This is a genomic window from Rhodococcus sp. P4_C10 (assembly GCF_056402135.1).
Window position 1 is genome coordinate 115,344 of record NZ_JBFUHZ010000014.1, and the last position, 55,646, is coordinate 170,989.

The 55,646-nt window shown below is 70.9% G+C and carries 58 protein-coding genes, 2 pseudogenes and 1 riboswitch (2 of these 61 cut by a window edge); of the genes and pseudogenes, 31 read left to right on the top strand and 29 right to left on the bottom strand.

The annotated features are described in order from the left end of the window. Together AC1DWC_RS12110 and AC1DWC_RS12115 are read right to left on the bottom strand one after the other, a co-directional pair. Positions 1–185 carry the beginning of a TetR/AcrR family transcriptional regulator gene (locus AC1DWC_RS12110; protein ID WP_477908427.1) on the bottom strand. The gene continues 400 nt to the left of window position 1, outside the view, so the window shows 185 of its 585 coding nt (coding positions 1–185); the start codon lies at positions 183–185; the stop codon falls past the left edge of the window. A 66-nt stretch (positions 186–251) separates the two neighbouring features. Further along, positions 252–896: pseudogene (locus AC1DWC_RS12115) on the bottom strand (SDR family NAD(P)-dependent oxidoreductase); the annotation flags it as partial. A 55-nt stretch (positions 897–951) separates the two neighbouring features. On the opposite strand from AC1DWC_RS12115, the gene AC1DWC_RS12120 reads away from it, so the two are divergent. Beyond that, on the top strand, positions 952–1,644 hold the full coding sequence (locus AC1DWC_RS12120; RefSeq protein WP_477908335.1) for a TetR family transcriptional regulator: 693 nt from the start codon (positions 952–954) through the stop codon (positions 1,642–1,644). Positions 1,645–1,927: 283 nt separating this feature from the next. Continuing rightward, a complete protein-coding gene (locus AC1DWC_RS12125) occupies positions 1,928–2,422 on the top strand; it encodes a hypothetical protein (RefSeq protein WP_477841560.1) in 495 nt (164 codons plus the stop codon). A gap of 13 nt (positions 2,423–2,435) precedes the next feature. Here the strand turns inward: AC1DWC_RS12125 and glpD are convergent, their stop codons facing one another. After that, the gene (glpD, locus tag AC1DWC_RS12130; RefSeq protein ID WP_477908337.1) at positions 2,436–4,181 is read right to left on the bottom strand and encodes a glycerol-3-phosphate dehydrogenase; all 1,746 of its coding nucleotides are present in this window, start codon (positions 4,179–4,181) and stop codon (positions 2,436–2,438) included. 56 nt (positions 4,182–4,237) lie between these two features. Between glpD and glpK the strand changes: the two genes are divergently transcribed. Next, positions 4,238–5,734, top strand: coding sequence for a glycerol kinase GlpK (glpK, locus tag AC1DWC_RS12135; protein ID WP_477908339.1), 1,497 nt, complete (start codon positions 4,238–4,240; stop codon positions 5,732–5,734). 482 nt (positions 5,735–6,216) lie between these two features. After that, positions 6,217–6,351, top strand: coding sequence for a hypothetical protein (locus AC1DWC_RS12140; RefSeq protein WP_477908437.1), 135 nt, complete (start codon positions 6,217–6,219; stop codon positions 6,349–6,351). On the opposite strand, the pseudogene AC1DWC_RS12145 reads toward AC1DWC_RS12140, so the two are convergent. The 3 genes and pseudogenes from AC1DWC_RS12145 to AC1DWC_RS12155 all read right to left on the bottom strand — a co-directional run. After that, positions 6,321–6,428: pseudogene (locus tag AC1DWC_RS12145) on the bottom strand (type II toxin-antitoxin system prevent-host-death family antitoxin); the annotation flags it as partial. The gene AC1DWC_RS12140 and the pseudogene AC1DWC_RS12145 sit on opposite strands and share 31 nt — an antisense overlap. 293 nt (positions 6,429–6,721) lie before the next feature. After that, positions 6,722–7,897: an aminotransferase-like domain-containing protein gene (locus AC1DWC_RS12150; RefSeq protein WP_477908341.1), complete on the bottom strand. Its 1,176-nt coding sequence runs from the start codon at positions 7,895–7,897 to the stop codon at positions 6,722–6,724. A 187-nt stretch (positions 7,898–8,084) separates the two neighbouring features. Continuing rightward, the gene (locus AC1DWC_RS12155) at positions 8,085–9,488 is read right to left on the bottom strand and encodes an NAD(P)H-quinone dehydrogenase (protein WP_477908343.1); all 1,404 of its coding nucleotides are present in this window, start codon (positions 9,486–9,488) and stop codon (positions 8,085–8,087) included. A gap of 162 nt (positions 9,489–9,650) precedes the next feature. Here AC1DWC_RS12155 and AC1DWC_RS12160 point away from each other — a divergent pair, with 162 nt between their 5' ends. After that, positions 9,651–10,124, top strand: a complete 474-nt coding sequence (locus AC1DWC_RS12160; RefSeq protein WP_072843683.1) for a gamma-glutamylcyclotransferase family protein — start codon at positions 9,651–9,653, stop codon at positions 10,122–10,124. 51 nt (positions 10,125–10,175) lie between these two features. Here AC1DWC_RS12160 and AC1DWC_RS12165 read toward each other — a convergent pair whose 3' ends face one another. The 3 genes from AC1DWC_RS12165 to AC1DWC_RS12175 form a co-directional block, all read right to left on the bottom strand. Then, a complete protein-coding gene (locus tag AC1DWC_RS12165; protein WP_072843684.1) occupies positions 10,176–11,336 on the bottom strand; it encodes a M20 family metallopeptidase in 1,161 nt (386 codons plus the stop codon). Further along, positions 11,333–12,508, bottom strand: a complete 1,176-nt coding sequence (locus AC1DWC_RS12170; protein WP_072843685.1) for a M20 family metallopeptidase — start codon at positions 12,506–12,508, stop codon at positions 11,333–11,335. Before AC1DWC_RS12170 ends, AC1DWC_RS12165 begins: the two co-directional genes overlap by 4 nt. Positions 12,509–12,569: 61 nt before the next feature. After that, positions 12,570–13,268 carry an enoyl-CoA hydratase-related protein gene (locus tag AC1DWC_RS12175; RefSeq protein WP_072843686.1) on the bottom strand — a complete coding sequence of 233 codons (699 nt, stop codon included), beginning with the start codon at positions 13,266–13,268 and terminating at the stop codon, positions 12,570–12,572. Positions 13,269–13,321: 53 nt separating this feature from the next. Here AC1DWC_RS12175 and AC1DWC_RS12180 point away from each other — a divergent pair, with 53 nt between their 5' ends. The 3 genes from AC1DWC_RS12180 to AC1DWC_RS12190 are packed head-to-tail and all read left to right on the top strand — an operon-like array spanning position 13,322 to position 16,318. Further along, positions 13,322–14,107, top strand: a complete 786-nt coding sequence (locus AC1DWC_RS12180) for a purine-nucleoside phosphorylase (RefSeq protein ID WP_477841576.1) — start codon at positions 13,322–13,324, stop codon at positions 14,105–14,107. Beyond that, positions 14,104–15,627: a phospho-sugar mutase gene (locus AC1DWC_RS12185; protein ID WP_477908346.1), complete on the top strand. Its 1,524-nt coding sequence runs from the start codon at positions 14,104–14,106 to the stop codon at positions 15,625–15,627. The genes AC1DWC_RS12180 and AC1DWC_RS12185 overlap by 4 nt, the downstream gene beginning before the upstream one ends. 22 nt (positions 15,628–15,649) lie before the next feature. Continuing rightward, positions 15,650–16,318, top strand: coding sequence for a hypothetical protein (locus AC1DWC_RS12190; RefSeq protein WP_477908348.1), 669 nt, complete (start codon positions 15,650–15,652; stop codon positions 16,316–16,318). Positions 16,319–16,330: 12 nt separating this feature from the next. Here the strand turns inward: AC1DWC_RS12190 and upp are convergent, their stop codons facing one another. Beyond that, entirely contained in the window at positions 16,331–16,960 is a 630-nt protein-coding gene (upp, locus tag AC1DWC_RS12195; RefSeq protein ID WP_477908350.1) for a uracil phosphoribosyltransferase, read from the bottom strand. A 95-nt stretch (positions 16,961–17,055) separates the two neighbouring features. Here upp and AC1DWC_RS12200 point away from each other — a divergent pair, with 95 nt between their 5' ends. The 5 genes from AC1DWC_RS12200 to AC1DWC_RS12220 are packed head-to-tail and all read left to right on the top strand — an operon-like array spanning position 17,056 to position 20,509. After that, the gene (locus AC1DWC_RS12200) at positions 17,056–17,379 is read left to right on the top strand and encodes a type VII secretion target (RefSeq protein ID WP_477908352.1); all 324 of its coding nucleotides are present in this window, start codon (positions 17,056–17,058) and stop codon (positions 17,377–17,379) included. A 2-nt stretch (positions 17,380–17,381) separates the two neighbouring features. Continuing rightward, the gene (locus AC1DWC_RS12205) at positions 17,382–18,530 is read left to right on the top strand and encodes a C40 family peptidase (protein WP_477908354.1); all 1,149 of its coding nucleotides are present in this window, start codon (positions 17,382–17,384) and stop codon (positions 18,528–18,530) included. Continuing rightward, a complete protein-coding gene (locus AC1DWC_RS12210) occupies positions 18,527–18,931 on the top strand; it encodes a hypothetical protein (protein ID WP_477908356.1) in 405 nt (134 codons plus the stop codon). Before AC1DWC_RS12205 ends, AC1DWC_RS12210 begins: the two co-directional genes overlap by 4 nt. Positions 18,932–18,954: 23 nt before the next feature. Next, positions 18,955–19,230: a hypothetical protein gene (locus AC1DWC_RS12215; protein ID WP_477908358.1), complete on the top strand. Its 276-nt coding sequence runs from the start codon at positions 18,955–18,957 to the stop codon at positions 19,228–19,230. Between the two features lie 10 nt (positions 19,231–19,240). Next, a complete protein-coding gene (locus AC1DWC_RS12220) occupies positions 19,241–20,509 on the top strand; it encodes a primosomal protein (RefSeq protein WP_477908360.1) in 1,269 nt (422 codons plus the stop codon). 23 nt (positions 20,510–20,532) lie between these two features. On the opposite strand, the gene AC1DWC_RS12225 is transcribed toward AC1DWC_RS12220, so the two are convergent. Genes AC1DWC_RS12225 through AC1DWC_RS12235 form a run of 3 tightly spaced genes read right to left on the bottom strand, consistent with a single transcriptional unit; the run spans position 20,533 to position 23,329 of the window. Continuing rightward, the gene (locus AC1DWC_RS12225) at positions 20,533–21,624 is read right to left on the bottom strand and encodes an adenosine deaminase (RefSeq protein ID WP_477908361.1); all 1,092 of its coding nucleotides are present in this window, start codon (positions 21,622–21,624) and stop codon (positions 20,533–20,535) included. Further along, complete coding sequence (locus AC1DWC_RS12230) at positions 21,621–22,922, bottom strand: thymidine phosphorylase (RefSeq protein WP_477908363.1); 1,302 nt, start codon at positions 22,920–22,922, stop codon at positions 21,621–21,623. Before AC1DWC_RS12230 ends, AC1DWC_RS12225 begins: the two co-directional genes overlap by 4 nt. Beyond that, positions 22,919–23,329, bottom strand: coding sequence for a cytidine deaminase (locus AC1DWC_RS12235; protein ID WP_072843695.1), 411 nt, complete (start codon positions 23,327–23,329; stop codon positions 22,919–22,921). Before AC1DWC_RS12235 ends, AC1DWC_RS12230 begins: the two co-directional genes overlap by 4 nt. 265 nt (positions 23,330–23,594) lie before the next feature. Here AC1DWC_RS12235 and sdhC point away from each other — a divergent pair, with 265 nt between their 5' ends. The 5 genes from sdhC to AC1DWC_RS12260 all read left to right on the top strand — a co-directional run bounded on the left by sdhC (position 23,595) and on the right by AC1DWC_RS12260 (position 27,645). Continuing rightward, positions 23,595–23,999, top strand: coding sequence for a succinate dehydrogenase, cytochrome b556 subunit (gene sdhC, locus AC1DWC_RS12240; RefSeq protein ID WP_072843696.1), 405 nt, complete (start codon positions 23,595–23,597; stop codon positions 23,997–23,999). A gap of 1 nt (position 24,000) precedes the next feature. Further along, positions 24,001–24,438 carry a succinate dehydrogenase hydrophobic membrane anchor subunit gene (locus AC1DWC_RS12245; protein ID WP_072843697.1) on the top strand — a complete coding sequence of 146 codons (438 nt, stop codon included), beginning with the start codon at positions 24,001–24,003 and terminating at the stop codon, positions 24,436–24,438. 15 nt (positions 24,439–24,453) lie between these two features. Beyond that, positions 24,454–26,205, top strand: a complete 1,752-nt coding sequence (sdhA, locus tag AC1DWC_RS12250) for a succinate dehydrogenase flavoprotein subunit (protein WP_477908365.1) — start codon at positions 24,454–24,456, stop codon at positions 26,203–26,205. Next, the gene (locus AC1DWC_RS12255) at positions 26,205–26,978 is read left to right on the top strand and encodes a succinate dehydrogenase iron-sulfur subunit (protein WP_072843699.1); all 774 of its coding nucleotides are present in this window, start codon (positions 26,205–26,207) and stop codon (positions 26,976–26,978) included. Before sdhA ends, AC1DWC_RS12255 begins: the two co-directional genes overlap by 1 nt. Before the next feature lie 247 nt (positions 26,979–27,225). Beyond that, positions 27,226–27,645 (top strand): helix-turn-helix domain-containing protein, encoded by a 420-nt coding sequence (locus tag AC1DWC_RS12260; RefSeq protein WP_072843700.1) that lies wholly within the window; start codon positions 27,226–27,228, stop codon positions 27,643–27,645. A 342-nt stretch (positions 27,646–27,987) separates the two neighbouring features. On the opposite strand, the gene AC1DWC_RS12265 is transcribed toward AC1DWC_RS12260, so the two are convergent. Next, the gene (locus tag AC1DWC_RS12265; RefSeq protein WP_477908367.1) at positions 27,988–28,401 is read right to left on the bottom strand and encodes a hypothetical protein; all 414 of its coding nucleotides are present in this window, start codon (positions 28,399–28,401) and stop codon (positions 27,988–27,990) included. 37 nt (positions 28,402–28,438) lie between these two features. Here AC1DWC_RS12265 and AC1DWC_RS12270 point away from each other — a divergent pair, with 37 nt between their 5' ends. Genes AC1DWC_RS12270 through AC1DWC_RS12285 form a run of 4 tightly spaced genes read left to right on the top strand, consistent with a single transcriptional unit; the run spans position 28,439 to position 31,705 of the window. Continuing rightward, positions 28,439–28,882 (top strand): hypothetical protein, encoded by a 444-nt coding sequence (locus AC1DWC_RS12270; protein ID WP_477908369.1) that lies wholly within the window; start codon positions 28,439–28,441, stop codon positions 28,880–28,882. Then, positions 28,882–29,397 (top strand): ImmA/IrrE family metallo-endopeptidase, encoded by a 516-nt coding sequence (locus AC1DWC_RS12275; RefSeq protein ID WP_477908371.1) that lies wholly within the window; start codon positions 28,882–28,884, stop codon positions 29,395–29,397. The genes AC1DWC_RS12270 and AC1DWC_RS12275 overlap by 1 nt, the downstream gene beginning before the upstream one ends. Beyond that, on the top strand, positions 29,394–30,401 hold the full coding sequence (locus AC1DWC_RS12280) for a hypothetical protein (protein ID WP_477908373.1): 1,008 nt from the start codon (positions 29,394–29,396) through the stop codon (positions 30,399–30,401). The genes AC1DWC_RS12275 and AC1DWC_RS12280 overlap by 4 nt, the downstream gene beginning before the upstream one ends. Continuing rightward, entirely contained in the window at positions 30,398–31,705 is a 1,308-nt protein-coding gene (locus AC1DWC_RS12285) for a D-alanyl-D-alanine carboxypeptidase family protein (RefSeq protein WP_477908375.1), read from the top strand. Before AC1DWC_RS12280 ends, AC1DWC_RS12285 begins: the two co-directional genes overlap by 4 nt. Before the next feature lies 1 nt (position 31,706). Here the strand turns inward: AC1DWC_RS12285 and yhjD are convergent, their stop codons facing one another. The 8 genes from yhjD to AC1DWC_RS12325 all read right to left on the bottom strand — a co-directional run bounded on the left by yhjD (position 31,707) and on the right by AC1DWC_RS12325 (position 39,670). Beyond that, positions 31,707–32,735: an inner membrane protein YhjD gene (gene yhjD / locus AC1DWC_RS12290; protein WP_477908377.1), complete on the bottom strand. Its 1,029-nt coding sequence runs from the start codon at positions 32,733–32,735 to the stop codon at positions 31,707–31,709. A 19-nt stretch (positions 32,736–32,754) separates the two neighbouring features. Further along, entirely contained in the window at positions 32,755–33,813 is a 1,059-nt protein-coding gene (gene trpS / locus AC1DWC_RS12295; RefSeq protein WP_477908379.1) for a tryptophan--tRNA ligase, read from the bottom strand. 62 nt (positions 33,814–33,875) lie between these two features. Further along, entirely contained in the window at positions 33,876–34,355 is a 480-nt protein-coding gene (locus AC1DWC_RS12300) for a barstar family protein (protein WP_477908381.1), read from the bottom strand. After that, entirely contained in the window at positions 34,355–34,906 is a 552-nt protein-coding gene (locus AC1DWC_RS12305) for a ribonuclease domain-containing protein (RefSeq protein ID WP_477908383.1), read from the bottom strand. Before AC1DWC_RS12305 ends, AC1DWC_RS12300 begins: the two co-directional genes overlap by 1 nt. Next, positions 34,903–35,706: an exodeoxyribonuclease III gene (locus AC1DWC_RS12310; protein ID WP_477908384.1), complete on the bottom strand. Its 804-nt coding sequence runs from the start codon at positions 35,704–35,706 to the stop codon at positions 34,903–34,905. Before AC1DWC_RS12310 ends, AC1DWC_RS12305 begins: the two co-directional genes overlap by 4 nt. A 32-nt stretch (positions 35,707–35,738) precedes the next feature. Then, entirely contained in the window at positions 35,739–36,953 is a 1,215-nt protein-coding gene (locus AC1DWC_RS12315; protein WP_477908429.1) for an MFS transporter, read from the bottom strand. Positions 36,954–37,105: 152 nt separating this feature from the next. After that, positions 37,106–38,329 carry an NADP-dependent isocitrate dehydrogenase gene (locus tag AC1DWC_RS12320; RefSeq protein WP_072843708.1) on the bottom strand — a complete coding sequence of 408 codons (1,224 nt, stop codon included), beginning with the start codon at positions 38,327–38,329 and terminating at the stop codon, positions 37,106–37,108. 189 nt (positions 38,330–38,518) lie between these two features. Beyond that, complete coding sequence (locus tag AC1DWC_RS12325) at positions 38,519–39,670, bottom strand: acyltransferase family protein (protein ID WP_477908385.1); 1,152 nt, start codon at positions 39,668–39,670, stop codon at positions 38,519–38,521. A 269-nt stretch (positions 39,671–39,939) separates the two neighbouring features. Between AC1DWC_RS12325 and hutU the strand changes: the two genes are divergently transcribed. Genes hutU through AC1DWC_RS12345 form a run of 4 tightly spaced genes read left to right on the top strand, consistent with a single transcriptional unit; the run spans position 39,940 to position 44,981 of the window. Beyond that, positions 39,940–41,610, top strand: coding sequence for a urocanate hydratase (hutU, locus tag AC1DWC_RS12330; RefSeq protein WP_477908386.1), 1,671 nt, complete (start codon positions 39,940–39,942; stop codon positions 41,608–41,610). Between the two features lie 4 nt (positions 41,611–41,614). Further along, the gene (gene hutI, locus AC1DWC_RS12335; RefSeq protein ID WP_477908388.1) at positions 41,615–42,796 is read left to right on the top strand and encodes an imidazolonepropionase; all 1,182 of its coding nucleotides are present in this window, start codon (positions 41,615–41,617) and stop codon (positions 42,794–42,796) included. Then, positions 42,793–43,758 carry a formimidoylglutamase gene (gene hutG, locus AC1DWC_RS12340; protein WP_477908390.1) on the top strand — a complete coding sequence of 322 codons (966 nt, stop codon included), beginning with the start codon at positions 42,793–42,795 and terminating at the stop codon, positions 43,756–43,758. The genes hutI and hutG overlap by 4 nt, the downstream gene beginning before the upstream one ends. Beyond that, complete coding sequence (locus AC1DWC_RS12345) at positions 43,755–44,981, top strand: NAD(P)/FAD-dependent oxidoreductase (RefSeq protein ID WP_477908392.1); 1,227 nt, start codon at positions 43,755–43,757, stop codon at positions 44,979–44,981. Before hutG ends, AC1DWC_RS12345 begins: the two co-directional genes overlap by 4 nt. Positions 44,982–44,986: 5 nt before the next feature. Here AC1DWC_RS12345 and AC1DWC_RS12350 read toward each other — a convergent pair whose 3' ends face one another. Then, positions 44,987–45,118: a hypothetical protein gene (locus tag AC1DWC_RS12350; protein ID WP_477908394.1), complete on the bottom strand. Its 132-nt coding sequence runs from the start codon at positions 45,116–45,118 to the stop codon at positions 44,987–44,989. Between the two features lie 13 nt (positions 45,119–45,131). After that, entirely contained in the window at positions 45,132–46,529 is a 1,398-nt protein-coding gene (locus AC1DWC_RS12355; RefSeq protein WP_477908396.1) for an amino acid permease, read from the bottom strand. A 165-nt stretch (positions 46,530–46,694) separates the two neighbouring features. Then, positions 46,695–46,814, top strand: a riboswitch (SAM riboswitch). Positions 46,815–46,974: 160 nt separating this feature from the next. Between AC1DWC_RS12355 and AC1DWC_RS12360 the strand changes: the two genes are divergently transcribed. From AC1DWC_RS12360 to metX (AC1DWC_RS12370), 3 genes are all read left to right on the top strand, one after another. After that, positions 46,975–48,285 carry a bifunctional o-acetylhomoserine/o-acetylserine sulfhydrylase gene (locus AC1DWC_RS12360; RefSeq protein ID WP_477908398.1) on the top strand — a complete coding sequence of 437 codons (1,311 nt, stop codon included), beginning with the start codon at positions 46,975–46,977 and terminating at the stop codon, positions 48,283–48,285. Between the two features lie 41 nt (positions 48,286–48,326). Continuing rightward, complete coding sequence (gene metX, locus AC1DWC_RS12365; RefSeq protein ID WP_477908431.1) at positions 48,327–49,448, top strand: homoserine O-acetyltransferase MetX; 1,122 nt, start codon at positions 48,327–48,329, stop codon at positions 49,446–49,448. Between the two features lie 169 nt (positions 49,449–49,617). Beyond that, entirely contained in the window at positions 49,618–50,796 is a 1,179-nt protein-coding gene (gene metX, locus AC1DWC_RS12370) for a homoserine O-acetyltransferase MetX (RefSeq protein ID WP_477908433.1), read from the top strand. A 97-nt stretch (positions 50,797–50,893) separates the two neighbouring features. On the opposite strand, the gene AC1DWC_RS12375 is transcribed toward metX (AC1DWC_RS12370), so the two are convergent. Both AC1DWC_RS12375 and AC1DWC_RS12380 read right to left on the bottom strand, forming a co-directional pair. Further along, entirely contained in the window at positions 50,894–51,202 is a 309-nt protein-coding gene (locus tag AC1DWC_RS12375; protein ID WP_072843716.1) for a DUF3017 domain-containing protein, read from the bottom strand. 5 nt (positions 51,203–51,207) lie between these two features. Then, the gene (locus tag AC1DWC_RS12380) at positions 51,208–52,068 is read right to left on the bottom strand and encodes a bifunctional methylenetetrahydrofolate dehydrogenase/methenyltetrahydrofolate cyclohydrolase (RefSeq protein WP_477908401.1); all 861 of its coding nucleotides are present in this window, start codon (positions 52,066–52,068) and stop codon (positions 51,208–51,210) included. A 31-nt stretch (positions 52,069–52,099) separates the two neighbouring features. Between AC1DWC_RS12380 and AC1DWC_RS12385 the strand changes: the two genes are divergently transcribed. After that, positions 52,100–52,621, top strand: a complete 522-nt coding sequence (locus tag AC1DWC_RS12385) for a GNAT family N-acetyltransferase (protein ID WP_477842808.1) — start codon at positions 52,100–52,102, stop codon at positions 52,619–52,621. Between the two features lie 148 nt (positions 52,622–52,769). On the opposite strand, the gene AC1DWC_RS12390 is transcribed toward AC1DWC_RS12385, so the two are convergent. Both AC1DWC_RS12390 and AC1DWC_RS12395 read right to left on the bottom strand, forming a co-directional pair. Further along, the gene (locus AC1DWC_RS12390; protein ID WP_477908403.1) at positions 52,770–53,375 is read right to left on the bottom strand and encodes a pentapeptide repeat-containing protein; all 606 of its coding nucleotides are present in this window, start codon (positions 53,373–53,375) and stop codon (positions 52,770–52,772) included. 114 nt (positions 53,376–53,489) lie between these two features. Further along, on the bottom strand, positions 53,490–54,530 hold the full coding sequence (locus AC1DWC_RS12395; RefSeq protein WP_477908435.1) for an NAD(P)-dependent alcohol dehydrogenase: 1,041 nt from the start codon (positions 54,528–54,530) through the stop codon (positions 53,490–53,492). Positions 54,531–54,728: 198 nt separating this feature from the next. Here AC1DWC_RS12395 and AC1DWC_RS12400 point away from each other — a divergent pair, with 198 nt between their 5' ends. Beyond that, complete coding sequence (locus AC1DWC_RS12400; RefSeq protein WP_072843722.1) at positions 54,729–55,193, top strand: tRNA (cytidine(34)-2'-O)-methyltransferase; 465 nt, start codon at positions 54,729–54,731, stop codon at positions 55,191–55,193. Positions 55,194–55,228: 35 nt separating this feature from the next. Here the strand turns inward: AC1DWC_RS12400 and AC1DWC_RS12405 are convergent, their stop codons facing one another. Then, a protein-coding gene (locus AC1DWC_RS12405) for a LysR family transcriptional regulator (protein WP_477842816.1) crosses the window boundary here: on the bottom strand, positions 55,229–55,646 show its final stretch. The gene runs 470 nt beyond the window's last position; only the last 418 of its 888 coding nucleotides appear in the window; its start codon lies beyond the right edge, outside the window; it ends in the stop codon at positions 55,229–55,231.

Consider the following 55,646-nt stretch of genomic DNA (forward strand, 5'->3'; position numbering starts at 1 on the left):
ATGTAGGTGTCGCGGTCGGCGAAGCTCTCGTAGAAGTAGCGCTCGGTGACGCCGGCCGCCCGGCAGGCGGCGCGAACGCTCACGGCCGGACCGTCACCGGCGCCGAGCAGATCCACCCCGACCTCGAGCAGCCGCATCCGTCGCTGCAGGCGGCGCTGGTCGAGGCCGGGGCGGTCACTGGTCATCGCCGCAAAGTCTAGGCAGCTCCGCTGCTCGTGCGCGGTTGACGGGTCCACAGACCCGTCAACCCACGGGTACAGCTTGCCGATCAGGCTCGGGTCGACGCCCTCCTCCGGGAATCCCGGGTTGCTGGTCATGCCCGAGGCGATGGAGCCGGGCTCCACGGCGACCGCGCGCAGACCCTGCTTGGCGTACTCGAGGGCGATGGCGTGGGTGAAGGACCGGATGCCGCCCTTGGTGGCCGCGTAGGCCGCCATGTACGGGTGTGCGAAGGACGCGGAGGTGGAGCTGAAGTTCACCACCACGCCCTTGCCGGACTCGAGCAGCGCGGGCAGCGCCTGCCGCGTGACCAGGAAGGTACCGGTGAGATTGACCCCGATGACCTTGTTCCAGAACTCGAGCGTGGTCTCCGCGGTGTGCGAGGACCGCAGGATGCCGGCGGCGTTGACGAGCACCTGCAGGCCACCGAGCTCGGCGATCGCGCCGCCGATCGCGTCCTGCACCGAGTTCTCGTCGGAGATGTCGACGACGACCGTGCTCAGCCGGTCCGCCACGCCCGCCTCCTCGGCGCGCTGACGGGTGAGGGCCAGCCCGTCCTCGGACACGTCCGCGGCGGCGACGATGCCGCCCTCGGCGAGGATCCGGGCGACCGTCGCCTGCCCGATGCCCGAGCCGGCACCGGTGATCAGCACCTTGCGGCCTTCGAAACGATTCATGTCCTGCACTCCTTCTCGTGTGGTCAACATGCCCTTGACTGCAAGCTACGCCAAGATGGCACAACGTGCCATGATGGTGCGCATGGCGGACCCCACGGCGCAAGTCCCCCGCTCACTCACCGAGCGGCGCAAGGCCCAGACCCAGCTGGAGATCGCCCGCTGCGCCGCCGAACTGTTCGCCGAGCGAGGCACCGCGGCGGTCACCGCGGACGAGATCGCGGCCGCTGCGGGCATCGGCCTGCGCACGTTCTACCGCTACTTCCGCACGAAGGAGGAGGCGGTCACGCCGCTGCTCACCGGCGGCGTCAGCGGCTGGATCGCCGACCTGGCGGCCGCTCCCCGCGAGCTCCCCGCCGTCGCGGCACTCGAGTCGTCCGCCCGTCGCACCCTGACCCGCACCGACCGGTTCGGCGCGGACGCGCTGCGCCTGACCCGCGCGCTGCTGCGCGCCGTGCCGGGCGACCCGGCCCTCGAGTCGGTGTGGTTCCGGGTGGTGCACGACACCGAGGAGGCGCTGGTGTCGGTGCTCGGCGAGCGACTCGGCCCCGGCGCGGACCCGCTCGAGGTCCGACTGCTCGCGGTGGCGGGCAACACCGCGATGCGCCTGGCCGTCCAGACCTGGGCCGGGACCGGCGACACCGCAACGGGCGAGGAGTCCGGACCGAGCCCCGCGGACATCGCCGTCCGGTGCATCCGCACCCTGACCGCCGGCGTCGCGGCTGCGGGTGCGCGTACGTCTCAGGGATGACGCGGCCTCCGACTTACGGACCACCGCATTCTCAGCGAGTTCACACCTGACGCCGATGTGCGTCACGGGTGGAGGCGGCAGGGTGGAACCGGTCCGGGAAACTCCCGCACGGGAAGGCTCGAGATGTTCACCGCACCCCTCGCCGTCGTCGCCCTGCTCGTCATGGCGATCTCCGGCCACCTCGCCCGCTCGGCGCCCCGAAGCGTCGTGCGCACGCACTGACGGGCCGTGCCGACCCGGGCTGTGCGCGTGCCCCGAGCTGGAACATGCCAAGCTGTAACGCATGCCGCGCAAGCCCCTGTCCGCCGAGGACTACGCCAGCCGAGTCAGCGCATACGTCTACGGCAACGTGCTGATCCTGGCCGCACTCGTGCCACTGCACAACACCAGCGTGGTGCACGCGGGGCTGACCATCATCGGCACCGGGCTGTCGACCTTCATCGCGCACGCCTTCGCCGAGTCCGTCGGGCGCAGCACCCGCTCCGGGCGACCGCTGACGAAGATGGAACGCCTGGCCGAGCTGCGCGACTCGGTGCCGGTCCTCACCTCCGCCGTGATCCCCGCCGCGCTGGTGGGACTCGGCGCGTTGGGATGGATCGACCTGCGTACCGCACTGATGCTCGCCGAGATCTGGGTCGTCACCCGCATCGCCGGCATCACCTACATCATCACGCGGCTGCGCGGCGAACGACCCAACCGGGGCACCCTGGCCGCCTCCATCGGGCTGGCCCTGATCGCCATGGTCGTCGTCGCCGTCAAGCTGCTGCTGACCCACTGACAGTCCGGACGATCTAGTCTCCGGGCTGCGCCGCGGACCGCACCGGCTCGAGAATCTCCGCGCGCGCCTCGGGGGCCGCCGCCCGCAGCGCGTCCGCCGACGTGTCGTCGGGCTGGGCCTGAGAATGCACCTCCGCCTCCACCCGCGCCCGGTACGTCTCGACCTCCCGGTCCACGGTCGCCTCGTCCCAGCCCAGCACCGGCGCCACCAGGTTGGCGACCTGCTCGGCGCAGTTCACGCCGCGGTGCGGGTACTCGATCGAGATGCGGGTGCGCCGCGCCAGGATGTCCTCGAGATGCAGCGCCCCCTCCGCGGCCGCCGCGTACACGGCCTCCACCTGGAGGTAGTCGGGCGCATCGGTGATGGGCGCCAGCAGTTCGGGCGCCTCCTCCGCGAGCCCCAGCACCTCGTGGATCAGCGAGCCGTAGCGGTCGAGCAGGTGCTTGACCCGGTACGGGTGCAGCCCGTACTGCTCGCCGACCTGCACGGTCTGGTTCACCAGTGCGAAGTAGCCGTCCGCGCCGACCAGCGGCACCTTCTCGGTGATCGAGGAGGCCACCCGCGCCGGGACGTCCTCGGCGGCCAGGTCGACGGCGTCCTCGGCCATCACCCGGTAGGTGGTGTACTTGCCGCCCGCGATGGCCACCAGGCCCGGCGCCACCCGTGCCACCGCGTGCTCACGCGAGAGCTTCGAGGTCTCGTCGCTCTCCCCCGCCAGCAGCGGTCGCAGCCCGGCGTACACACCGTCGATGTCGTCGTGGGTGAGCGGGGTGACCAGCACCTTGTTCACCTGGCCGAGGATGTAGTCGATGTCCGCCTTCGTGGCGGCCGGATGCGCGAGGTCGAGGTTCCAGTCGGTGTCGGTGGTGCCGATGATCCAGTGCCCACCCCACGGGATCACGAACAGCACCGACTTCTCGGTGCGCAGGATGATCGCCGCCTCGCTGACCACCCGGTCGCGGGGCACCACGATGTGCACACCCTTGCTCGCCCGCACCCGGAACCGCCCGCGCTGGTTCGACAGCGCCTGGATCTCGTCGGTCCACACGCCGGTGGCGTTGACCACCACGTGGCCGCGCACCTCGGTGGCCTGCCCGTTCTCCGAATCCCGTACCCGCACACCGGAAACCCGGTCCGCCTCACGGAGGAAGCCGACCACCTGCGTGGAGGTGCGGACCACCGCGCCGTAGTGCGCCGCCGTCCGGGCCACCGTCATGGTGTGCCGGGCGTCGTCGACCACGGTGTCGAAGTAGCGGATACCGCCGATCAACGCGGAACGCTTGAGCCCGGGCGACATTCGCAGCGCACCGGATCGGGTCAGGTGCTTCTGGGCGGGTACCGACTTGGCGCCGCCCATCTGGTCGTACAGGAAGATGCCGGCCGCGATGTAGGGCCGCTCCCACACCCGATGGGTGAGGGGGAACAGGAACTCGAGCGGCTTGACCAGGTGCGGGGCCAGCGTCGTCAACGACAGCTCGCGCTCGCGCAACGCCTCTCGCACCAGGCCGAACTCGAGCTGCTCGAGATAACGCAGGCCGCCGTGGAACATCTTCGACGACCGGGACGACGTCCCGGACGCGAAGTCGCGGGCCTCGACCAGCGCCACGCGGAGGCCGCGGGTGGCGGCGTCGAGTGCCACGCCTGCGCCGACCACCCCACCGCCGACCACGACGACGTCGAACTGCTCGGATCCGAGCCGGTCCCAGGCCTCCTGACGCTGACTCGGACTGAGAAACTGTGTTCCCGGCTGTGTGCTCAACGCGGGCTCCTGTGTGTTGACGGCGGATATCGGACCCAGGCTAGTAGTTTCGAGCCGTGTATGTCGCCGCCATCGACCAGGGCACCACCTCGAGCCGCTGCATGATCTTCGATCACGCAGGCCGGGTGGTCACCTCGGCCCAGCAGGAACACCAGCAGATCTTCCCGCGCGCCGGCTGGGTCGAACACGACCCGACGGAGATCTGGCAGGCCGTCCGGGAGGTGACGGCGGCCGCCCTCTCCAAGAAGGACCTGACCCGCCACGACATCGCCGCGGTGGGCATCACCAACCAGCGCGAGACCACCGTCGTCTGGGACCGGAACACCGGAAAACCCGTGTACAACGCCATCGTCTGGCAGGACACCCGCACCGACGAACTGTGTACCGAACTCGCCGGCGACGTCGGCGTGGACCGCTACCGCCCCACCGTCGGGCTGCCGCTGTCGACCTACTTCTCCGGACCGAAGGTCCGCTGGATCCTCGACAACGTCGAGGGCGTGCGCGAGCGCGCCGAGGCCGGCGAACTCTGCTTCGGCACCATGGACAGCTGGATCCTGTGGAACCTCACCGGCGGCATCGACGGCGGGCTGCACATCACCGACGTGACCAACGCCTCGCGCACCATGCTGATGGACCTGCGGACCCTGTCGTGGGACGAGCAGATCTGCGCCGACCTCCGGATCCCGACCTCGATGCTGCCGCAGATCCACAGCTCCTCCGAGAAGTACGGCGAGGTCCGCCCGCGCGGGATCCTCGCGGGCGTACCCATCGCGGGAATCCTGGGCGATCAGCAGGCCGCGATGTTCGGGCAGGCCTGCCTGCGCCCGGGCGAGGCCAAGAACACGTACGGCACCGGCAACTTCCTGCTGCTCAACACCGGCACCACACCGGTGTTCAGCGAGCACGGCCTGCTGACCACGCTCTGCTACCGAATCGGCGCGGCGCCGGCCGTGTACGCCCTGGAGGGCTCGGTGGCGGTCACCGGGTCGCTGGTGCAGTGGCTGCGCGACAACCTCGGAATCATCAACTCCGCCAAGGAGGTCGAGGTGCTGGCGACCACGGTTCCGGACAACGGCGGCGCCTACTTCGTGCCGGCCTTCTCCGGGTTGTTCGCCCCGCGCTGGCGACCCGACGCGCGCGGTGCGATCGTGGGGCTCACCCGCTTCGTCAACAAGGGGCACCTCGCGCGGGCCGCGCTCGAGGCCACCGCGTTCCAGACCCGCGAGGTGATCGAGGCCTGCGTCGCGGACTCCGGGGTGGCGCTGACCGAACTCAAGGTGGACGGCGGCATGGTGCTCAACCAGACGCTGATGCAGTTCCAGTCGGACATCCTCGACGTCCCGGTGATCCGGCCGGTGGTGAACGAGACCACCGCGCTCGGCGCCGCCTACGCGGCCGGGTTGGCGGTGGGCTTCTGGTCCGGGGAGGACGACATCCGCAACAACTGGGAGGTCGGGCAGACCTGGACACCCGCGATGCCGGACGCCGAACGCGATCGCCTGTACCGGGAGTGGAACAAGGCGGTCGAGCGCACCTACGACTGGGTCGACTGACGACGGCCGGCGCCTGTGCCGGGCGGGGGCGGGCCAGATCAGGCCCGGCGGTGCGCTCGACCTCCGCCCGCCACGTCTGCAGTCGCTCGCGCCAGTAGTCCGCGGCCGGCCCCGGCCCCGTCTGTGTGGTCCGCACCGTGACCCGCTCATCGGTGCCGGCGTCCCCGGATTCCTGTGCACACCCGATTTCGTCGGCGCACCCGATTTCGACGGAGCCCCCGGCTTCGTCGGCGTCCCCGGCCGGACCGACCACCTCGAAGTCGAAGCGAACCTCGATGCGTGGGCCGACCGAGTCGTCACGCCAACCCCAGACCATCAGGACCGTCTCGCCCGGGACGAACTCCAGGACGACCCCCGGACGGGAATCCCACGGCATCCTCACCTGCTCGTAGGCCCCGTTCAGTTCGAAGCCGGGCCACCACCTCGCGGCCGGCCAGTACCGCGTGACGGAGTCCCAGACCTCCTGCAGGCTCGCTCGCATCGTGACGGACTTGTCCGGGTCCGCGGGTGCCGTCGCCTGCCCGCCGTCCGCGGTCATCGTCTCGAGCACCCGGAGATCCTCGATGGACACCAGGGCCGCCGCCGGAGTCCCGTTCCTGGTGATCGTGATCCGCTGACCCCCGTAGGCCACCCGCGAGACCAGGTCTCGCCGTTCCGCTCGTGCCTGCCCGAATGTCGCCGTCATCGACTTCATGTCGGGATCGTAGGAGCGGGCACCGACAGGTTCGGGCTTCGGATCAGGTCCCGGCCGGGGCCCCGCACCGACGCGGGACCCGAGAGCCCGAGAGCCCGAGAGCCCGAGAGCCCGAGAGCCCGAGAGCAACAGACTGATCGAATCCGAAAAGGTACGACACGCCGAGTACGTACAAAACGCGGATTCGGTACGGATTCGGCGCGTCGTACCTTTCGAGTTCGGTGTCGCATGGTGTTTCTCAGCCCCGGCCGCCGCCCACCGCCCCCTCCGGCGCGCGCTCGCGACGCCGGGCGTCAGGTCAGCGCTTCGTGCGCGTCACCCAACCGGGCGACGGCCTCACGCAGCGTTTCCGGGCCGTTCGTCGTGAAACACAGGCGGAGGCTGTGCCGGTGGCCGTCGTCGACCGCGAACGCGGAGCCCGGCACGAAGGCGACCTGGCGTTCGACCGCGGCGGCCAGCAGCCGGCCGGTGTCGGTGCCGTCCCGGAACACCAGCCAGCTGAACATCCCGCCGCCGACGGCGGTCGCGTCGACCGTGTCCCCGAATCGCGCGGCCACCGCGTCGGCCAGGGCGGTCGCCCGGAGCCCGTACTCGGCCCGGATCCTCGTCAGGTGCGCGGCCAGCCACGGCCCGTCGGCCAGCAGTTCCGCCGCGACCTGCTGGGTCAGGCTCGAGCCGCACAGGTCGGCGCCCTGCTTCACCAGTTCCACCGCCGCGCAGATCTCGGCCGGTGCGCACAGCCAGCCGACCCGCAACGACGGCGCCAGGACCTTCGACACACTCGACAACCGGATCACCCGTTCCGAATGCGCGGCAACAGGTTCCGGCGGCGGTCCGCCAAACCAGATCTCGCCGTACGGGTCGTCCTCGATCACCCAGAAGCCGTAACGCTCGGCCAGTGCGGCGAGCCGGCCACGGCGGACCGAGGACAGGGTCACCCCACGCGGATTGTGGAAGTTGCTCACCGTGTGCACGAGCACCGGCCGCTCCCCCGACGCCAGCAGCTCTTCGAGGCGATCGGTGCACATCCCGTCCGCGTCCAACGGCACGGTCAGGACCCTCGCCTCCGCCGTCCGGAACACCTGCAACGCGCCGGTGTAGGCCGGCTCCTCGACCACGACGGTGGCGCCGGGGTCGAGCAGAACCTGCGCCAACAGGCTCAGCGCCTGCTGCGAACCGTGGGTGATCACCACCCGCTGCGGGTCCACCGCGGTCGGCCGGGCCACGCTCTCCCGGTCGGCCACCACCTCGCGCAGCCCGAACCAGCCCGCGGTCTCGGTGTACTGCACCGACTCCGAGGTGCTCAGCGCACGGTCGGCCGACTCGCGGATCCGTTCCCGCGGAACGAGTTCCGGGTCCGGAAGGCCTCCGGCAAGGCTGATCACGTCGGGACGCGCGGTCACGGTGAGCAGGTCACGGATGGCGGAACTGCGCAGTGCGCGCATTCGTCGGGCGAGCAAGAGCGACATGGGAACTCCCGGGGGCAGACAGCACGGACAAGGCAGGAACACCTGGTCGTCCCGGATCTGCGGGGCGGGGGCGGCGAGGGGCCGGTCGTGCCGGCCACCCCGCCACTATTCCACAGCGATATCCACCATGTGAATACAAATTCTCATATCTTGAGACAAATTGCTCTTGTGGAGTCCCGCTCGGAGCTCAGTCGAGGTCGTCGTGGCGCATCAACTGGCGCGCGGCCTCGGTGATCGACCCCGCCAGCGACGGGTACACCGAGAACGTCTGCGCCAGGTCGTTGACCGACAGGTTGTGCTGCACCGCGATCGTCAGCGGGAGGATCAGCTCGGAGGCGGTGGGAGCGACCACCACGCCGCCGATCACCACACCGGTGGCCGGGCGGCAGAAGATCTTCACGAAACCGCGACGCAGACCCGACATCTTGGCGCGCGGGTTGGTGTTCAGCGGCAGCATCACCGTTCGCGCGGGCACCTCACCGGCGTCGATGGCGGCCTGACTGACACCGACCGTCGCGATCTCCGGCCGGGTGAACACCGCCGACGCCACCGTCTTGAGCTTGATCGGCGTCACGCCCTCGCCGAGCGCGTGGTACATCGCGATGCGCCCCTGCATGGCCGCGACCGAGGCCAGCGGCAGCAGGCCGGTGCAGTCGCCAGCCGCGTAGATCCCGGACACCGTGGTGCGTGAGACCCGGTCGACCCGCAGGTATCCGCCGCGGTCCAGTTCGATGCCCACCTTCTCGAGCCCGAGCCCGGAGGTGTTCGGCGTCGACCCGACCGTCATCAGCGCATGGCTGCCCTCGACGGTGCGCCCGTCGGACAGTCGCACCACGACGCCGTCCGCGGTCCGCTCGACGACGTCCGCGCGAGCATGCTTGACCAGCGTCACACCCCGCTCGGAGAGTGCCTCCTCGAGCACGAGCGCCGCGTCCTCGTCCTCGTGCGGCAGCACCCGGTCACGACTCGAGACCATCGTGACGTGCACGCCCATCTCGGTGTACGCGGAGACGAACTCGGCGCCCGTGACGCCGGAACCGACCACCACCAGGTGCTCGGGCAGCGCCTCGAGGTCGTAGAGCTGACGCCAGTTTAGGATCCGCTCGCCGTCGGGCTGCGCGCCGGGCAGCACCCGCGGCGAGGCGCCGGTGGCGATGAGCACCACCTCGGCGTCGAAGAGTCGCTCGCTGCCGTCCGCGAGAGTGGCCTTGACCTGGTGTGCTGCCATCCCGATCACCGAGTCGACGATCTCCGCCGTGCCGGCGAGCAGTTCCACCCCCACGGTCCGGAGCCGGTCCCGGATGTCCGAGGACTGGGCCTGGGCCAGGGACTTGACCCGCGAGTTGATCTGGGGCAGCGAGATCGTCGCCTGGGTGATGTCGAGGGTGATGCCGAGGTCGGTGGCCTTGCGCATGTCGGTGCGCACGCCGGTGGACGCGATGAAGGTCTTCGACGGCACGCAGTCCCACAGCACGCAGGCGCCACCGAGTCCGTCCGAGTCGATCAGCGTCACACCGGCCCCGTGCTGCGCGGCCACCAACGCAGCCTCGTAGCCGGCCGGCCCGCCACCAATGATCACGATCCGGGTCATCTGTCCTCCATGTTTCGGCAGCACATCACACACTTTTTCGGTGAGTCCACGCTATTGCACCGGGCATCGCCCGCGCACGCTGGCCCACGTTCGAGTGGGGCCGCACACACGAAACCGCCATGTCCGGTTCGCGGCGGTGATCCGACGGTTTAGGCTTTTGTCGTGCCGATCTATGCCGCCTACGGATCCAACATGCATCCGGAACAGATGCTCGAACGCTGCCCGCACTCGCCGATGGCGGGAACGGGCTGGCTGCACGGGTGGCGGCTGACCTTCAGCGGCGGCGACATCGGGTGGGAGGGCGCCCTCGCGACCGTCGTCGAGGACGCCGACTCCAAGGTCTTCGTGGTGCTCTACGACGTCCCCGACGAGGACGAGGCCAGCCTCGACCGGTGGGAGGGCTCCGAGTTCGGGATGCACCGCAAGATCCGGCTGCGCGTCGACACCGGCGGCGAACCGGTACTCGCCTGGCTCTACGTGCTGGACGCCTACGAGGGCGGACTGCCCTCGGCCCGCTACCTGGGTGTGATGGCCGACGCCGCGGAGATCGCGGGCGCCCCCGCCGACTACGTCCGCGACCTGCGCACCCGCAACAGCCGCAACGTCGGGCCCGGCACGCCCGGCTTCTCCGGCTGACGCCCCGCCCCGACCGGCCGCCGGCCCGCCCGTCTGCCCCGCCCGCCCCGCCTACCCGGCGTCGGCCAGCACCAGATTCGCCAGCACCCGGACCCCGACCGCGAGCGCGCGCTCGTCCAGGTCGAAGGTCGGCTGGTGGATGTCGAGGCAGTCACCGACCCCGGACCAGACACCGAGCCGCGCCATCGCGCCCGGCACCTCCTCGAGGTACCAGGAGAAGTCCTCGCCGCCGCCGGACTGCGGGGTGTCCGAGAGCGCGTCGGGGCCGAGCGTGGCGACCGCCTGCTCGACCATCCGCGTGGACACCACGTCGTTGACCACCGGCGGCACCCCGCGGCGGTAGTTCAGCTCGTACCGCACGCCGGTCGGCGCGAGCAGCCCGTCCACGATCTCCCGGACCATCGGCTCGAGCAGCGCCCACGTCTCGTGGTCGCCGGTGCGCACGGTGCCGACCAACCGGCCCGACCGCGGGATGGCGTTCGGCGCCTGCCCCGCGCTCACCGCGCCCCACACCATCACGGTGCCGGTGCGCGGGTCGATCCGCCGGCTCAGCAGGCCCGGCAGGCCGGTGATGACCGTGCCCAGGGCGTACACCAGGTCGGTGGTCAGGTGCGGCCGGGAGGTGTGTCCGCCCGGCGAGTCCAGCACCAGCTCGACCGTGTCCGCGGCCGAGGTGATCGCACCGAGCCGCACCCCCACCTTGCCCGCCTCGAGACGCGGGTCGCAGTGCAGCGCAAAGATTCTGGAGACGCCGTCCATGGCGCCCGCGGCGATGACGTCGAGCGCGCCGCCCGGCATCACCTCCTCGGCGGGCTGGAACACCAGCCGCACCCCCACCGGCAGTTCCGGCGCCTGCGCCAGCGCGAGGCCGGCCCCCAGCAGGATGGTGGTGTGCGCGTCGTGACCGCACGCGTGCGAGACGCCGGGCACCGCGGACGCGAACGGCAGTCCGGTGTCCTCCTGCATGGGCAGCGCGTCCATGTCCGCGCGCAGCGCGATCCGCGGACCGGTCTCCGGACCCAGGTCACAGGTCAGCCCGGTGCCGCCGGGCAGCACCTGCGGTGCCAGCCCGGCCGCGAGCAGTCGCGTGGCGACGAACTCCGTGGTCGCGAACTCGCGGCGCGCGAGTTCCGGGTTGGCATGAATGTGCCTGCGCCACAGCGACAGGTCGGTCTCGTGTTCGGCGACCCACCGGTCGAGCCACTCGCTCACTGTCGGCCCGCCCGGCGACGCTCGACGCCCTCGAGCAGTCGCTGTCGCTGCGCCGGGTCCGAGGCCACCGCGACGGCGGTCCCGGCCAGTGCCCGTGCGCCGTCCAGGACGGCCAGGTCCGCGGACGCCGTCACGCAGGCCGCCGCGAAGGCAGGCTGGTGGGTGGCGGCGCCGCCGGACTCGAGGCCGATCACCGGGTGAATGCCCGGCAGCACGTGTGTCACGTTTCCCATGTCGGTACTTCCCAACGGACGCAGCCCTTCCCACATCGGGGCCAGCGGACTGCGCCCCATCTCCTCGATCAGTTCACGGTAGGCCTGCACCATCCAGGGGTCCGGCACCAGCTCGGCGTAGTCCGGTGAGACGGTGCGGATCTCGTGCGTACAGCCCGCCGCGAGCGCCCCCGCGGCAAAGCAGGCCAGCACCCGCTCGCTGAGGTTGCCCAGCGACTCGACGCTGCGGGCCCGCAAGTAGTAGAGCATCTCCACGTGGGCGGGCACGATGTTCGGCGCGATGCCGCCGTCGCTGACGATGCCGTGCAACTGCTGGCCCGCATAGAGGTGCTGGCGGAGCAGCCCGACGCCCACCTGGGCGACCGTCGCGGCGTCGGCCGCGTTGCGGCCCAGTTCCGGAGCGGCCGAGGCGTGCGACTCACGACCGCTGAAGGTGACGGCGAGATCGGCCATGGCCAGGGAGGTGGCGCCGGCGATGTCCTCCGGTCCGGGATGGACCATCATCGCCGCCCCGAGCGGGTCGAACACGCCCCGCTCGAGCATCAGCACCTTCCCACCACCGCTCTCCTCGGCCGGGGTGCCGAGCACTCGCACGGTGATGCCGAGCCGGTCCGCGAGCGGTGCGAGCGCCAGGCCCGCACCGACCGCGGACGCGGCGATGATGTTGTGCCCGCAGGCATGTCCGATCTCCGGCAGCGCGTCGTACTCGGCACAGATCCCGATCACCAGCTCGCCGCTGCCGAAACTGGCGCTGAAGGCGGTCGGCAGCCCCGCGACCCCGGACTCGACCTCGAAACCGTGCTGGGCGAGCAACTCCGCGGTCTTCGCGGCACTGCGGTGCTCCTCGAACGCGAGCTCCGGGTCCGCGTGGATCGAATGCGACAGCGCGATCAGGTCGGTCTTCGCCGAGGCGATCGCATCGTCCACTTCCGAGTTCACACGGTCAGTCTCTCACTCTCCGCCGCCACGCCGCGCCGACGACTCGGGCGGGCCGGACGGCTCAGCCGAGCTTGAGGTTGCCGGCGTCGGTCGGAACGGCGAGCGCGGTGAGGATCGGTGCGTGGATGCCGGCCTTGATGCGCCCCAGGTTGTCCCCGCGGACGTTGGTCGACGCCGCGGCCCGGGCCACCGCTGCCGCCAGGACGCCGTCGCCCTCGACCGCCTCGTGGACGATGCCGCCGGCGACCGCGTCGGGTCCGCCGTAGCGGCGGGCGCTGGTCATGGCCTCCACCGCGGTCGCGCGCGGCAGCTGCGTGGTCATCAGCGAGTTCATGCCGATCGTGAAGCCCATGTTCAGGTTTGCCTCGGGCAGGCAGTAGAAGCCGCGGTCCGAGCGCATCACCCGCTGGTCGTGGGAGGTGGCGAGCATGGCGCCGGCGCCGAAGGCGTGGCCCTGCACGGCCGCGACCGTGGTCATCGGGAACTCGAGCAGCCGCGCGAACACGGTGTGCACCCGGTCCAGGTACCAGTGCGCCTTGTCGAGGTTCCCGAACAGCCAGTCGGTGTCGAGACCGTTGGTGAAGAACTTGCCGGTGGCGGTGGTGACCAACGCCGCGGGACCCTCGTGGGCCTCGACCTCGTCGAGGCGGGCGTGCACGGCGTCGATCCAGTCGGGGTGGAAGCGGTTCTCGCTGTCGGTCTGACCTGCGTTGCCGAGGTACAGGATGAAGACGTCACCGTCGCGCTCGAGATAAGGCATGGCCGAATACTACCTACGGGTAACTTCCCGTGTCGTCAGTACTGTGTCCGGTCATGGGCAATCTCGAACAGCAGGCCGCGCGCGTCATCGGCGAACGCACCGGAGCCCCGAGGCACGACATCGCGATCGTGCTCGGATCCGGCTGGCAGGAGGCCGCCGACGCGTTCGGCGAACCGGTCGCCACGGTGCCGATGGCGGAACTGCCGGGCTTCGCCGCGCCGTCCGCGGCCGGGCACACCGGCCAGATCCGCTCGGTCCGCGTCGGCGACACCCCCGTGTTGCTCCTGCTCGGGCGCACCCACGCCTACGAGGGCCACGACCTGTCCCGGGTGGTGCACCCGGTGCGCACCGCATGCGCGGCGGGCGCGGGCACGGTGATCCTGACCAACGCCGCCGGCGGGATCCGGCCGGACCTGGAGGTCGGGCAGCCGGTGCTGATCGCCGACCACCTCAACCTGACCGGCCGGTCGCCGCTGACGGGCGCCGAGTTCGTGAACATGGTCGACGCCTACTCCCCCGGCCTACGGGCGCTGGCCCGCCGCGTCGACCCTTCCCTCACCGAGGGCGTGTACGCGGGCCTGCCCGGACCGCACTACGAGACGCCCGCCGAGATCCGGATGCTGCGCACCCTGGGTGCGGACCTGGTCGGCATGTCGACGGTCCACGAGACGATCGCCGCCCGCGCGGTCGGCGCCCGGGTGCTGGGGCTGTCCCTGGTGACCAACATGGCCGCCGGGATCACCGGCCAGCCGCTCGACCACACCGAGGTGCTCGCGGCGGGCGCCGCCTCCGCCGCGGCGGTCGGCGCCCTGCTGCGATCCGTGGTGGCCGCACTGTGACCGACGAGGCCGCACCGACCGACGAGGCCCCGCTGGCCTTCGGCACCGCCGGGCTGCGCGGCCCGCTGCGCCCCGGGCCCGGTGGGATGAACGTCGAGACCGTCACCCGCACCACCGCCGGCCTGGCCGCCTGGCTGCAGGGCCGCTGCCTCGGCGGCAGCGTCGTGGTGGTCGGGCGCGATGCCCGCCACGGGTCCGCGGAGTTCGCAGAGGCCGCGGCGGAGGTGCTCGCGGCTGCCGGCTTCTCCGTGGTCCTGCTGCCCCGGCCGCTGCCCACACCGGTGCTGGCCTTCGCGGTCCGTCGCCTCGGCGCGCAGGCCGGGGTGCAGATCACCGCGTCGCACAACCCGGCGACCGACAACGGGTACAAGGTGTACCTCGACGGCGGGGCGCAACTGGTCTCGCCGGCCGACCGGGAGATCGAGCGCGCCGTCGCGTCGATCGGTCCCGCTTCGGAGGTGCCTCGCCTGCCGGTCGAACCCGCCGACGACGCGCTGCTCACCGAGTACCTCGCCCGGGTGGCGTCGCTCCCCCGTGGCACGGCGCGACGACTGCGAATCGCGCTGACGCCGTTGCACGGGGTGGGCGGCGAGACCGTGGTCGCCGCGCTCACCGCGGCCGGATACACCGACCTGCACACCGTCACAGAACAATTCGAGCCGGACCCGGACTTCCCCACCGTCGACTTCCCGAACCCCGAGGAACCGGGGGCCACCGATGCGCTGCTCGCACTGGCGGAGCGGGTGGACGCGGACCTCGCGATCGCGCTCGACCCCGACGCCGACAGGTGTGCGGTCGGCGTGCCCGGGCCCGACGGCTGGCGGATGCTCTCCGGCGACGAGACCGGCGCCCTGCTGGGCCAGTACCTGATCGGCGTGCAGGACACCGGCTCGAACCCCCTCGTCGCCACCACCATCGTGTCGTCTCAACTGCTGTCGAAGATCGCGGCGGCCCACGGCGCTCGGTTCGCGCAGACGTTGACCGGGTTCAAGTGGCTGGTGCGCTCGGGGCCGGGTCTGGTGTACGCATACGAGGAGGCGATCGGGCACTGCGTCGACCCCGACGCGGTGCGCGACAAGGACGGCATCTCCGCGGCGGTGGTCGTCGCCGACCTCGCGGCCGACGGGAAGGCCCAGGGCCACACCCTGCTCGACCGACTGGACGCACTCGCCGTGCAGTTCGGGGTGCACGCCACCGTGCAGGTCTCGCACCGGGTGGAGCGGCTCGAAGAGATCACCGCGATGATGGAGCGATTCCGGGCGGCACCACCGACCGAACTGGCCGGCGACGCGGTGACCGCCGACGACCTCCTCGACCGGCGGGGCCAGGCGCGGACCGACGCGGTGGTGCTGCAGGGCAGCCGCACCCGAATGGTGGTACGCCCGTCGGGAACCGAGCCGAAAGTCAAGTGCTATTTCGAGGTCGTCGAAGCGGTCTCGAACCACGCCGACCTGCCGCGCGGCCGCGCCGGCGCCGCCGCCCGCCTGCGTGCGCTGACCGAAGTCGCCCTCGGGTTGTGACCGGTCCCTACACTTCGTGGCGATGAACGAGGACCCGATGCTGCTCGACGCGGCAGTGCACCCCGACCCCCCGCACCCGCCCGCGCCCCGGCACCACAAGGCGCCGATGCTGATCGGGGCGTTCGCCGTGGGCCTGCTCGCGGCGGCCGGGATCGTCGCGGCAGCCATGATCTGGATGCCCGACCCGGAGCGGGCCACCGTCGCGGTTTCCCCGGTCGTCGCCGCACCGCCGAGCACCGTCTACATCACGGTGCCCGCGGCTCCCGTGCCGCCGGCACCTCCGGCCGAGCCCCCGGCGCCGCCCGTCGAGGCGCCGCCCGTCGAGGCGCCGCCCGTCGAGACACAGCCCGCCCCGGCCCTCGCGGCACCCACGGTGGACGGCACCGACGCGCAGGGCTTCCTCGGGTTCGCGGCCGCCAGTTGCCGGTCCGGCCATCCCGCGGTGGCCGTGGTGCGGACCGAGAAGTCGCGCGCGGTGATCTGCGAGGCCGACGACGGTGGTCGCTACTACCGGGCGCTGCGACTGCGCGACGGCGCCCCGCTCGAGGTGGGCGGCGCGGCGGCCGCCGGCGACGGCTTCGTCGCGCGCACCGGCAGCTACGCCTACTTCGTGTCCCCGAACGGGCTGACCGTCAGCCGCTGGGGGAACGCCCTCTCGCAGGAGCCCGCGATCGAGTACTGGTCACGCTGAGCGGTCAGGACCTCAGATCCAGCGGGGGCCGAACTGCCGGTCCCCGGCATCGCCGAGCCCGGGGACGATGAACGCGTCCTCGTTCAGGCCCTCGTCGACGGCGGCGGCGACCAACCGGACCGGGAACCCCGAGTTCTCCAGCGCCGCAACACCCTGCGGTGCGGTGACCACGCAGACCGCGGTGATGTCGGTGGCTCCGCGGGCAACGAGCAGTTCGATGGTGTGCACCATCGAACCGCCGGTGGCCAGCATCGGGTCCAGGACGTAGACCGGGATACCGGACAGGTCGTCCGGCAGCGACTCGAGGTACGGCACCGGCTCGTGGGTCCGCTCGTCGCGGGCCATGCCGACGAACCCGACCTGCGACTGCGGGATAAGCGAACTGGCCTGCTCGACCATGCCGAGTCCGGCGCGGAGCACCGGCACCAGCAGCGGCGGCTTGGCCAACCGCACCCCGCGGGTCGTCGCCACCGGGGTCTGCACGTCGAAGACCTCGATCTCGGCGTCCCGGATGGCCTCGTAGATGAGCATCTGGGTGAGCTGACGCAGCGCGGACCGGAAGGTGGGGTTGTCGCTGCGGGCGTCACGCATCGTGGTCAACAGCGCGGCCGCCAGCGGATGATCGACGAGTTGCGTCTCCATGCCGCCAACAATATGCGTCGAGGGGAACCGGTGCGGGGCAGGAACCGTCCAACCCGATGACAGGACACTTCATTCAGCCCGGGGGGGGAACCGAGATGAACGAGTTTTCGGCGGCGACGGACGGCATCCGCGGCTTCGGCGCCGCGGCGGGAGCGATGGCCACACGGGTGCAGGGCGCAGCGGTGGGGGCCGCGGCGGCCGGACCGGCCCTGCTCGGTCCGGCATTCGGCCTGATCGGCGCCGACTTCGTGGCGGCCTTCGCGGCCGCGCAGGGCGGACACGTGCGCGCGCTCGGCGCGCTGGCCGGGGTCCTCGACAGCATGGGCGGCGCCGCATCGGCCACCGCCGACGCGTACGACGCGGCCGACCAGGGCGTCGCGGCCGCGCTGGGCGCCACCGGCGCCGGGCTGGAGGCCTGAGCATGCTCGGCGTCGACGTCCTGGCCCGGCCCCTGCTCGACCTGCTCGAGACCTTCGGCACCGGGGTGATGCCGCCCGACGGCCCGGCGGACGCACTGCGGGTCGCCTCGGTGGCGCTCGACGCCGCCTACGCCGTCGCCAGTCGTGGCCTCGCCGAACTCGGCGGCGTGTGGTCGGGCGCCGCCGCGGAGGCCGCGGCGGCGAAGGCGGAGCAGACGCAGGTGCAGCAGGTGCAGCTCTCGGACCGCGGCCAGGAGATCGCCGGTGTCCTCACCGCGGCGTCGCGGGACGTGAACACCGGCGTCGCCGAACTCGAGGCCGTGGTGCAGTCGTTCGTGTCGGTGGCGACGGCCGCCGGTCCGGCGCTCACCACGCCTGCCGGCCAGGTGATGATCATCGCGGCCGCGATCGACCACCTCTCCCGTGGCCTCGCCGTGGTCGCGCGGGTGCGGGCGGAGCTGACCGCACACACCGGGGCGATGACCGCGCTGACCGCGCCCGAGCCGGGCGTGGACCCGGCCGATCCCGGCACCGTCACGGCCGCGGTCCGGCCGTCCGGCGCCGGCCCCACGGTGGACACCGCCGGTCTGCAGCAGCGCGGTGACGCGTTCAGCGGCTTCGGTCGCAGCTTCGCGAACGCGGCAGCCGCCCCCGGTGACGCCTACCCCGGATTCGCCGGCGGCGCCCCGATGCCCGCGAGGTCCGGTTTCGGCAGCTCTGGCAGCGGGTCCGCGGGCAGCAGCGGCGGCAGCGGCGGCGGCGTCGAGGTGTTCCTGCCGGACGGCACCACGGCGATGGCCCCGAACCAGCAGGCCGCCGACGCCGTGCGCAACGCGCTGAGCCAGCAGGGCGTGCCGTACGTGTGGGGCGGCACCACCCCGGGGCAGGGTCTGGACTGCTCCGGCCTGACCCAGTGGGCATACGGCGAGGCCGGGGTGCAACTGCCCAGGCTCGCGCAGGAACAGGACATCGGGATCGCGGTCGACCAGTCCGAGCTGATGCCCGGCGACCTCGCCGTGTGGGACGGGCACGTGGCGATGGTGATCGGTGGCGGCCAGATGGTGGAGGCAGGAGACCCGGTGCAGGTCAGTTCCGTGCGTACCGAGAACATCGGCATGGGCTTCCACGGCTTCTACCGGCCCACGACGTGAGCGCCGACCAGTCGCCGGTCGCTCCGCAGGCTCCGCTCCTGCAGCCTCCGGTCGCTCCGCAGGCTCCGCTCCTGCTGCCCCACGTCGCGACGGCGACGGCGCACAACCCGGCCGGCACCGTCACGGTGCGCTGCAGCGACCGTGGCCTGCCGCTGCAGGTACGCCTCGACCCCCGCGAACTGCGGTACGGCGGCGGCCGCCTCGCCGCGACCATCCTCGAGGTCGGCCGCCTCGCCACCGCCGAGGCGAGGGCCCGGCGGCGCACCGAACTCGCCGACGCCGGCGTGCCCCCCGACGTCCTCGACGCCCTCGGCCTGCCCACCCGTGCCGCACTGGCCGAGGCCGAGCGCACCGCGGACGCCGACCGGCCCGCCCCGACCAGTTGGCTGCGGCCGTTGTGAGCGGGGCCGAGATGGACCGGGTCGTGTCCGCCGCCGCCGGCCGGCTCGAATCACTCGAGACGGCGCTGCACCTGCTGGGCGGCCTGCGGGCCCGGGCCACCCACGGCTCCGGCGTGGTGAGCGTCGAGGTGGACGAGAACGGCGGCATGACGGGGCTGTGGATCTCCGAGTCACTCGACCGAGTCGACGCCCCTGACCTGGGCCGGGCCGTCACGGAGACCGCTGCCCGCGCCGCGGATGTGGTCTCCTCGCAACGAGATCGGATCCTGGCATCGCTTCACGACGTGTTCACCTACTAGGCTTCCCGCCATGGCAGGAGACATCGTCCCGATTCAGCTCGGTCTGACCGACGGAGACCTCGTTACTCTGTGGGCTCCGCGCTGGCGGGAGGGCGACGACGAGTGGGAAGCGTTCCTCGGTCACGAGGAGGACCTCTACGCGTTCGAGTCGGCCGCCGAACTCGCCGCGTTCGTCCGCGGCAACTCGGAGCACGACCTGGTCGAGCATCCGTCGTGGGCGACGGTCGTCGCGCTCTCCGCCGCCGAACTCGAGCCGGACGAGGCGAAAGTCTACGACCTGATCGGGGCGCCGGAACTGGCGGCCGAGGATCCGGACCCGGACGTCCTGACCAAGCTCGCGGAGACCCTCGAGATGGCCCAGAGCCTCGGGGACGTCTGCGACCTCGACGTCGTCACCCGGTTCTTCAGCTCGCACCCCCTCCTCGGTGCGCTGCCGGGCGCGCCCGGCACGTTCGAGGACCGTGAGGGCGAGCAGCTGTGGGCGAAGGTCGGCGCCGCCCTGGCCGACGGCTGGGACGACGTGCTGGACGCGATCGACGCCGTGGTCGCCACGCCGGCGGTCGACGCAGCCGCGGTCGCGGAGGCCGAGGCGGAGATCCTGGCCGCCGAGGAGAACACCGTCGACGCCGACGACGCGGCGGGCGACGACGAGTCCGACGAGGACCTCGAGTTCATGACGCTCGACCTCGACGACGACACCACGGATCCGATTGCCCTTGCGGCGGAAGAGGAAACGTTCTGGACGTCGGTCGGCATCGACCCGATCAAGATCATCACCGCCGCGGAGACCTACTACACCCTGCGCTGCTATCTCGGCGACGAGCCGGTCTTCCTCGGCCGGGCCGGGCGGATCCAGGTGTTCACCTCGGAGCGCGCACTGGCCCGGTACCTCGCCGACAACCACGACCACGACCTCGCGAGGGTGAGCACCTACTCGGACGTGCAGGCCGCGGCCGTCGACGGCGCACTCGAGGTCGAGGTGACGGACGAGAACATCTACGTGCTGCCCGGCCTGGTCGACGACCTGGCCGCGGGTCCGCAGGCCGTGGACGTCGACCAGCTGGACCTGGCGGTCGAGTTGTTCACCGACGCCGCGGAGTACGCGAAGGACCCGAGCACCGAGGCGGCGCTCGCCGCCTCCACCCCGTTGGGCTGGTACGTCTCGTACACGCTCAACCCGGACCCCACCCGGCTGGCGCCGTCCGCGCCGTACCACGCGGAGGCCGAGGCCTGGCGCGCCCTCGAGCGTGAGTTCGAGGCCCGGCTGCGCACCGACTGACCAGCGGCCGGCCTCGACACCGGTCAGCCGATCAGCACCGCATAGCCCGGCTTGACCACCTCGTCGATCAGCCGCAGCCGGTCCGGGAACGGGATGAACGCCGACTTGATGGCGTTGATGGTGAACCGTTCCAGGTCGGACCATCCGTAGCCGAACGTCTGGACCAGCTTGAGCATCTCCTCGCTCATACTGGTCGCGCTCATCAACCGGTTGTCCGTGTTGACGGTGACCCGGAAACGCAGCCGGGCCAGCAGGTCGAACGGGTGCTTGTCGAGACTGGCCACCGCCCCGGTCTGGACGTTCGAACTCGGGCACAGTTCCAGTGGAATCCTCTTGTCCCGCACGTAGTTCGCGAGCCGGCCCAGGCTCGCGGCGCCGTCCGACGACACCGTGATGTCGTCGGTGATCCGCACCCCGTGACCGAGCCGGTCCGCACCGCAGAACGCGATGGCCTCGTGAATCGACGGCAGCCCGAACGCCTCACCCGCGTGAATTGTGAAGTGCGCGTTGTTCGCCCGCATGTGCTCGAATGCGTCGAGGTGCCGGCTCGGCGGGTGCCCGGCCTCGGCGCCCGCGATGTCGAATCCCACCACGCCGCGGTCCCGGAACCGCACCGCCAGCTCCGCGATCTCCCGGGACCGGGCCGCGTGCCGCATCGCGGTGAGCAGGCACCCGATCCGGATCTCCTTGCCGAGGTCCCGGGCCATCGCGACGCCCTCCTCGAAGCCCGTCAGGGTGTGGTGCACCACCTCGTCGAGGGTGAGTCCCCGCTCGAGGTGCTGCTCCGGCGCGAACCGGACCTCCGCGTAGACCACCGAGTCCGCGGCCAGGTCGAGCGCGCACTCCCGCGCCACCCGCGCCAGGCCCGCCGGGGTCTGCATGACCGCGACGGTGTGCTCGAAGGTCTCCAGGTAGCGCACGAGCGAACCGCTGCCCGCGGCGTCGGCGAACCACCCGGCGAGGCTCGCGGCGTCGTCCGCCGGCAGACCGTCGTACCCGCAGTCGTGCGCGAGTTCGAGCACCGTCGCCGGACGCAGCCCGCCGTCGAGGTGGTCGTGCAGAAGCGCCTTCGGCGCGGTCCGCAGTGAGGGAAGGTCGAGCGGAAAGGTGCTCATGACCCGACGCTAGCGTGCTCGGGTCCGATCCGTTCGATGACCAGTGGCGCCGGAACGTACGTGTCGCCGACCGAGCAGGCCCCGTCCAACGCGGTGCGCGCGGCCCCGAGCCGTGACGGGTCGTCGGTGTACAGGGTCATCAGCGGCTGCCCCACCCGCACCGAGTCCCCCGGCCGGACGTGCCAGCGCACGCCGGCGCCGGCCTGCACGGGTTCCCCCTGACGCAGCCGGCCGGCCCCGAGGACCCGGGCCGCGATCCCGACGGCCATCGCATCCAGCCCGGTCACGACGCCGGAGCAGGTCGCGGACACCACCTCGCTCTCCCGCGCACGCGGCAGCGGCGCGGCCGGGTCGCCGCCCTGGGCCCGCACCATCGCCCGCCAGCGGTCCATCGCCCGCCCGTCGCGCAGCGCCGCCGCCGGGTCGGCCGCATGCAGGCCGGCCGCCGCGAGCATCTCCCCGGCCAGGGTCAGGGTCAGCTCCACCACGTCGGACGGCCCGCCGCCCGCGAGCACCTCCACCGACTCGGCCACCTCGAGCGCGTTGCCCGCGGTGTACCCGAGCGGGTTGTCCATCGCGGTGAGCAGCGCAACGGTGCGCACCCCGGCGTCCACGCCGAGCTCGACCATCACGGTGGCGAGTTCCCGGGCCCCCGCCAGCGTCTTCATGAAGGCTCCCGCCCCCACCTTCACGTCCAGGACCAGCGCCCCGGCACCCTCGGCGATCTTCTTGCTCATGATCGAGCTGGCCAGCAGCGGGACGGACTCGACGGTGCCGGTGACGTCGCGCAGCGCGTAGAGCTTGCGGTCCGCGGGCGCCAGGCCCTCCCCGGCGGCGCAGACCACGGCCCCGACCTCGGGATTCGCGAGAATCTCGAGGATCTCCCCGCCCGTCAGCTCGGCCCGCCAGCCGGGGATCGACTCGAGCTTGTCGAGCGTGCCACCGGTGTGGCCGAGGCCCCGGCCGGAGAGCTGCGGCACCGCGGCGCCACAGGCGGCGACCAACGGGGCGAGCGGCAGGGTGATCTTGTCCCCCACCCCGCCGGTGGAATGCTTGTCGACGGTGGGCAAGGGCAGCGAGGACAGGTCCATCCGCCGTCCGGAGGCGATCATGGCCGCAGTCCAGCGGGCGGTCTCGGCACGGGACAGCCCGCGGAAGACGATGGCCATGGCCAGGGCCGACATCTGCTCGTCCGCGACCTCGCCGCGGGTGTAGGCGTCGATCAGCCAGTCGATCTGCCGGTCGGTGAGCTCGCGGCCGTCGCGCTTGGCGGTGATGACCGAGATCGCATCGATCACGACTGCGGCCCCCGTACCCGGCCGAGGTCCTCCGGGCCGAACGCCGAGGGCAGCAGATCCGCGAGAGATACAGCGCCCGTGGGGGTGTCGACCAACAGCGCGGATCCGCCGTGCTCGAGCAGCAACTGCCGGCACCTGCCGCACGGCATCAGGATGTGGCCCGAGGCGTCCCGGCAGGTGAACGCCCGTAACCGTCCGCCACCGGTAGTGTGCAAGTTACTGACGAGTCCACATTCGGCGCACAGGCTCAGGCCGTATGAGACATTTTCCACATTGCACCCGACCACAATTCGGCCGTCGTCGACCAGTGCCGCCGCCCCCACCGGGAACCGCGAATAGGGCGCATAGGCACCCCCCATCGCCTGATCCGCCTTGTACCGCAACGCATTCCAGTCGATTTCCGTCACGGTTGACCATCCTGGCACGCCAACTGAATGGATGCAGAAGATCGCCCGGGCGGCTCCAGAACCTTCGGGCAGGCAAACCTAAGATGCGTCCGATTCGCTCGTACGAACCGCCCGTCAAATTAGTTCCCACATTGGCAGAGGATTACAGTGCAGGGAGTCGGTTCAGGTTCTCGTCGCGCCAAGGCTGAAAACTCCAGGGTCGTCCCCAGAAACAGCCACTAGGGGTGCGACGCGTCCATCAATGACGTTGGAGGCACAGCACTCGATGAGTAGCACGACTGAAGCCGCTCCGGCAAAGGAGCGCACACGGTCGCTATACCGGGGCGACCCCGGAATGTGGTCTTGGGTTCTACACCGGATCACGGGCGTCGCGACATTCTTCTTTCTCTTTGTCCACGTGCTCGACACCGCACTGGTGCGAGTCAATCCGGACACCTACGACAAGGTCATCGAGACCTACAAGAACCCGCTCGTCGGGCTCATGGAGCTCGCCCTGGTCGCGATGGTGCTCTACCACGCGCTCAACGGCGTCCGCGTGATGCTCGTCGACTTCTGGTCGAAGGGTCCGCAGTACCAGCGCCCGATGCTCTGGATCATCATCGCGATCTGGTTCGTGGTCATGATTCCCGGCGCGGCGCGCATCTTCTACAACATGTTTGCGGGGCACTGACATGACTGAAGCCAAATCACTCGGCACGTCCTACGACCGTCCCGCCAGCCTGGACAGCCCGCGCTCGCCGCGTCGCGAGTCCAAGAACAACTTCGAGCTCTACGCCTGGTTGTTCATGCGCCTGTCCGGCCTCGCGCTGATCGTGCTCGTCCTCGGCCACCTGTTCATCATGCTGATGGTCGACGAGGGTGTGCACCGGATCAACTTCGCGTTCGTGGCCGGCCGCTGGTCCAGCCCGTTCTGGCAGATGTGGGACCTCTCCATGCTCTGGCTCGCCCAGCTGCACGGCGGTAACGGACTGCGCACGGTGATCGCGGACTACTCGCGCAAGGACTCGACGCGCTTCTGGCTGAACACGATCCTCGTGGTGTCCATGATCCTGATCATGGCTCTCGGCACCTACGTCATCTTCACCTTCGACCCCAACATCACGGCCTAGGGGAGCAGAAACTTCATGCAGGAACATCGTTACGACGTCGTCATCGTCGGCGCCGGCGGCGCCGGGATGCGCGCAGCCATCGAGTCCGGCCCCCGCGCCCGCACCGCGGTCCTGACCAAGCTCTACCCCACCCGTAGCCACACCGGCGCGGCCCAGGGCGGCATGTGCGCCGCACTGGCGAACGTGGAGGAAGACAACTGGGAGTGGCACACCTTCGACACCGTCAAGGGCGGCGACTACCTCGCCGACCAGGACGCCGTCGAGATCATGGCCAAGGAGGCCATCGACGCGGTGCTGGACCTGGAGAAGATGGGTCTTCCCTTCAACCGCACCCCCGAGGGCAAGATCGACCAGCGTCGTTTCGGTGGTCACACCCGCGACCACGGCAAGGCCCCGGTCCGCCGGGCCTGTTACGCCGCGGACCGCACCGGTCACATGATCCTGCAGACGCTCTACCAGAACTGCGTCAAGCACGACGTCGAGTTCTTCAACGAGTTCTACGCCCTCGACCTGGCGCTGACCGAGACCGAGGACGGCCCGGTCGCGACCGGTGTCATCGCCTACGAGCTCTCCACCGGCGAGATCCACGTCTTCCACGCCAAGTCCATCGTGTTCGCCACCGGCGGCTCGGGCCGGATGTACAAGACGACGTCCAACGCCCACACCCTCACCGGTGACGGCATGGGCATCATCTTCCGCAAGGGCCTGCCCCTGGAGGACATGGAGTTCCACCAGTTCCATCCGACAGGACTCGCCGGCCTCGGCATCCTGATCTCGGAGGCCGTGCGTGGCGAGGGCGGAATCCTCCGCAACGCCGACGGCGAGCGGTTCATGGAGCGCTACGCCCCCACCATCAAGGACCTCGCGCCCCGCGACATCGTGGCTCGTTCCATGGTGCTCGAGGTGCTCGAGGGCCGCGGCGCCGGCCCGAACAAGGACTACGTCTACATCGACGTGACCCACCTCGGCGAGGAGGTGCTCGAGGAGAAGCTCCCCGACATCACCGAGTTCGCACGTACCTACCTGGGTGTCGACCCGGTGACCGAGCTGGTCCCCGTGTACCCCACCTGCCACTACGTGATGGGCGGCATCCCCACCAAGATCCGCGGTGAGGTGCTGCGCAACAACGAGGACATCGTCCCCGGCCTGTACGCCGCCGGCGAGTGCGCCTGTGTCTCCGTGCACGGCGCGAACCGTCTCGGCACCAACTCGCTGCTCGACATCAACGTCTTCGGTCGCCGCGCCGGCATCGCCGCCGCGGAGCACGCCGAGAAAACCGACTTCGTGCCGCTGCCGGAGAACCCGGCGAAGATGGTCGAGGAGTGGCTCGAGGTCATCCTCTCCGACCACGGTCACGAGCGCGTCGCGGACATCCGCACCGAGCTGCAGCAGACCATGGACAACAACGCGTCCGTGTTCCGCACCGAGACCACGCTGACCAACGCGCTCAAGGACGTCCGCGCCCTCAAGGAGCGGTACAACCACATCACCGTGCAGGACAAGGGCAAGCGCTACAACAGCGACCTGCTCGAGGCCGTCGAGCTCGGCTTCCTCTTGGAGATGGCCGAGGTCACGGTCGTCGGCGCGCTCAACCGCAAGGAATCGCGTGGCGGCCATGCCCGCGAGGACTTCCCGGATCGCAACGACGCCGAGTACATGCAGCACACGATGGCATACAAGGAGGGCGACGGCCTGCTCTCCGACATCCGTCTCGACTACAAGCCGGTAGTCCAGACCCGCTACGAGCCGATGGAGCGTAAGTACTGATGTCCGCACCCGTTGTAGACAAAGACGCACCCGCCCTGCCGCCCGTGCCCGAGGGCGCCGTCATGGTCACCCTCAAGATCGCCCGGTTCAACCCGGAGGACGGCGAGGGCCAGCGCTGGGAGAGCTTCCAGGTCCCGGCCCTGCCGACCGACCGCATGCTGAACCTGCTGCTGTACGTGAAGGGCTACCTGGACGGCACCCTGACGTTCCGTCGCTCCTGCGCACACGGCGTGTGCGGCTCGGACGCGATGCGGATCAACGGTGTCAACCGCCTGGCCTGCAAGATCCTGATGAAGGACATGCTGCCCAAGGACGGCAAGCCGGTCACCATCACCATCGAGCCGATCAAGGGCCTGCCGGTGGAGAAGGACCTCGTGGTCGACATGGAGCCCTTCTTCGACGCGTTCCGCGCCGTGAAGCCGTTCCTCATGACCACCGGCAACGAGCCGACCCGCGAGCGGATCCAGTCGCAGGCCGACCGCGCCCGGTTCGACGACACCACCAAGTGCATCCTGTGCGCGTGCTGCACCACCTCGTGCCCGGTGTACTGGAGCGACGGAAGCTACTTCGGCCCGGCCGCGATCGTGAACGCACACCGGTTCATCTTCGACAGCCGTGACGAGGGCGCCGCCGAGCGTCTGGACATCCTGAACGACAAGGAAGGCGTGTGGCGCTGCCGCACGACCTTCAACTGCACCGACGCGTGCCCCCGCGGCATCCAGGTGACGAAGGCGATCCAGGAAGTCAAGCGCGCGCTGCTCTTCGCGCGATAGCGAAGCGGCAAGCCGCGAACTACAGCACAGCGCGCGGTAGCGAAGCGGCAAGCCGCGAACTACGGCACAGCGCCCGGTAGTTCGAATCTCAACATCTGGTATGTAACAAGAAAAGGCACGGTTCTCATGTAACGAGAACCGTGCCTTTTCCGATGTCCAGTCGGCTACCAATCGGTTACCCTTATATGTACGAACGATGCGCCCTCGGCCAGAGGTCGCACTCACGAAGGGACCGGGGACCACGGCAATGGAGTCAGACTTCGCATCTCGACTGAACAAACTCTTCGAGACCGTGCACCCGGCCGGACGGAAACCACACACAAACACCGAGGTTGCCGAGTCACTCAACGCGGCCGGGCATCGAATTTCGAAGCCTTACATCTCGCAGCTGCGCAACGGCCAGCGGACCAACCCGTCGCCGGAGACGGTCGCGGCGCTCGCGCAGTTCTTCAAGGTCAAGTCCGACTACTTCTTCGACGACATCTACGCAGCGCGCATCGACCACGACTTGGAATTGCTTGCGCAGCTTCGGGGTTACGGACTGCGCCGGCTCTCGGCCCGGGCATTCGACCTGTCCTCCGAGTCCCAGGAACTACTGACCGCGATGGCCGAGAAACTCCGGCGCAGCGAGGGCCTACCGGCCACTCCCCCGGACTCCACCGAATAGCCGAAGGGGCCGGGTGAATCTCACCCGGCCCCTTTCGCGTACGGTGTTCGAGAATTTGCGATGGGGGATTGAAATCGTGACGACGAGACGCCGTGGTCGGGCTGCCCGACGCGCATTTGCCGTCGGCCTGCTCATGTCCACCACCGTGGTCCTGCCGGCGTTCGTGATTGCGCAGTCTGCCGCAGCGCCGGCGCACTCCGACGAGGCGGCCGCCGAGGTCAGCAAATCCGGAGACAAACACGGCGGTGGACGGCCCGACTGCGGCCGGCCTGGCGACCACGATGACGACGATCACGACGACGATCACGATCGCCGCCACCACCACCACCACCACCACCACGATCACTGCGGTGGCGGTAATCCGACCACCTCGGTCAGGCCCACTACGACGGTCCCGCCGACCACCACCGTCGCACCCACCACGTCGGTCCCGCCGACCACGGTCGCACCGACCACCACGTCGGTCGCACCCACCACCACCGTCGCACCCACCACCACGGTCGCACCCACCACGTCGGTCCCGCCGACCACCACGGTCGCACCCACCACGTCGGTCCCGCCGACCACCACGGTCGCACCCACCACGTCAGTCGCTCCGACAACTTCGGCGACAAGGCCTACGACCTCGCCGAAGCCCACGACGTCGGCCAAGCCCACGACCTCCGTCAAGCCCACGTCGTCGGCCAAGCCCACTTCCTCCGCCAAGCCGACCACCTCGGTCAAGCCCACGACCTCCACCAAGCCCTCTGCCGGCAACCCGGCCAGTCCGCCCGACAAGAGCGAGGCGCCGGCCGTGCCCGGCGACGATGCGGGGCAGAGCGGCCCGGGCCAGGACCCGCCGTCGCCGGACGGGCACCCCGAGACGGCGCCCGACGCGCAGTCACCGGCCGACGCACGGCCCGACGCACCGCAGCCCGATGGCTCACGGCCCGACGACCCGGCGTCTGAAACCCGTCCCGCGGACGTCCGACTCGAAGCGCTCACCGCACGTCTCGGCACCGCGCCGTCGTCCATCTCGTCGGCCGTCGCGCCGCACCAGGCCAGCACCACCGAGACCGAGGCGACGGAGCTCTCCGCTGCTCCCGCCCTGCCCCGTGGTGACGTCGGCGCGGCCACCGCAGGCGTCAGCGCCGTGCTGGTCGCCGCGGGCGCCACCGGTTTCGCCAGCTTCCGCAGTGCCCGGGCCACCCGCACCCGCCTCAACCTGGCCCGCGCCGAGTTCCTGGATCCACTCTGATGCCCGGAATCGAGTCGGGAAGCCGCCCGATCCGCTCGCACCGCCGCGTCTTCGCGGCGGTCGACGCCGTGCTCGACATGGCCGCGCAGACCCACGCGGTGACCATCGAGGACATCGCCGCCGCGCTCGCCGAGACCAGGCGCCGTCCCATCCAGATCGAGTTCGCGGACCTCGGCCCGGGAGTCTGGGGGCAGCGTCGCGAATTCTCGGACCGCGACGAGATCGTGCTCGCCCGCAGCCTGCCCAGCGTCGAACGCACCCTCGCGCACGAGATCGGTCACATCGTCTTCCGCCATCCCGGTGCCGAGACCGCGGAGACCACCCTCGCCGCGGACGACGACCTGATCGCGTACATGCTCAGCCAGCGGGCTGCGGCATCCGCCTCCCTCTCGCACGAGGCGCTGCACGAGTGGGAGGCCGAGGCCTTCGCCGCGCGACTGCTCCAGCGGCTCGGGCACTTCGAGCAGGACCAGAACTGGCGTCCGTTGCTCTGCTACGACGAGGCCCTCGGATGATCACCTGGGTCATCGCGCTGATCTGCTCCGCGGCCGTAGGCGCGCGAATCGGTCGACTCACCGTCCGCCCGCCGTCCCTGGCCCGGGTGTCCATTGCGCTGTCGGCGATCGCGGTCACGGTGGCCGCGACGGTGCGCACCCCCACGATGATCGACATGCTGGACTCCACCGGTCTCGGCACCGCCGAGACCACGTTCACGGTGGCCTGGATCGTCTTCGCCACCGCGACGGCCCTGATCGCCGCCGTCTCCCTGCCCCGGGTGAGCGCCTGGCCGCAGTGGCTGCCCTCGGCCGGCGCCGTCGTCACGGGGCTCGCGGTGGCGGCCGTCGAGTTGCTCGACGCGGGTCACAGCATGGTGACGGACCTGTACCTGGCCGCGACCATGCTGTTCGCGGTGGGCGCCGGCGCTCGGCAGTGTCGGTGGAACCCGCTGGGCCGCGCAATCGGCCTGTTCTGCGCCGGCTCCCTCGTCGTCGCCGCGGCGAGCCTGCGGGCCCTGGTGGCCGGGCCGTCGCAGGTCCTGGAACTCTCCAACCCGTGGTGGTCGGTCGCGATCGTCCTGATCAGCGCCGGCTGCTCGTCGGTGATGGTGGAGGCATGGTTCCGGGCCAAGTCGGACCTGCGCCGCACGTTCGGCCTGTGGTCGATGCTGACCACCGCGCATCCCGAACTCCTCGACACCGACTACCGGTCCGCGACCGCGGCCCTGACCTCGAGCGACCGTATCTCGCAGATCCTCGACGGCCTCTACCTGCACGCCGGCGGCGGCCTGGTCCGAGCGGGCGACACACCCCCGCCCGCCACGCCGTCCGAGCACGCCGACGCCGTCGCACAGTGGCTGCACCGCACCGCCACCGCGGTGGAGTTGATCGACCCCGCTTGGCTCAGTACCCCGGACCACCTCAGCGACCGCGACTGGGTCGTCGCCGTCGCGACCGCCTACGCCGCCGGTCCTGCGGCCTCGGCAATCGGCACGGCATCGGATACCCTGCCTACTCGATGACTGCACGCGGACGATCTCTCGCCACGCTGATCACCGCGGCCTCGATCGCACTGATCGGCGCCCCCGCGGCGGCCCAACCGATGCCCGAGGCCCCCGGCAGCAGCACCGTCACCACGACGCCCTACGCCACGCCGAACACCGACGACTGCCCGCACCGCAGTTCGCCGCCGCCGGCCATCGACCTCTCCGAGGTCCCGGCTCCCGGAAAGGCCGCGCCCTCGCCCCTTCCCGTCCCTGCCGACCCGGTCGGCGGCGGCCGACTCGGCGAGTGCGGCGTGCTCGCCCCCGCAGGCGCTCCCCCGCTGCCGGTCGACATCTCCGCCACCGGCTGGGTGCTCGCCGACCTCGACTCCGGCACCGTCCTCGCCGCGAAGGACCCGCACGGCCGCTACCGACCGGCCAGCACCATCAAGATCCTGCTGGCACTGGTCGCCCTCGACGAGCTCGACCTGGACCGCACCGTCGTGGCCACCGAGGAGGACGCGAACACCGAGGGCAGCGCCGTCGGCCTGGGCCGCGGCGGGCACTACACGAACCGGCAGCTGATGCAGGGCCTGGTGATGGCGTCCGGAAACGACGCCGCGCACGCGTTGGCCGCGCAGCTCGGCGGCGACGACGAGACGGTGGCCAAGATGAACGAGCGGGCCCGCTCGCTCGGCGCGCTGGACACCCGCGCCGCCACCCCTTCCGGGCTCGACGGCCCCGGCATGTCCAGTTCCGCCTACGACCTCGCGGTGGTCTTCCGGGCGGCCATGCGCAACAGCACCTTTGCCGATCTGATCCGCACCGAGACCGTGCCGTTCCCCGGCTTCCCGAAGGACCCGACCAAGCCGGACGACCCCGAGCACCCCGGCTTCACCCTCGCCAACGACAACAAGCTGCTCTACAACTACGACGGCGCGCTCGGCGGCAAGACCGGCTACACCGACGACGCGAGGCAGACCTTCGTCGGCGGCGCCGAGCGGGACGGCAGGAAGCTCGCGGTGACGCTGATGGCCGGCGACGTCCTCCCGATCCGGCCGTGGGAGCAGGCCGTCCGCCTGCTCGACTACGGATTCGCGCTGCCCCGCGGCGCCCAGGTCGGTGTCCTGGTGGAGCCCGGCAACGCCACTGCCTCCGGCGCGGCCCCGGTCACCGTGGCCGCCCGGCCGACGGTCTCCCAGACGGCCAGCGAGGTGTCCGCGGCCGGGCCCGGCACCGCCGGGGACACCGACATCTCACGGACCACCGTCACGCTGGTCGGCGCGGTCCTCGTCGGGGTGCTGCTGCTCGCAGCGCACCGGCTGCAGCGTCGCCGCCGCTGACTCAGTCCCGTTCGCGACGACGGCGCAGCAGCCCACCGAGGCCGAGGGTGGCCGCGGCACCGACGCCGACCAGCGCCACCGCCTCGGCCAGCGTCGGGCCGCTGGCCGGCGGCGCGCTCACCGCGAGGACCACGGGGTCCGGCGGCGGCACGAAGGCCAGCGCCTCGTTCTCCGACGCCGTGGCCGCCCAGGCGGTGGCCAGTAGCAGCAGCCGGGCGGTGAAGTAGATGAAGACCAGCAGGCCGATGATCGGCCCGAACGTCACCCCGGCGGGCGAGTTGGTCACCGCCTGCAGGTAGACGACGCCGATCCGCTTGAACACCTCGAAGCCGACCGACGCGAACAGCGCCGCGGCCGCCGCACTGCGCACGGTCACCGGCTCCCGCGGCAGCCGGGCGATCGTCCACACGAACAGCGCCCACGTCGCCACCACCGCCAGCAGCGAGGTCAGCACCTGGACCACGACGGACACCCAGGCCACGTCGTCGATGCCCAGCCAGGTCAACACCGCCCCGGTCACGGCGCCGTCGGCGATGACCGTCAGCCCCACCGACACCGCCAGCATGCCGAACAGGCCCAGCAGCTTGACCAGGTCCTTGAACTTGGTACGCACGAAGTTGGTCGCCGGGTGCCGCTGGTTCCACATGGCGCTGAGCGCCTCACGCAGGTTCGCCATCCAGCCGAGCCCGGAGTACGCGGCGACGACCAGGCCGATCACTCCGACGCGGGCGCGGGCGTCGATGGCCGCGGTGACCAACTCGTTGATCTGGTCGCCCAGGTTGCCGGGCATCGCCTTGCTGATCGCGTCGTGGATCGACACCAGCCAGTCCGGGTGCTGCACCAGGATGAAACCGGCCGCCGCGAACCCCACCATCAGCAGCGGGAACAACGCGAACACGCTGAAGTAGGTGATCCCAGCGGCGAAGTAGTCGCCCTTCTGGTCCTGGTAGCGCCCGCCCGCCCGGATCAGGTGATCCAGCCACGGCCGTGCCGCCCGTTGACGCTCGAGAAATGCCTTCACGTCCGGCACGATGGCTCAGCCTCTTCCGTCAGGCCTTCTGGGGCAGGAAACCGACCTTGTCGTACACCGTAGCGAGGGTTCGGGCCGACACCTCGCGGGCGCGGTCCGCGCCGGCCTCGAGGATCCGGTCCAGTTCCGCCTCGTCCGCGAGGTAGCCCTCGACCTTGGCCCGCAGCGGCGTCACGAACTCGACCAGCACCTCGGCGGTGTCGGACTTGAGATCGCCGTAGCCCTTGCCCTCGTAACCGAGCACCAGCTCGTCGATGCTGCGACCCGAGAGCGCCGACTGGATGGTGAGCAGGTTGCTCACGCCCGGCTTGGTCTCCCGGTCGAAGCGGATCTCACGCTCGTTGTCGGTGACCGCGGACTTGATCTTCTTCGCCGAGACCTTCGGGTCGTCGAGCAGGTTGATCAGGCCGGCGGGCGACGGTCCGGACTTGCTCATCTTCGACGACGGGTCCTGCAGGTCGTAGATCTTCGAGGTGCCCTTGACGATCTGCGCCTCCGGGACGACGAACGCCTTGCCGAACCGGGTGTTGAAGCGCTGCGCCAGGTCCCGCGCCATCTCCAGGTGCTGACGCTGGTCCTCGCCGACCGGCACCCGGTGGGGGCGGTAGAGCAGGATGTCGGCGGCCATCAGCACCGGGTAGGTGAACAGGCCGACGGTGGCGGCCTCGGTGCCCTGCTTGGCGGACTTGTCCTTGAACTGCGTCATGCGGCTGGCCTCGCCGAACCCGGTGATGCAGTTGAGCACCCACGCCAGCTGGGCGTGCTCGGGGACCTGGCTCTGCACGAACAGGGTGGACCGGTCGGGGTCGATGCCGAGCGCGAGCAGCTGGGCCGCGGCGATCTTGGTGCGCCGGCGCAGTTCCTTCGGGTCCTGCGGGACGGTGATCGCATGCAGGTCGGGGATGAAGTAGAAGGCGTCGAACTCGTCCTGCAGCAGCACCCACTGCTGCAGCGCACCGAGGAAGTTGCCGAGGTGGAACGAGTCGGCGGTCGGCTGGATGCCGGAGAGCACTCGGTGGCGGGCGGCGGTGCCGGTGGGCGCGGAAGTCGCTGGTGCAGAGGATTCGGAACTCGACATGCGCTCGATCCTTTCATGTCCCGACCGAGCCCCACCGCCACGCCCCGTCGGCGCCGGGCCGGTCAGGACTCGAGCATGGTCAGCCGGTGTCCGGCCGCGACCCACCTCCCGGTCAACGACGCACCGGCGTCCTCGTCCGCCTGCAGGATCAGCCGGAACGCCGCCGCGGTCCGGTCCGCGGCGCGGTCGTCGACGGCCTCGGCGAACCAGCGCAGCTCGTCGGGCTCGGCCGCGAGCAGCTCGCCGGCGTCCCGGACCACGACCACCTGGCCGCGCGAGTCCCCGAGCCAGTCGGCGGCGTCGCGCAGGCACTCGTCGAATGCGTCCCTGTTGGCCCCGAAGTAGTACGGGAACTGCAGCGCCGCCGCGAACTCGTCGAACACCGCGGACACTGTCGCCATCGCCCGCCCACGGACCACCCGGGTGGTGTAGCCGGCGGCGGCCATCACGTATGCCACGTTGTCCGCGGCCCGCGGGGAGGCGGTGAGCAGGCCGACCGCAGGCCCGGAACGGGCGGAGACGAACCCGGTCACCGTGGTCATCAGCGCATCCTCACGAAGCTGGTGTAGTGGTCGGCGGTGTACCAGGCGGAGCCGTCGCTGCCGGTGACGATCCGCTCCGCGTCGCGCGTCTCGCCGCGGCGCTTCGGGTTGACGTCCCACTCCCGGTAGCTGACAGTAGCCCCCGACCCGGTCTTGGCGGGCAGCGTCCGGTCCCGGTTACGCCAGGGGTCGCCGCCCTTGGTGCCCGGCGCGTTCGCCGAGTCGGGCCAGTCGCCGGCGTCGATCTCGGCGAGCGTCGCGAACGCGGCCGCGGTGATCGCGGCCGGGACCACCCCGCGGGGGCCGGCGGTCTGCGGTGGCACCTCTACTTTCGTGACCGACCCGTCGGCACCGACCGCCAGTCGTTGCGGCGTCGTCGACGGCGACCCGGCCTGCACCTGGCTCGACTTCGCCGCGACTGCTTCCGACACCGCGAACGAATCCGACGTGGAATCGTCGCCTTGGCCGGTGAAGACGAAGGTCGCGACAGCGACGAGGACCGCCAGCAGCACCCCGACGACGACGCGGGAGCGGGTCCCGAGCCGGCTCACCGGTACTGGACCGTGACCGGCGCGTGGTCGGACCAGCGCTGGTCGTAGGCCGCGGCCCGCTCGACGACGGCCTCCTTGGCCAGCTCCGCGAGCGCGGGGGTGCACACCTGGTAGTCGATGCGCCAGCCGGAGTCGTTGTCGAAGGCCTTGCCGCGGTAGGACCACCACGTGTACGGCCCGTCCACGTCCGGGTGCAGCCCGCGCATCACGTCCACCCAGCCGAACTCGCCGAACACCGAACCCATCCAGTCCCGCTCGTGCGGGAGGAACCCGGAGTTCTTCTTGTTGCCCTTGTGGTTCTTCAGGTCCCGTTCGGTGTGCGCGATGTTCCAGTCGCCACACACCGCGACGTGCCTGCCGTCCCGCTCCGCCTGGGCTGCCGTCGCGGCGAGGTGCGCGCCGAACGAGTCGAGGAAGCGCTCCTTCTCCTCCTGGCGCGGCGTCTGCGCCTCACCCGACGGCAGGTAGAGGCTGGCGACGGTCAGGTCGTCGAAGTCGGCCTCGAGGTAGCGGCCCACGTCGGCAAACTCGTCGTCGCCGTGGCCGATCCGCACCTCGTCGGCGCGCCGGCGGGAGAGCACGGCCACCCCGTTGCGGCCCTTCGCGGAGGGTTCGGCGGAGGCGAGGTGCCAGCCGCCGTCGAGCGCGGGCGCGAGCGACTTGGCCAGCTGCGCGTCGGTGGCCCGGGTCTCCTGCAGGCAGACGACGTCGGCCTCGGTGGTGCTGAGCCACTCCAGCAGTCCCTTCGTGGCTGCGGCTCGGATTCCGTTGACGTTGACGGTCGAAATGATGTGCGGCACGGCAAGCACCGTATCCAAGAGCATCGCGAAAATCAGATCGCGGCGGCTGCGGCGGCCCGGCGCTGCAGGATCACGGCGGCCGCCAGCACCCCGAGCCCGGCCACGGCCAGCAACGATCCCACCGCCGCCGGCGCCGTGTACCCGTACCCGGCGGCGATCACCACGCCGCCGATCCAGGCGCCGAACGCGTTGGCGATGTTGAGTGCGGCGTGGTTGAGGGAGGCCGCGAGGGTCTGCGCGTCCTCCGCGACGTCCATCAGCCGGGTCTGCAGTCCCGGCACCAGCGACGAGCCCGCGACGCCGACGAGGAACACGAACACCAGCGCGGTCACCGGGTTCCTGACGGCCAGCACGAACACCGCCAGGATCACCGCCATCGCAGCCATCGCGCCGAACAGTCCCGGCATCAGGGCCCGGTCGGCCAGGTAGCCGCCGAGGTAGTTGCCGGCCACCATGCCGACCCCGTAGATCATCAGGGCGAGCGGGACGAGGGACTTCGCCAGCCCGGACACCTCGGTCAGCGTGCTGCTGATGTAGCTGTAGACGGCGAACATCCCGCCGAAGCCGACCATGCCGACGATCAGCGTCATCCACACCTGGACCCGCCGCAGCGCCCCGAGTTCGGTGACGGGATTGGTCACCGGCATGCCGTCGAGCCGCGGGATCCAGGCCGCCAGCGCGGCCACGGTGACGACCCCGATGACGGCGACCAGGGCGAACGCGCTGCGCCAGCCGAGGCCCTGTCCGATCCACGTCGCCACCGGCACCCCGACCACGTTCGCCACCGACAGCCCCATCATCACCGTCGCCACGGCCTTCGCCCGGTGCCCGGGCTCCGCGAGGTAGGCGGCCACCAGCGCGGCCACACCGAAGTAGGCGCCGTGCGGCAGACCGGCGACGAACCGCGCGACCATCAGCGTCGAGTAGGACGGCGCGAGCACCGACGCGACGTTGCCGACGGTGAAGGCGACCATCAGCGCGATCAGCAGCGTGCGCCGCGGCACCCGCGCGGACAGGGCGGCAATGGTCGGCGCGCCGATCACCACGCCGAGCGCGTAGGCGGAGATCAGGTGCCCGGCCGTCGGCTCGGAGATCCCGAGGCCGCTGGACATCTCGGGCAGCAGGCCCATCGCGACGAACTCGGTGGTGCCGATGCCGAAGCCGCCGAGGCACAGCGCGAGGATCGCCGACCGCCGGGAGACACCGCGGGTGGGGCCGGGTTCGAGCTCGGGTCTGGACGACGACAACTGCACTGGGTCAATGGTGGTCGCCGCGCCCGCGGAAGCGCCAGGTGAGACGGTGTGAGTTCACTCACCGGGTACCGCGAGCCGGTCCCGGGACGACGAAACGGGAYGCCCGGATGTCCGGGCGCCCCGTTTCGTGGGTCAGTCCTGGCGAACTAGCGAAGTGCGTACGCCTTCTGCAGGTTCTCGTCCAGCGCGCCGAGGAACTCCTCGGTGGTCAGGTAGCCCTGGTCCCCGCCGACGAGCGAGGCGAGGTCCTTGGTCATCTGGCCGCCCTCGACGGTCTTGATGACGACGTCCTCGAGCTGCTGCGCGAAGCCGATGACCTCGGGGGTGTTGTCCAGCTTGCCGCGGTGCTCGAGACCCCGGGTCCACGCGAAGATGGACGCGATCGGGTTGGTCGAGGTGGGCTTGCCCTGCTGGTGCTGGCGGTAGTGCCGCGTGACGGTGCCGTGCGCGGCCTCCGCCTCGACGGTCTTGCCGTCCGGGGTCATCAGCACGGAGGTCATCAGGCCGAGCGAGCCGTAGCCCTGCGCGACGGTGTCCGACTGGACGTCGCCGTCGTAGTTCTTGCAGGCCCAGACGTAGCCGCCCTCCCACTTGAGCGAGGAGGCCACCATGTCGTCGATCAGCCGGTGCTCGTAGGTCAGGCCCGCGGCGTCGAACTCCGCCTTGAACTCTTCCTCGAAGATCCGCTGGAACTCATCCTTGAACATGCCGTCGTAGGCCTTGAGGATGGTGTTCTTGGTCGAGAGGTAGACCGGGTAGTTCTGCTGCAGGCCGTATGCCAGCGAGGCCCGCGCGAAGTCCTGGATCGACTTCTTGTAGTTGTACATGCCCATCACGACGCCGCCGTCTTCCGGCATCTGGCACACCTCGTGCTGGATCGGCTCGCTGCCGTCCTCCGGGGTGAAGGTGATGGTGACCGTGCCCGGTCCGCCGACCTTGAAGTCGGTGGCGCGGTACTGATCACCGAAGGCGTGACGGCCGACGATCACCGGCTTGGTCCAACCCGGGACCAGGCGCGGGACGTTGGAGATCAGAATCGGCGCACGGAAAATCGTGCCGCCGAGAATGTTTCGGATGGTGCCGTTGGGCGAACGCCACATCTTCTTGAGGCCGAACTCTTCGACTCGGGCCTCGTCCGGGGTGATCGTCGCGCACTTGACGCCGACGCCGTGCTTCTTGATCGCGTTTGCGGAGTCGATCGTGACCTGGTCGTCGGTAGCGTCCCGGTGCTCGATGCCCAGGTCGTAGTACTCGAGGTTCACATCCAGGTACGGATGGATCAGCTTGTCCTTGATGAACTGCCAGATGATGCGGGTCATCTCATCGCCGTCAAGTTCGACGACGGTTCCTTCAACCTTGATCTTGGACATGTGTACTTCGCGTCCTCCTAGGAAGTTTCCCCTGGTCACACGGTTCGAGGCCCGCTTTGTGGGCGAGGCCTCGAAGCATCTCAATCAGTTAACCCAATACTAGGCGCACAAACCGAGGCTTCCGCGCCAAACATGACAAGCGTACTGCTAGCGACTCGATCCGCAAGCCCCGCCCCGCCTCGCCACTACCTACCGGCGGGTAACTTTGCGCTGGTCAGCGCGGATGTCGGGGACGAGCGCACCGATCCCCCGGTGCAGGGCCCAGGCCAACGGCACCGAGATCGTCACGGTCGAGGCGAACAGCAGCGCCGTCGATCCCTGGAACGGCCCGTAGCCCAGTGCCGCGAACACCAGTTCCAGCACCAGCAGGTGCACGAGGAACAACTCGTAGGAGATCTCGCCGAGCCACACCACCGGCGCGGACGCGACCACCCGCCCGAGCGGGCCGCCGTCGTCGCCGATGACCAGCGGGGCCAGCAGACACACAGCCACCATCAGGTACAGCAGCGACTTGACCACCGCCTCGCCCGCGTCCGCGGGCACGATGGTCGCCTCACCGGCCAGCGGGGTGCAGGCCAGGGCGAAGAAGTACAGCGCCAGCCCGCCCGCCGCGTACGGGTTGCACCGTCGCACGGTGGCCGCGCCGAGGGCGAGCAGCATCCCGCCTGCGAACCAGGCGACGAAGCCGGGCAACCACAACCGCGCGACGTAGGGCAGACCGAAGTCCCCGTGCGTGAACACCGTCCACAGCGGCGTGACCGCCACGATCCCGAGCAGCGCCGCGGCCATCCGCCACGGCCGCCACTGCCCGCGGCAGACCGCCGCGACCACCACCGCGCCCAGCGCGGGCAGCACCAGGTAGAACGAGGCCTCCACGGCCAGGCTCCACATCTGCGTCAGGCCCGCGTGCAGGTCCCCCGCCCGGTAGATCTGGGTCAGGGTCAGGTTGCGCGCGAACCCCGACCAGCCGAGCCCAGTCACCCCCGGGTCCCGGAACAGGTAGACCGCGTAGACGACCACCACGACCGCCCAGTACGCGGGCAGGATCCGGCGGGCCCGGTGCCACAGGTAGGTCCCCGTCTCGGGAACAGCACCGGCCCCCGCGGCGGCCCGCACCCAGGGCCGGAACAGCAGGAATCCCGACAGCACGAAGAACACGGTGACGCCGATCTCGAGCCGGGCGTACACCGCCCCGAGCAGGTCCGGGGTGTAGCGACCGGTCCAGAACGCGGCGTGGGTGCCCACCACCAGCAGGGCGGCGAGGGCACGCACCCCGGTGAGCGCGGCGATCCGCGACGGCGCCCGCTGCGCCGCCGCGACCTTGTCGAGACCCACCGCCATCGCGCCACCCCCGGTTCCGCCGACCCACGGGCCGCCGGCCGGCCACGGGTTCTCGGCCGGGCCAGACCCTAGGGCACGTCTCCCAGTCCCCGTTTCGGCGCCCCCGGCGCCCGATCGCCGCCCCGCTGCGTTGTCGTCGGCGCCCGATACGACCCGGGCCGCCGGGACCGGCCCGGCGCGGGTTTCGACTCGGCCGCGCCGCGGCACTGTCGCCGACGCCGCCGACGGAGTGTGATGGAGGGTATGTACGCCGTCGAAAGGAGCTGACGATGGACGAGCATCCCGCCGCGGGCCCACGACCGGTCCGCGCGCCCCGCGGCACCACACTGTCCTGTCGCGGCTGGCCGCAGGAGGCTGCGCTGCGGATGCTGATGAACAACCTGGACCCGGACGTCGCCGAGCGGCCCGACGACCTCGTCGTCTACGGCGGCACGGGGCGCGCGGCCCGCAACTGGGAGGCCTTCGAGGCGATCGTGCGGACGCTGCGGACCCTCGCCGGCGACGAGACGATGCTGGTGCAGTCGGGCAAGCCGGTGGGGGTGTTCCGGACCCACGAGTGGGCGCCGAGGGTGCTGATCGCCAACTCGAACCTGGTCGGCGACTGGGCCACCTGGCCGGAGTTCCGCCGGCTCGAGGCGCTCGGCCTGACCATGTACGGGCAGATGACCGCGGGCTCGTGGATCTACATCGGCAGCCAGGGCATCCTGCAGGGCACCTACGAGACGTTCGGCGCGGTCGCCCGTAAGCGGTTCGGGGGCTCGCTGGCGGGGACCATCACCCTGACCGCCGGGCTGGGCGGCATGGGCGGGGCACAGCCGCTGGCGGTGACCATGAACGGCGGTGTCGCGATCTGCGTCGAGTGCGACCCGGACCGGATCAATCGCCGCATGGCGCATCACTACCTGGACGCGAAGACCGAGAGCGTCGAGTCGGCGCTGGAGATGGCCGTCCTCGCCCGCAACGAGGGTCGCCCGCTGTCGATCGGGCTGCTCGGCAACGCGGCCGAGGTGCTCCCCCGGCTGCTCGCGATCCACGCGCCGATCAACGTCGTCACCGACCAGACGTCCGCACACGACCCGCTGTGCTACCTGCCCGTCGGCGTCACCGTCGAGGACTGGCACCGGCTGGCCGAGAGGGACCCCGACTGGTTCACCGAGGAGGCGCGCGCGTCGATGGCCCGGCACGTCGCGGCGATGGTCGGCTTCATGGATGCCGGCGCGGAGGTCTTCGACTACGGCAACTCGATTCGCGACGAGGCCCGGAAAGGCGGTTACGACAGGGCATTCGACTTCCCCGGATTCGTCCCCGCGTACATCCGCCCGCTGTTCGAGGAGGGCCGCGGCCCGTTCCGGTGGGCCGCGCTCTCCGGCGACCCGGCCGACATCGCCGCCACCGACCGGGCGGTCGCGGACCTCTTCCCGGGCGACGAGCACCTGCGGAGGTGGCTCACCCTCGCCGGGCAGAAGGTCCGGTTCGAGGGCCTGCCCGCCCGGATCTGCTGGCTCGGCTACGGCGAACGGCACCTGGCGGGTCTGCGACTCAACGAGATGGTGGCGTCCGGCGAACTGAGCGCCCCGGTCGTCATCGGCCGCGACCACCTCGACGCCGGCTCGGTCGCGTCCCCGTACCGCGAGACCGAGGCGATGGCCGACGGCTCGGACGCCATCGCCGACTGGCCGCTGCTCAACGCCCTGCTCAACACCGCCTCCGGGGCGTCCTGGGTGTCGATCCACCACGGCGGCGGCGTCGGGATGGGCCGCTCGATCCACGCCGGTCAGGTGTGCGTCGCCGACGGCACCGAACTGGCCGCCCGCAAGCTCGAGCGGGTGCTCACCAACGACCCGGGCACGGGGGTGGTCCGGCACGTGGACGCCGGCTACCCGCGGGCCGCCGAGGTCGCCGCCGAGCGCGGCATCCGGATCCCGATGTGGGAGCGGTGACGGCGTGCCCGGGCACCCCTGGGTGGTCGTCGACAACATCGGCGCCCTCGTCACCAACGACCCCGCGGCGGGCACCGGCCCGCTCGGCGTGATCCACGACGCCGCGGTGGTGCTCGGCGACGGGATCGTCCAGTGGGTCGGGCCGCGTTCGCGCCTGCCCGGCGGCGGCGCCGACACGAGGTACGACCTCGGCGGCCGTGCGGCCCTGCCCGGATTCGTCGACAGCCACGCACATCTCGTCTTCTACGGCGACCGGGCGGAGGAGTTCGCGGCGAGGGTGAGTGGTGTCCCCTACCGTGCGGGCGGCATCCGCGCCACCGTCGCCGCCACCCGCGCCGCCACCAATGCCGAACTCGGCGCGAACACCGCCCGCCTGGTCGCCGAGGCACTGCGCTCCGGGACCACGACGATCGAGTGCAAGTCGGGCTACGGCCAGACCGTCGCGGACGAACTGCGCAGCCTCGCGATCGCGGCCGCCTGCACCGACGAGACGACACTGCTCGCCGCGCACGTCACCCCGCCGGAATTCGAGGGCCGCACGGACGACTACGTGCAGATGGTGTGTGAGTGGATGATCCCGGTGTGCGCGCCGCACGCCCGCTGGGTCGACGTGTTCTGCGAGGCCGGCGCCTTCGACGCCGACCAGTCCCGGGCGGTGCTCGAGGCGGGCGTCGCGGCCGGGCTCACCCCGCGCGTGCACGGCAACCAACTCGGCCCCGGCCCGGGCGTCCGGCTCGCCGTCGAACTGGGCGCGGCATCCGTGGACCACGTCACCTACGCCACTGACGCGGACGTCGAGGCGCTGGCGGCGGGCGACACCGTGGCGACGCTGCTGCCCGGCGCCGACTTCTGCACCCGCGGAAGGTATCCCGACGCCAGGGCGCTGCTCGACGCCGGCGTGACGGTCGCGCTGGCCTCGGACTGCAACCCCGGCACCTCCTACACCACCAGCATCCCGTTCGCGATCGCGCTGGCGGTGCGGGAGCTGCGGATGAGCCCGAACGAGGCCGTGTGGGCGGCCACGGCCGGCGGCGCGGCGGCATTGCGGCGGGGCGACATCGGCAGCATCCGGGTCGGCATGCGCGCCGACCTGATCGCGTTGGACGCGCCGTCGCACCTGTACCTGGCCTACCGGCCGGGGGTCCCGCTGGTGCGTGAGGTGTGGACGGAGGGACGACTGAGATGACCGGAGTGGACATCGCCCCACCCGAGTGGTCCGGGCGCGACGACGGACCCGGGCCGGAGCACCTGCGCTGGCACGGCGCGGTCTCCCCCTACGACGCCGGCGCGGCGCCGGGCGCCTGCGTCCTGGTCGGGTTCCGCAGCGACGAGGGGGTGCGGCGCAACAAGGGCAGGCCGGGCGCGGCCCGGGGCCCGGCGACCCTGCGTCACGCGCTCGCGTCCACGGCGCTGGCGCGGCCGGTGCGCCTGTTCGACGCCGGCGACGTGGCGGTGACCGGGGCGGACCTCGAGGGCGCGCAGCAGCGGCTCGGCGCGGCGGTCGCGGGACTGCTCGACGCCGGGCACTTCGTCACGGTCCTCGGGGGCGGTCACGAGGTGGCCTTCGGCAGCTACCTGGGCATCGCGCACAGCGCCGCCGCCGCGGCCGGTGCCCGGGTGGGGGTGCTGAACCTCGACGCCCACTTCGACCTGCGTGACGACGCCGCGCCCAGCTCCGGGACACCCTTCCGTCAGATGGCCGAACACGAAGCGGCGCAGGGCCGCTCGCTGAACTACGCGGTGCTCGGCATAGCGCAACCCGGAAACACCGCGGCCCTGTTCTCCCGGGCCGAGGCGCTCGGCGTGCGGTACCTGCTCGACGAGGAGTGCGGCCCGTCGAACCTGCCCGCGGTCGAGTCGTTCGTCGAGGAGTTCCTCGGCTCGGTCGACCTGGTACACCTGAGCGTCGACCTCGACGTGCTGCCCGCGGCGGTCGCACCCGGCGTCAGCGCCCCGGCGGCGTTCGGGGTGGGCCTCGAGGTGGTCTCGCGGGTGTGCGAGCTCGTCACGGTCAGCGGCAAGCTCGCGCTGTTCGAGGTGGCCGAGCTCAGTCCCGTGCTGGACATCGACAACCGCACGGCGCGGACCGCGGCCCGTCTGATCCACCGGGTGGTCACCGGTCGCCCGCAACCGGAACCCGCGACATGAACCCCCAGCGGATCGTGATTCTCGGCGGCGGTTTCGCGGGCCTGTGGAGCGCGGCCGGCGCCGCCCGCAAGCTCGACGAGCTCGGCGCCGGACCCGACGTGGCACGGGTGACGTTGGTCAATCGCGACGGATTTCACGGCATCCGGGTCCGCAACTACGAGGCCGACATCGGGCCGGCCCGCGTCCCGCTCGCGGACGTCCTGGACCCCATCGGCGTCGACCTGGTCCGGGGCGAGGTGACCGGCGTGGACCTGCCCGGGCGGTGCGTCACCGTCGGGACGGCCGCGGGGCCGCGGGTCCTGCCGTACGACCGGTTGGTCTTCGCGCTCGGCAGCGAACTCGCCCGCCCGCCCGTCCCCGGGCTCGCCGAGCACGCGTTCGACGTCGACACCTACGACCACGCCGCCCGGTTGACGGCGCACCTCGATTCCCTGGCCGACGCCCGACCGCACCCCGGGCAGCTCACCGTCGTCGTGGTCGGTGCCGGGTTGACCGGCATCGAGACCGCAACCGAAATGCCCGGCCGGCTTCGGACCGTTCTCGACCGGGCCGGTCAGTCCGGCCCCGCCCGGGTGATCCTGGCGGACCACAACCCCCGAATGGGCTCGGACATGGGCGATTCGGCCCGGCCGGTCATCGACAGCGCGCTGGCCGAACTCGGGATCGAGGCCTGGCCGGGCACCGAGATCACCTCGATCGACCCGACCGGCATCCGGCTCGGCTCCGGTACCGACGTTCCCGCGGGCACGGTGATCTGGTGTGCCGGCATGCGCGCCAGTCCGCTGACGCGACTGTTCCCGGTCGAGCGCGACCGTCTCGGGCGTCTGCACGTCGACGAGTTCCTGCGACTACCCGGCCAGCCCGGGGTGTTCGCGGCGGGAGACTCGGCGCGCGCGATGGTCGACGCGGGCCGGCCCTCGGTGATGTCCTGCCAGCACGGGCGGCCGATGGGACGCATCGCCGGGCACAACGTGGTGGCCGACCTGATCGGCGCGCCGATGATCACCCTGCGCATCGCCTGGTACGTCACCGTCCTCGACCTGGGACCCGCCGGCGCCGTCTACACGGAGGGCTGGGACCGGCGGGTCGTCACCACGGGCGCCGCCGCCAAGGCGACGAAGCAGACCATCAACTGCCGGCGCATCTATCCGCCGCCCGGCGGTGACCGCGCCGCGATCCTCGCCGCCGCCGCGCCGCTCGTACAGGAGCCGCCGAAGGCCTGAGCGCCTCAGCCGAGCCCGCTCACCGCCTCGGCGCTGTCGAGCAGTGCGCCGGACGCCGCCACCTGCACGGCCGCCTCGATCTCCGGGGCCAGGTACCGGGCCGGGCCGGCGACCCGCCGCCGGATCGTCGCCCGCACCGCGGTTCCGCGGTCAGGCCAGCGGCACCGGTTCCGGCTCGTCCTCCTGCGCCGCCGGCCGCCGCGCCACGAAGACTCGGTAGGCGACGGTCAGCAGCGCCAACCACACCAGGCCGACGACCAGCGCCACCCGGGTGTCGGCGACCACCGCCAGCACCGCGACCACGAACAGCAGGAAGCCGAATGCCGCCCACTGCCCGTACGGCCAGAACGGCACCGGGAACCGCAGCGCGGCCACCTCGTCCTCGCTCATCTGCTTCCGCGACGCGTACTGCGCGAGCAGGATCATCAGCCAGACGAAGATGGTCGCGAAGGTGGCGATCGACGCGATGACCAGGAACACCCGGTCCGGGATCAGGTAGTTGAGCAGGACCGCCAGCAACAGCGCGCCGGTCATCACCACGACGGTCATCCACGGCACCCCGCTGCGCGAGACCCGCTTCATCACCGCCGGCGCCTGGCCGCGCTGGGCCATCCCGTACATCATTCGGCCGGCGCCGAAGACGTCGCTGTTGATCGCCGAGAGCGCTGCCGTGATCACCACGATGTTGAGGACCGTCGCGGCCGGACCGATCCCGAGCCCGGAGAAGATCTCCACGAACGGGCTGCCCTCCGAGCCGATCTCCTGCCACGGGTTCAGCGCCATGATCACGGCGAGGGTGAGCACGTAGAACAGCACGATCCGGACCGGCACGGTGTTGACCGCCCGCGGGATGGTGTGCGCGGGGTCCTCCGCCTCCCCCGCGGTGATGCCGATGATCTCGGTGCCGCCGAAGGCGAACATCACGATCGCGAAGGAGGCCACGAAGCCGCCGAACCCGGTGGCGAAGAAGCCGCCGTCGGTCCACAGGTTGCTCACCCCGACGCTGGTGTCGTGGACGCCGAAGCCGAAGATCAGGATGGCTGCACCGCCGACGATCATCGCGACGATGGCGGTCACCTTGACCAGGGTGAACCAGAACTCCATCTCACCGAACACGCGGACGCTGAGCAGGTTCATCGCGCCGATGAAGAACACGATGGCCAGGACCCAGATCCACCGGGGCACGTCCGGGAACCAGAAGCCCATGTAGATGCCGAACGCGGTCACGTCCGCCAGACAGACGACGATCATCTCGAAGGTGTACGTCCAGCCGGTCACGAAACCGGCCAGCGGCCCCAGGTGCTTGCTGGCGTACTCGCCGAACGACCCCGACACCGGGTTGCTCACCGCCATCTCGCCGAGCGCCCGCAGCACGATGTACACCGCGGCGCCGCCGATCAGGTACGCGAGCAGCACGGACGGGCCGGCCTTCTCGATCGCCTCCGCGGAGCCGTAGAACAGCCCGGTCCCGATGGCGGATCCCAGTGCGATGAATCGGATGTGACGCGCGGTGAGACCCCGGGTCAGCGCCCCTGCGGCGGCTTTCACGATCGGTTCTCCCCAAGGTGGTGGGCGAATCACAGGCGGGCGAACTCGCGCCCGGTGGGCGCGTGTCGCGGAGTGAATACGGGCGGCCAGCACTTTAGTCCTGTAACGCCGGTCACTGACGCCCGGCTGACCGCCCCGTACCCGGTGGCGCTACGATCGGCGGCAGGTCAAGAGTTCCAGCGTCAAGCCCCGGCTCGCTGGTCGGCAACCCTCCATCCGCGGTGGGGTGCCCCGGGTGAAGACCTGGTTGTTCGAAGCAGAAGTGTCGGATGACAAGCGCGGGTCCGTCGGGACGGACCCACAGACCGGGCCACGACCCACCGGAGGTTCACCGTGTGTTGCTCTCGCTGACAGTCCCCATGTGTCCATCGGCGCACCGATCGCGCCTGGTCCAGGCGCACTGACCGCGCCGACCTCCCCCATCTTCTCCTGGAGCAGAGCCCACATGAGCGAGAACACCACCACCCCCGACCCGACCTCGGCCTGGAGCTTCGAGACCAAGCAGATCCATGCCGGTGCGTCCGCCGACAGCAACACCAACGCCCGCGCGCTGCCGATCTACCAGACCACGTCGTACACCTTCGACAACACCGACCACGCCGCGGCGCTGTTCGGACTGGCGGAGCCGGGCAACATCTACACCCGGATCATGAACCCGACGCAGGATGCCGTCGAGCAGCGGATCGCGGCGCTCGAGGGCGGCGTGGCCGCGCTGCTGCTCTCCTCCGGGCAGGCCGCCGCCACCACGGCGCTGCTGAACATCGCCGAGTCGGGCGACCACATCGTCTCCAGCCCGCGGCTCTACGGCGGCACCTACAACCTGTTCCGCTACACCCTGCCGAAGCTCGGCGTCACCGTGAGCTTCGTCGAGGATCCCGACGACCTCGACCAGTGGCGTGCGGCGATCCAGCCGAACACCAAGGCCTTCTTCGGCGAGACCATCTCCAACCCGATGAACGACGTGCTCGACGTCCCGGGCATCGCGGCGGTCGCACACGAGAACGGCCTCCCGCTGATCGTCGACAACACCGTCGCGTCGCCCTACCTGCTGCAGCCGCTCGCGCACGGCGCCGACATCGTGGTGCACTCGGCGACGAAGTACCTCGGCGGGCACGGCACCGCCATCGCCGGCGTCATCGTCGACGGCGGCAACTTCGACTGGACCCAGGGCCGGCACACCAACTTCACCACCCCGGACCCCAGCTACCACGGTGTGGTGTTCGCCGACCTCGGCGCGCCCGCCTTTGCGCTCAAGGCACGGGTGCAGTTGCTGCGCGACATGGGCCCGGCGGTGTCGCCGTTCAACGCGTTCCTGATCGGCCAGGGGCTCGAGACCCTGAGCCTGCGGATGGAGCGGCACGTGGCCAACGCGCAGCGGGTCGCCGAGTTCCTGCAGGACCGGCCGGAGGTCACCTCGGTCGCCTACGCCGGGCTGGCGTCCTCGCGCTGGCACGAGCGGGCACAGCAGCTCGCCCCGCGCGGCCCGGGCGCCATCGTGGCGTTCGAGCTGGCCGGCGGGATCGACGCGGGCAAGAAGTTCGTCGATGCCCTTTCCCTGCACAGCCACGTCGCTAACATCGGCGACGTGCGTTCCCTCGTCATCCACCCCGCATCCACCACCCACTCGCAGCTGAGCCCCGAGGAGCAGCTGGCAGCGGGCGTCACGCCGGGCCTGGTCCGGCTCGCGGTGGGCATCGAGGGAATCGACGACATCCTGGCCGACCTCGAGACCGGCTTCGAGGCGGCGACATCTTGACCGTCAGCTCCTTTTCAGGCGCCCGTTCGGGGCGGCAGGCTCTGGCCTTCCCCGCCCCGGACGGACGCCTGACAAGCGTCGACATCGGCGAGCTGAAGCTCGAGAACGGCGCCGTGCTGCCCGAGGTGACACTGGCCCTGCAGGCATGGGGGGTGCCCAACGCCGCGCGCGACAACGTGGTGCTGGTCGAACACGCACTCACCGGCGACTCGCATGTCACCGGACCCGCCGGTCCGTCCCACCCCTCCCCCGGCTGGTGGGACGGCATGGTCGGACCGGGCGCCCCGCTCGACACCGACGAGTGGTGCGTCCTCGCCACCAACGTGCTCGGCGGCTGCCGGGGTAGCACCGGGCCGACGACGCTCGCACCGGACGGCCGTCGGTGGGGGTCCCGCTTCCCGGAGACGTCCATCCGTGACCAGGTGGCCGCCGAGGTGGCGCTCGCCGACGTGCTCGGCATCGAGCGGTTCGCGTCCGTCATCGGCGGCTCGATGGGCGGCATGCGGACCCTCGAGTGGGCCGTCGGCCATCCCGACCGGGTGGCGTCCGCGCTGATCCTTGCGGTCGGTGCCCGCGCGACCGCCGACCAGATCGGCACCCAGACCACCCAGATCGCGGCCATCACGAGCGATCCCGACTGGCAGGGCGGCGACTACCACGACACCGGCCGGGTCCCCCGGGCCGGATTGCGCATCGCGCGCCGGATCGCGCACCTGACCTACCGCACCGAGCACGAGCTCGACACCCGGTTCGGCAACGTCGCACAGCCCGGCGAGGACCCGTGGCACGGCGGCCGCTACGCGGTCCAGAGCTACCTCGAGCACCAGGCCGACAAGCTCGTGGCACGCTTCGATCCGGCCACGTACGTCCTGCTCACCGAGGCGATGAACCGGCACGACGTGGGCCGGGGGCGCGGCGGCATCGACGCCGCGCTGGCCGGGTGCACCGTCCCGGTCATCGTCGGCGGCGTCGACTCGGACCGGCTCTACCCTCTGCGCCAGCAGGAGGAGCTTGCCGACCACCTCGCCGGCTGCGAGGGCCTGCGGGTGGTGAACTCCAAGGACGGTCACGACGGCTTCCTGACCGAGGCCGAGTGGGTCACGAACCTGCTCGGCGAGACCATGACGCTGGCCCGTGCCGGTCGCCACGGCCCCGCCGGCTAACTCCCGACCATCCCCGCAACACCCGTCTCACCCGGTTACCAGAATTTGCTGGACGGTCGGCCAGAATTGGCTGATTGCGCCTCCACCGACGTACCGGGTCACTACCATCGGCCCGGTGCGCTCAACTGTGATTCAACCCAGCTCTACGCCCGCCTCGCCGCAGACCGAGGTGGCAACGCCCCCGACCGGGCGTGACGACGTCGCGGCGTCCGCGGCCGGTGCCCGGGCCTTCGCGCCGTTCCCCCCGTCGGACGGAAGCCTGACCAGTATCGACATCGGTGCGCTACAGCTCGAGAGTGGTGCGGTGCTGCCGGACGTGACCATCGCGATGCAGTGCTGGGGCACCCCGAGCCCGAATCTGGACAACATCGTGCTGATCGAGCACGCGCTGACTGGTGACTCGCACGTCACCGGCCCGGCCGGTCCCGACCACGTCACCGCCGGGTGGTGGAACGGCATGGTCGGTCCGGGTGCGCCGATCGACACCGACGAGTGGTGCGTGCTCGTCACCAACGTGCTCGGCAGCTGCCGCGGAACGACCGGACCGAGCACGCCCGCACCGGACGGACAGATCTGGGGATCGCGTTTCCCCGCGATCTCCATCCGCGATCAGGTCGAGGCGGAGCGCGTGCTGGCGGACACCCTGGGGATCGCACAGTTCGCGACCGTCATCGGCGGCTCGTTGGGCGGCATGCGCACCCTCGAATGGATGATCGGCCACCCCGACCGGATCCGCTCGGCGCTGCTCCTCGCGGTCAGTCCCCGCGCGACCGCGGACCAGATCGGCGGCCACACCGCCCAGATCGACGTCATCGCCGCGGACCCGAACTGGCACGGCGGCGACTACTACGGCACCGGCGTCTCGCCCGACAACGGCCTGAACATCGCCCGCCGGTTCGCCCACCTGACCTACCGCGGCGCGGCGGCCATGGACGACCAGTTCGCGAATACCGCGCAGGATGGCGAGGACATCTGGAACGGCGGCCGCTACGCGGTCCAGAGCTACCTCGAGTACCACGCGAACAAGCTGGTGTCGACGTTCGACGCCGGCTCCTTCGTTGCCCTCACCCACTGCGCCAACAAGCACGACGTCGGTCGCGGCCGCGGCGGCATCGAAGCTGCCCTGCGGTCGACCCCGGTCCCGGTGGTCGTCGGCGCCATCGACTCGGACCGGATCATCCCGCTGCACCAGGCCCAGGCCATGGCGGAGCTGCTGCCGGGTTGCGACGGTATTCGGGTGGTGCACTCGCCGGCCGGGCACGACGGCTTCCTCACCGAGGTCGAGTGGGTCACCGAGCTGATGGGCGAGACCCTGGCGCTGGCCAGGGTCGGACGCACCGCCCCGTAAACGACGAGGTGCCGCCGGTGCTGCCGCCGCCACGGCGGCAGCACCGGAACGCCTTCGGCTGCTCGTCCAGGCGCGCAACCGGCGACTCAGGCGCGGCTCAGCCGGTGCCCAGGGGGTCGATCGAGACCGACAACCACACGATCGCGACACCGACCGTCGTCATCGCGGCCACGTCGAAGCGCTGACCACGCACCGCCAGCACCCCGACGTCCTCGGGCGCCAGGCACAACCGGAAGCCCGCCGCGACCAGCGTCGCGAGCCCGAAGACGAAGGCGCCTCGGCGCCACCGGTCGGCCAGCACGAACACGGCGGCGACCAGCACCACGGCGAGCACCGCCAGCAACGGCAGGTTCCGGCGGGCGAGCCGGAGCCAGCCGTTGGTGGTCGACGACCGGGCAGCGGTCACGTGGACTACGCCGAACCGGCCGCGAGCTGCTCCGCGCGCTCGACGACATTGCTCAGCAGGAACGCCCGGGTCAGGGGGCCGACACCACCGGGGTTCGGGGACAGGAAGCCCGCGACCTCCCGGACGTCGTCGGCGACGTCGCCGCGCAGGCCCTCCGCGGTGCGGCTGACGCCCACGTCGATCACCGCGGCGCCCGGCCTGACCATGTCCGCGGTGATCAGACCGGCCACGCCGGCGGCGGCGACGACGATGTCGGCGCGCCGCACCTCGGCGGCCAGGTCCTTGGTCCCGGTGTGGCAGAGGGTGACGGTCGCGTTCTCGCTGCGACGGGTCAGCAGCAGCCCGATCGGGCGGCCGATGGTGACGCCGCGGCCGACGACGGTGACGTGGGCACCGTCGATCGGCACGTTGTAGCGACGCAGCAGGTGCACGACACCGCGCGGGGTGCAGGGCAGCGTCGCCTCCTTGCCGAGCACGAGGCGGCCGAGGTTGACCGGGTGCAGGCCGTCGGCGTCCTTGTCGGGGTCGATGCGCTCGAGCGCGGCGTTCTCGTCGAGGTGCTTGGGCAGCGGCAGCTGCACGATGTACCCGGTGCACTCGGGATTGGCGTTGAGCTCGTCGATGGTGGCCTCGAGCTCGGCCTGGGTCACGTCCGCGGGCAGGTCGCGCCGGATCGAGGTGATCCCGACCTTCTCGCAGTCGCTGTGCTTGCCGCGCACGTAGGACGCCGATCCGGGATCGTCACCCACCAGCACGGTGCCCAGTCCGGGGGTGATCCCCCGGGCACGCAGGGCGTCGACCCTGGCCTTCAGGTCGATGAAGATCTCGTCGCGGGTTGCCTTGCCATCCAGGATCGTCGCAGTCACGACCGCCATTGTTTCAGGTAAGACTGAGAGCATGGCACCGACTCCGAAAGTTGCCCCAGAACTGCACGGCCCGCGGGTCCTGTTGACGCCGCTGCGACCCGAGCACCGCGCCCGGCTGCGCGAGATCCACCGGCAGCCCGAGGTGCGCAAGTGGTGGCAGATGCCCGACGACGACTGGCCGGAGGTGCAGGAGCCGGACACCGTCAAGTACACGGTGCTCGAGGATGATCAGGTCGTCGGGTTCGCCCAGTGGTACTTCGAGCCGGACCCGGACTACCGGCACGCCGGCCTGGACCTGTTCCTCGCCCCCGAGACCCAGGGCCGCGGTCTCGGCACCGAGGTGGTGCGGGTGCTGTGCGCACACCTGATCGACGACCACCGCTACCACCGGCTGGTCATCGACCCGAAGGCCGCCAACACCCCCGCGATCGCCTGCTACCGCAAGGTCGGGTTCAAGGACGTCGGGGTGATGCGGGAGTACGAGATGAACCACGACGGCAGCTGGGCCGACGGCCTGCTGATGGACCTGCTGGCGCGCGAGTTCGTGCGCTGACCGGCCAGGTTCGTCAGCCTTCGGGGTAGAGCACCGGATTCAGCTCAGCCCAGGTCCGTCCGGCCGCGAGTGTGGTCAACTCGCCGAACCGACGGACCTGGTTGCCACCGCGACCCGGGACACCGCGGTCGCGGCGGATCGATAGCCGCTAGGGCTCGACGACCAGGCCCAGCGCGGACGCCATCGCGATCGCCTGCGTCATCTCGATCTTCGCCTGGTCCAGCTTTGCGCTGGTCCACAGGGCGGCGTCGACGCGCGCGCCGCGCAGGTCCGCCCCCTCGAGCCGCAGGCCCGCGGTGCGGGCACCGTTCAGGTCCGCCGACTGCAGCACCGCCTTGCGCAGGTCCGCCTCCACCAGGTTCGCCTCGCGCAGCCGACAGTCGGTCAGGTCCGCCCCACGCAGGTCCGCACGGCCGAGGGAAGCCAGCGTGAAGTCCACGTCCTCGAACACGATGGGCCGCAGCCGGCAGTCCACGAAGCTCGAGCCGAGCAGGGTCGAGGACCGGAAGGTGCTGTGCCAGAGCCTGGTCCGGGTGAACGTGCAGGACCGGAATGCGCTCGCCTCGTGGTGCGAGCCGGTCAGGTCGGCGCCGGTGAAGTCGCAGTCGGTGAAGACCACCCGCTCGGTGCGCAGCTCGCTCAGGTCGGCGTCGCGGAAATTGCAGCCGGTGTAGTGCCGGTCCTGCCAGTGCTGGCGCGGCAGCCGCGCGTCCGAGTAGTCCTCGCCGACGATCTGCTCGGGTTCCTGTGCCATGCCCCGATCCTGCCTGGCAGCGTCCAGGCCGACGAGCACCGGTGGCCGATACCGGCTCGGGCGACGTCTGCTAATCCCCTTCCGGCGGCACCGAGGCGGGATCTACGGCTCCGCTCAAGGCACGATGACCGCCCGGCCGCGCAACGTGCCGGCGGCGAGTCGGCGGTATGCCTCGACCCCGTCGTCGAGGGTGAACCGCTCGACGGCGATCTCGAGGACCCCCTGGTGAGCGAGGTCGACCAGCTCGATGAGCTCGCTACGCGAACCCCAGTACGGGGACGCGACGTTCGTCTCGAATGCCCCGGTGTGGAAGCCGACACGGGCCGCGGACTTCCCGTCGCCGAGCCCGACGATGGTGACGTCCGACCCGACCCCGGCGACGGCGGTCGCGACGTCGAGCGTCGGTTGAATCCCCACGAAGTCGAGGACAAGGGCAGCACCTGCGGGTCCGGTGATCTTCCGGACGTTCGCCGCGGCGTCGGCATCCGAGAGCACCGCCTCGTGCGCGCCGACCTCGCGCGCGAACTGCAGCTTCTCCTCGCTGACGTCCAGCGCGATGACACGCGCGGGAGACAGATGACGCAGCAGCTGGATCCCGACGTGCCCCAATCCCCCGGTGCCGATCACGACCGCACTGGAACCGGCACGCAGTTTGCCGAGCGACCGTTTGATCGCGTGGTACGGGGTGAGTCCGGCGTCGGTCAGCGGGACGGTGGTGACGGGGTCGAGGTCGCCGATCGGCACCAGATGCCGCGGCGAGTCGACGACCATGTACTCGGCGATCGCTCCCGGCGCGCCCAGACCCGGCGGGGAGATACCGAGTTCCTTTGCGCGAGAACAGTAGTTTTCGAGTCCCTGCGCGCAGTGCCAGCACGTCCCGCAGCCCCACGGCCCGTACACCACGACATTCGTGCCGATCTCGAGATCGGTGACCCCGGCGCCGACGGCGGCCACTCGGCCGGCGCCCTCGTGGCCGAGTGTCATCGGCAGGTCGTGGCGGAACTGTTCGGCGGGCAGGCCCATGATGAACTCGTCGGAGTGGCAGACGCCTGCCGCGGTGACCTGCAGCAGGACCTCACCCGGTCCCGGTTCCGGTGTCGGGATCTCGACCAGTTCCGGCTCCGCGCCGATCCTGGTGTACTGGATTGCCTTCATCATCGGGCTCCTTTGACTTGGGCGGGTCCGCCAACGGGGTTCGATCTGTGGTCGAGCATCGCACAACCGGACGGAATCTCGACGGCGCCCGAATGCCGCAAGCCCGTCCCCAGCCGTCACCGTCGGCAGCCGAATTCTGCCGAGCACGCGACCTCTGTGTGAAGGCTGGCGCCGCGCCGGGGCGGGTACAGTCCCGTTGTGTTCCGACTGATGTTCCTCGAGCCCAAGATCCCGCCCAACACGGGCAACGCCATCCGGATGGTCGCCGGCACGGGCTGCGAGCTGCACCTGGTCGGGCCGCTCGGCTTCGACCTGTCCGAGCCGAAACTGCGTCGCGCCGGCCTCGACTACCACGACCTCGCCTCGGTGACGGTGCACGAGAACCTCGACGCGGCCTGGACCGCGCTGGCGCCGGAGCGGGTGTTCGCGTTCACCGCGCACGCGGAGACCTCGTTCGCGGACGTCGCCTACCTGCCCGGCGACGTGCTGCTCTTCGGTCCCGAGCCCACCGGGCTGCCGGAGGAGGTGCTGGCCGACCCGCACGTCACCACCCAGCTGCGGATCCCGATGATCCCGGGCCGGCGCTCGCTCAACCTGTCCAACGCGGCCGCGGTCGCGGTCTACGAGGCCTGGCGCCAGCACGGGTTCGCGGGCGGCGTCTGAGACCCGGCCCGGCACCGGTCAGTCCCGCACCTCGCTCACCCCGCCGCGATGTCGAGGAAGTCGCGGGCCGGGCCGCGCAGTTCGCGGCCGGCGGACCACACCGCGAGCAGCCGCCGGGGCAGCCGCAGCCCGTCGACCTCGACGGCGACCAGCCGCCCGTCGGTCAGGTCCGCGGCCACCGCCAGCGACGACACCACCGCGGGCGCGTTGCCCGCGACCACGGCTGCCTTGACGGCGGTGCACGAGGTCAGCTCGAGCAGCGGGTCCACGCAGTCGGGTATCGCCTGCTCCAGGGTCGTGCGGGTGCCGGACCCGAACTCGCGCTGGATCAGCGGGGTGCGGGCCAGCTCGGCCGGGGCGATCGGCCCGGACCGCGACCACGGGTGTCCCGGCGGCACGATCACCACGAGCTCGTCCCGGGCGACCTCCCGCGAGTCCAGCCCGACCGGTACC

What these genes read in the sequence shown, in the direction of transcription:
- AC1DWC_RS12180 (WP_477841576.1), top strand. Translation starts at nt 13,322, where the DNA reads ATGGGCAATCTCGAACAGCAGGCCGCGCGCGTCATCGGCGAACGCACC.
- AC1DWC_RS12300 (WP_477908381.1), bottom strand. Translation starts at nt 34,355, where the DNA reads ATGACCACGGTGACCGGGTTCGTCTCCGCCCGTTCCGGGCCTGCGGTC.
- AC1DWC_RS12155 (WP_477908343.1), bottom strand. Translation starts at nt 9,488, where the DNA reads ATGACCCGGATCGTGATCATTGGTGGCGGGCCGGCCGGCTACGAGGCT.
- AC1DWC_RS12360 (WP_477908398.1), top strand. Translation starts at nt 46,975, where the DNA reads ATGAGCGAGAACACCACCACCCCCGACCCGACCTCGGCCTGGAGCTTC.
- AC1DWC_RS12255 (WP_072843699.1), top strand. Translation starts at nt 26,205, where the DNA reads ATGTCCGCACCCGTTGTAGACAAAGACGCACCCGCCCTGCCGCCCGTG.
- AC1DWC_RS12275 (WP_477908371.1), top strand. Translation starts at nt 28,882, where the DNA reads ATGCCCGGAATCGAGTCGGGAAGCCGCCCGATCCGCTCGCACCGCCGC.
- AC1DWC_RS12125 (WP_477841560.1), top strand. Translation starts at nt 1,928, where the DNA reads ATGCCGCGCAAGCCCCTGTCCGCCGAGGACTACGCCAGCCGAGTCAGC.
- sdhC (WP_072843696.1), top strand. Translation starts at nt 23,595, where the DNA reads ATGAGTAGCACGACTGAAGCCGCTCCGGCAAAGGAGCGCACACGGTCG.
- AC1DWC_RS12150 (WP_477908341.1), bottom strand. Translation starts at nt 7,897, where the DNA reads ATGTCGCTCTTGCTCGCCCGACGAATGCGCGCACTGCGCAGTTCCGCC.
- AC1DWC_RS12200 (WP_477908352.1), top strand. Translation starts at nt 17,056, where the DNA reads ATGAACGAGTTTTCGGCGGCGACGGACGGCATCCGCGGCTTCGGCGCC.
- AC1DWC_RS12190 (WP_477908348.1), top strand. Translation starts at nt 15,650, where the DNA reads ATGAACGAGGACCCGATGCTGCTCGACGCGGCAGTGCACCCCGACCCC.
- AC1DWC_RS12280 (WP_477908373.1), top strand. Translation starts at nt 29,394, where the DNA reads ATGATCACCTGGGTCATCGCGCTGATCTGCTCCGCGGCCGTAGGCGCG.
- AC1DWC_RS12325 (WP_477908385.1), bottom strand. Translation starts at nt 39,670, where the DNA reads ATGGCGGTGGGTCTCGACAAGGTCGCGGCGGCGCAGCGGGCGCCGTCG.
- AC1DWC_RS12245 (WP_072843697.1), top strand. Translation starts at nt 24,001, where the DNA reads ATGACTGAAGCCAAATCACTCGGCACGTCCTACGACCGTCCCGCCAGC.
- AC1DWC_RS12205 (WP_477908354.1), top strand. Translation starts at nt 17,382, where the DNA reads ATGCTCGGCGTCGACGTCCTGGCCCGGCCCCTGCTCGACCTGCTCGAG.
- upp (WP_477908350.1), bottom strand. Translation starts at nt 16,960, where the DNA reads ATGGAGACGCAACTCGTCGATCATCCGCTGGCGGCCGCGCTGTTGACC.
- hutU (WP_477908386.1), top strand. Translation starts at nt 39,940, where the DNA reads ATGGACGAGCATCCCGCCGCGGGCCCACGACCGGTCCGCGCGCCCCGC.
- AC1DWC_RS12385 (WP_477842808.1), top strand. Translation starts at nt 52,100, where the DNA reads ATGGCACCGACTCCGAAAGTTGCCCCAGAACTGCACGGCCCGCGGGTC.
- AC1DWC_RS12260 (WP_072843700.1), top strand. Translation starts at nt 27,226, where the DNA reads ATGGAGTCAGACTTCGCATCTCGACTGAACAAACTCTTCGAGACCGTG.
- AC1DWC_RS12120 (WP_477908335.1), top strand. Translation starts at nt 952, where the DNA reads ATGGCACAACGTGCCATGATGGTGCGCATGGCGGACCCCACGGCGCAA.
- AC1DWC_RS12220 (WP_477908360.1), top strand. Translation starts at nt 19,241, where the DNA reads ATGGCAGGAGACATCGTCCCGATTCAGCTCGGTCTGACCGACGGAGAC.
- AC1DWC_RS12225 (WP_477908361.1), bottom strand. Translation starts at nt 21,624, where the DNA reads ATGAGCACCTTTCCGCTCGACCTTCCCTCACTGCGGACCGCGCCGAAG.
- AC1DWC_RS12345 (WP_477908392.1), top strand. Translation starts at nt 43,755, where the DNA reads ATGAACCCCCAGCGGATCGTGATTCTCGGCGGCGGTTTCGCGGGCCTG.
- AC1DWC_RS12320 (WP_072843708.1), bottom strand. Translation starts at nt 38,329, where the DNA reads ATGTCCAAGATCAAGGTTGAAGGAACCGTCGTCGAACTTGACGGCGAT.
- AC1DWC_RS12395 (WP_477908435.1), bottom strand. Translation starts at nt 54,530, where the DNA reads ATGAAGGCAATCCAGTACACCAGGATCGGCGCGGAGCCGGAACTGGTC.
- AC1DWC_RS12390 (WP_477908403.1), bottom strand. Translation starts at nt 53,375, where the DNA reads ATGGCACAGGAACCCGAGCAGATCGTCGGCGAGGACTACTCGGACGCG.
- sdhA (WP_477908365.1), top strand. Translation starts at nt 24,454, where the DNA reads ATGCAGGAACATCGTTACGACGTCGTCATCGTCGGCGCCGGCGGCGCC.
- AC1DWC_RS12175 (WP_072843686.1), bottom strand. Translation starts at nt 13,268, where the DNA reads ATGCCTTATCTCGAGCGCGACGGTGACGTCTTCATCCTGTACCTCGGC.
- AC1DWC_RS12285 (WP_477908375.1), top strand. Translation starts at nt 30,398, where the DNA reads ATGACTGCACGCGGACGATCTCTCGCCACGCTGATCACCGCGGCCTCG.
- hutG (WP_477908390.1), top strand. Translation starts at nt 42,793, where the DNA reads ATGACCGGAGTGGACATCGCCCCACCCGAGTGGTCCGGGCGCGACGAC.
- trpS (WP_477908379.1), bottom strand. Translation starts at nt 33,813, where the DNA reads ATGTCGAGTTCCGAATCCTCTGCACCAGCGACTTCCGCGCCCACCGGC.